This window comes from Dietzia sp. JS16-p6b (genome assembly GCF_003052165.1).
GTDB lineage: Bacteria > Actinomycetota > Actinomycetes > Mycobacteriales > Mycobacteriaceae > Dietzia.
Genome location: NZ_CP024869.1, coordinates 402,729 through 459,467, shown reverse-complemented (window position 1 = coordinate 459,467; position 56,739 = coordinate 402,729). Strand labels below are relative to the sequence as shown.

Here is a 56,739-nt window from a genome sequence, read left to right as displayed (position 1 = left end):
CGCTCGAACTCGGCGAAAGCCCCGAGCAGAGAGAGCATGAGGTCCGCCCGGGGATCCTGGGCGCCGGCGGCGTAGGTGGCCCGCTCGTGAACGAACTCCACGCTCGCACCCTTCGCGGTGATCTCGCCAACGATCTGCTTCAGATCCACCAGGGAACGAGCGAGACGGTCCATCGACGCAACAACCAATTCGTCACCGTCTCGCAAATACCTGATGCACTCGGCGAGCTTCACGCGATCAGCGCGAGAGCGTGCAGACTGTTTCTCGACGTAGACCCGGTCGCACTCCCCCACCGCCTCGAGCTGACGCGCCTCGTTCGGATTGGCGGCCGACACCCGGACGTACGCCACCCGCTGCCCACGCGGCCGCGAAGCCCCTCGAGCCGGCTTTGGCTTTGGCTTTGGCTTTGGCTTTGGCTTTGGCTTTGGCTTTGGCTCGATGATGTTCTCCGAGTCCGTCGACTCCACCCGAAAGTTCCAACCCAACTCGTCCCAGCGACGGAACCGAGTCCGCACCTTCCCGCGGCTGACGATGAGCACCTCTACACCACCGTCACCAGAACGGTTGAGCAACGTCCCGACCCGTTCAATCATCGGAAGACCCTTTCGCCCAGAATCTGTATCGATAGATACTAGACCATACGGGACGCCGTTTCATAGATATCGAAATCGACCCTGTGACACAGCAGCGATGGCGGCTGCTTCGCCGTCCTGCACGGGTGTACCCGAGTGGATCAACCGGATGGGCGATAAGAAGGGGTCCTACGAGCGGTCGACGTCAACCATCAGCGGGGTGACGGCGTCATTGGTTACGGCTTGCAGTCCGCTGTGGGTGAGGCGGACCTTACTGTTGACCACGACGGTTCTGCGGTCGCGAGCCCAACCCCAGGCATCGTCGAGGGTGCCTGGGGACACGCTGACGGTGACGCTTGCGGGCCTGTGGTTGCGGATGACTTCGACTGTCACCGATCCGGTGTCGGCATCGTGGTCGCGCTGCACGCCGAGAATCGGTCCGACGAACTGCTGCTCTACTCGCGGGACCGCGTGCGTCTTGAGCCGCTGGGCGACGTTGCCAACCCGCTCGCTGGCCGCAGCCGGGATGAGGATGCTCTTGGCCACCTTGGGCGCAGGCCCACCGCCCGGCGCCCAATCGAACGCGGCGCTGAACTCTGCAACAGATTCCTGAACCAGGATTCGGTGAAGCGCGCTGGCGAACTGACTGCTCACCCCAGAGCGAACCAGCTCGGCGTCGATGCTCCCGCGCGGCTCCCGTTCCGGTTGGATCACGACTGCATCAATGGTGACCAAAGCCTCTGCGAACGTACGCATCACGCGGCGCTGGGTCGGTTCAGGGGGCTCGCTGATCTCCATTCCTTGGAACACTTGTTCAGCGCTGTGCTCAGTGACGGGCTCGGTAACTGGCAGGAGTATGGGGATGATGTACGAGCCCTCACGGGTATGCCCCATCCGCGCCGACGCGATGAGCTCGTCGCCGACTTTGCTGTAGTTGCGGATCCGTGCACGCTGCCCCAATGAGGTGGTTGCGGTCGAGCGAAGCATCGTCCAGCCCGACTGCACGAGTACAGATCCGGCCAGGTACGAGATGCTCCCGCGAATGGCGATGTCGTTGGCCGCTCTCAACTCGACCACGTCGGTCAACTGGCGCTCGATGTCGCGGACGACCTCCTCGACGGAGACGACTCGGACCTGGGCAATGCGTTCGACGACCATGCGCCAGTCGACGCTCTCTCGGGAGAGGTCATTAGGGACGGGCAGCAGGAACTGGGATGAAGGGTCGAGCCACAGTCCGCCTCGGTCGCCGACCTGTTCAGGGGGCAGCCACCCCGTCGAGGCCAGGTAGGAGGCGGTGAGATCGTGGAGCGTCGTAGTCATGCGATCGCCGCCCTTCCCCATGCCACCTGGTCGTCGAACGCCTCTGCCCACAGGCCAAATGTGTCCGCAGTGAGCTGATTCTCCCGTGCGAGTCCGACACTCTTCCCTCTCACATGGTTGACCTGTGCCCACAGTGCCTTGGCGTGAACCACTGTCTGGAGGTTCTCGTGGCCGATCCAGTCCGGCGGCGGCGCTTTCTCCAGGTGGACGTACACTAGATATACGGGAAGCGCATTGGCGGCCCACTTCGCCTTCCAGTCCTCGTTGACCGGAACGGTGATGCTCCCATCTTTGTTGCGCGCCTTGGTACCAGCCTTGACCTGAACGATGCAGGCACCGGACGGGAAGTTCACGAAGACGTCCACAGCGAGGTGATCTTCGCCTCCGGAGGTCTCGCCGTGAGCCACGCCGGCCTGAGCCAGGAGCGAGCGAACGTAAAAGACGCCGAACCGACCGATCTGATCCGTGAGCGGGAGGGAGGCGGCTTTAGCCATCCTAATAGATTACGGGGCGAAAGCGCCCACAGCGCGCATTCGCCGGGAGATGAGCACTCCGGGTCGTATCGTGCGTCCGCTACACACGGTTAGGCGGGACGACCGGGGCCTTTCGGGGCGGCAACGGTGAACCGGGGCTGCGTTCCAATCCCATTGCGTCGCTAATTGCGTCGTCGGCCATGCGGACAAGGACCCGGAATCGATACGCGAGGTCGGCTAGAGCACCGCCAGACCAACCGGGGGTCACCTCGAACGACGGCTCCGTAGCGTTGCTGCGGAGCATCGCCAGCCGCATCCCGTTTCCTTCAAGGAACAGTCCGTGCACCACCCGGTTGCGACTAGGGCGCAGTTCGCGCAGCCCGTCGGAGATCGGACACAACTCGTCGTCGCCGAGCGCCTCTAGTGCCTCTAGTGCCTCTGCCAATGAGGTGCCACTGCGCCACCAGCGTTTGTCTGGGGCCTCCAAACCGGAACGCAAGACCAGTAGCTCGGCGATCGAGTCCTCGGCGTCGGCGGCCTCCAAGATGACATATCCGACAGCTTCTTTCAGCTCACGCGAGAACACGCTCTTCGAAGAATCATCGGTCATGAAGTCAGTCTCGCGCTACGGCCACAGATCACCGCTCCCCGCTTCGCCGATAGTGTCCGAGTATGCAAAGTCCGCGATTCACGCGGTCTCTGCAGTCCGCAGAATCGGTAGTTCCGTAGTTGGGCGGTCGAGGACCTAGTTCCGTCCTATTCAAGTAGGACGATGACGATTCATCGCATCTTCGACGGGTCGGTCTCGGCGATGCACTGTGCTCGTTGTGATTCGAGAATCGGGAACTTCACAGGCGGCCTATTGACTCATGGGGCACCCCGCTTGCCCGCTACCCGCCCCCGGAGATCTTCACCAACTCCCATTGTCTGACCGGCCCGGCCGACCGCGCCTGACACATCGTGAAGATCGGCTCCGAGTAGGTCTCCCGCAGACGCACCTCGACCGGGCGGAGCGGACCCGCCAGCGTCACCTCCACCTGCCCGTCCGATTCGATGACGCCCAACGGGGCGAAGGCATCGATCCGGTCGTCCCCGAACGCCGCGCGGGCGTGATGCTGCGCGACCTGCACTTCTGCCGGGTAGCTGCTGCGCCCACGCAGGAAGCGCGGCTCAACCTGGCCCTGGGTATAGCGGTCGATGATGTCGGCCGGGTTTTCGGCCAGGTCGACGCGGCCGTAGAAGAGTCCGTGCGGCAGGACGATCATTGTCGCGGCAAAGCGATCGCCGCCCAGGTGGGAGCATTCCCAGGTCGCCTCCGGGTAGCGCTCGGCGATCAGCGACGTGGCTCGTCGGCCCCGAACCGCGCAGCACTGGTCGTGTTTGCCGTGCGCGCAGATCGCCACAAGCGGCTCATCGGTCGGTGTGCCGGCGGAGCCGTCGAGAGGAATCTCGGCGTACCCCCCGGGGCCGTGGACCTCGCCCCACTGCAGCGATTCCTGCCCGGGTCGGGCGTCGGCCAGAGCCCATCGCCACCGCCGCTGGTCAGGCCGCTTACCGGGACGGCGGATCGCCGCAACTCGGATGTCGGCGGCCTGCACACGCTGGGCGATCTGCCTGCCCAGTTCGGGAGGCAGCAGACTCGGGGACTCGAGCAACGCCGAATGCCCCCAGGGGCCGCAGAGCTCGAGCATGAGCCACCGCATTCCGCGCGAGCCCGAGCCCTCCATGGGGTCGCCGCGGCGCAGGGCGGCGTCGCTGCACGGTTCCCAGTCGGCTGCCCTCGTCACGCGGTCACCACCCTCACAACGCCACCAGCACGGCCTCCCGCAGCAGCCGCCGGAGCACCACCAGTCCGTCCGCCTCGTCGAGGCCGGGCAGAACTCCGGCCGTCACGGGATCCCCGGTCATCGCCGCACGCAGGGCCGGGGCGCAGATCGCGGGGAAGGTGATCGCCTTGGTCGGGAGCCTCAGCACTACCGTGTCCGACCCACTCTCGTCGATCGAGCCGTGCAGCCCGTCGCGCCACCGCAGCGGGGTGTCGACGTGGAGCGAGTCGACCGCGTCGAGGGTGGCCAGCGGCCGGATTGCGGCAGGTCGGGTGAGGTCGAGGTACTTCTTCGCGAGCGAGTCACCGGAGAGATCGCTGAGCTCCTCCCGCCTCTCTTCGATCAGCCGGGCCAGTACATCGAGCACCTCGCGGGCCTGCGGCTCGGCTCGAGCGGCGTCGGCCGGGGCGAGCCCGAACGGCAGCGACGCGCGCAACTCCTCCTCCGATGCCAGCGCCTCGATCACGGCCCGTGCCATGTCGTACCCGGTGAGAGGGGCCACGCCCACGGTGAGGTGGATGGAGGTGTCGCCCTGCGCCTCGGCGGAGTGGACCCAGCCGCGCGGCAGGTAGAGGCAGTCCCCCGGCTCGAGCACGGCGTCGGTCACCGGCTCGTCCCTCGAACGCTCGGCGATCGCCTCGCGGTGGTCGGTCCAGGGCTGATCGGGGAGCGGATGACGGTGGACGGGCTCGTGCACGCGCCACCGCTTGGTGCCGGAGACCTGGAGCACAAAGACATCGTGGACGTCGTAGTGCGGATCGAACCCGCGATTCGCGGGCGGGGTGATGTAGGCGTTGGTCTGCACCGGGTGGCCGACATCCGAGGTGATGCCCCGGACGAAGTCGATGATCGGCGGCCAGAACCGGTGCAGTCCCTGCAACACGATCGTCGCCCCGGCGGCGAACTGCGTGAGCACGCCGTCGGGGTCGAGCTGATCGGCGATCTGCGCGCCGAAACCCGCCGACCGGGTGAAACACGCCCGGTCGACGAGCGTGCCCTCGCGAGCCATTCGCACGAAGGGTGTGCGCACCCCGCGTTCGGCGATGATCTCGTCGACCATCGCGGGCGAGAGCAGGTCAGTGAAGTCGCGTGGCAGTTCGGCCGCCCGGGTCAGCAGGGGCCGCTGACCCCAGACCCGGGCTGCGAACTCGTCCGCGCTGCACGCGACGCACCGGGAGAGTGCGCGCAATTACTGCGTGCCGTCGGCGCCGCCGTCTGCACCGTCCGGGTTGGAGCCGCCGTCGGCCGGGCCCTCGCCGGCGTCCGCGGAACCGTCGGCACCGCCGTCGTGGCCGTCCGGGTTGGAGCCGCCGTCGGCGAGGCCTTCGCCCTCGCCCTTCGTGTGCTGGGCGGAGCCGTCGGCACCGCCGTCGTGGCCGCCGGGGTTCGAACCGCCGTCGGCGACGCCCTCGCCCGAGTTGCCGGTGGTCGTCATGTCGTCGTCGTTGATAGCCATGTGCGATCCTCTCGTCGGCGCAGGCGCTGACCTGCGCGGATTCGTGCGGTGTCGCCACGTGCCCGGGCTGGCCCGGACACGATGGGGCTTGCCGTCCCCACTATGCCACCGGACCTGCACGGGGCACGACCGGTCGGAATCGTGCATCGGCTCGCCTCCGCACCCGGGCCCGCGGTGAGGACCAATCACGCCGCTGCTACGTCCCGCGGCGGGCCTTGCGGTAGCTCACGACCGACCCGATCATCCCGGCCACGGCGCCGATCATCCCGCCGATCACGGCGCCCTGTGCCGCCCCGCCGAGCGGACCCTGCCCGGGTGTCAGCGTGACGGACGGAGTCGGCAGGAGCGGCTGACCGGCGAAGACGGTGACGGTCATCGCGGCGAAGACCAGGGCGACGAGCGCGCACCCGCCGACCATGGTCACCATCGCCGACCTGGCCCCGGACCGCTCGACGAGAGCGTTGAGGTGGACTCCCCGCCGCCACGCATACCACTGGGTCGCCGCCGCGGGCAGGATCGTGAGCGCAAGGAGCACCACCGGGAGCAGGATCAGCCCGAACGCCGCCGAGACGACGGCTCCCGCCAATCCCGCGTACAGCCCGATGGTCAGGCCGAACGAACTCGCCTCCATGAAGACCGTGCGCTCCCGCTCATCGCCGTACACCGGGCTGTCGAGGTTCATCACCCGGTCCGACCACCGGTCGAACACGCTGTCACGCTGAGTCATCGGGGTTCCTCCTCCAGAATGAATAGCTCTTCGACCGACCGTTCCAGGACCCGCGCGATGCGAATCGCCAAGTACACCGACGGCGAGTAGTCGCCCCGCTCGACCGCGATGATCGTCTGCCTGCTGACTCCCACCGCCTCGGCGAGCTCCGCCTGGGTGACCCGCTTCTCTTTGCGGTACTCCCTGACCGGGTTCGGCCCGGTCACGTCGGACTCCCGAACTGCCATGGGCCGATGTTAAGCAGGCTTGACTTCTAGTGTCAAGAGTAGTTGACCCGGGCCCGGGCCTCGGTCACCCGCGCGCGGCTCGCAGTGCCGCCGAGATCCGGAGGGCGGCCCGCGTGACGTGCGCGATCTTGGCCTCGAGGATCTCGCCGGAGAAGTTCTCGGAGCGACCCCCGATGCTGATCGACCCCAGCACGGACCCGTCGTCGTCGAGGATCGGCGCGGCGACGGCGGACACCCCCTCGAGGAAGTCGGACTCGCTGAGCGAGTAACCGGCGGCGCGCACCTCGTCGAGGTGGGCGATCAGCTCGCCCGGCTCGTGCACCGTACGGGAGGTGTAGGTGTGCAGGCCCGGCCGGATCCACGCGTCCCGCAGCTGCGGGGAGTGGGCCAGCATCGCGACCGGGCCGGCGGCGGCGTGGTACGGCAGGACGGTCCCGATGTTGATCCCGGCGACGACGAGGCTTCCGCTCCCCTCCACCTTGTCGATGCACACGGCGCCCTCCTCCGCCGGGACCATGAGGTACGCGGTATCGCCGAACTCCGCGACCAGCCCCGTCAGGAACGACCGGGCGGCCGAGCGGATGTCCAGGTCCGCCAGGGCCGACGCCCCGATCTCGAACAGTCGCACGGTCACCCGGTAGCCGCCCTCGGGCGTGCGATCGACCCACCCCGCGTGGATGAGGGTCGCCATGAGCCGGTGCACGGTCGTCTTGTTCATGCCGCTGACCTCGGTCAGCTCGGTGAGCGTCCACGTGGAGCGGTCGGCGCCGAAGTGGTCGAGGAGCGCGCAGGCCTTGAGAAGGGCACCCACCAGTTCCCTGCTCTGCGATGCGTCGGATGCGGGCGACGGCGGCCTGGGCGGACTGGGCACGGCGAGGTCCTGTTCTGTCCGGGGTGTCGGGTGGTCCCGCCATCGTAGGCAGCCGGCCGCGGTTCCACCCCGACCGTCCGCGCTTGACATGTGACGCGGACCACGTTTAGTTTCGTACCGCATTACGAAATGCGTTCCGCTATACGAAATGGAGGTGAGCGCGCATGACATCGCCCACCCTGAAGGACCTCACCTCGGGCAGGCTCGTGTACGCGCCGGGCGTCTGGGACGGACTGACGGCGCGACTGGCCGAGCAGGCCGGCTTCGACGCACTGTGCGCCTCCGGCTTCGCGATCTCCGCCGCCCTCGGGCTCCCCGACGCCGAGCTCTACACGATGAGCGAGAACCTCACCGCGATCCGCACCATCACCGCCGCCTCCGCACTCCCGGTGGTCGCCGACATCGACACCGGCTACGGCAACGCCGTCAACGCCGCCCGCACGGCGACGATGTTCGTCAAGGCCGGCGTACAGGGCATGTTCATGGAGGACCAGGTCTCCCCCAAGTCGTGCCCGATCTGCGTGGGCGAACCCGTCGACCTGATCCCCGTCCCCGAGGCGGTGGGCAAGATCCGCGCCGTCCGCGACACCACCCCGGACGACGTCCTGCTGATCGCCCGCACGGACGCCACCGGCGAGGAGGCCCTCCGTCGCGGCCGGGCCTACGTCGAGGCCGGCGCCGACATGATCATGCCGGTCACCAAGACCTTCAGCACCGTGGAGGAATGGCAGCGCTGCCACTCCGAGGTCGGCGTCCCCCTCATGGCCACGCTGACCGCGTCCACCTGGACGGAGCGGGAGTTCACCCCCGAGGTCCTGGACCAGATCGGCGTGCGACTGGCGCTGCTGCCCACCCAACTGCTCATGGCCGCCACCGGTGCCGGCCGGACCGTGCTGGGTCGCCTCGCGGCGGGTGAACCTCCGGCCGAGGTGAGCGCGGACGCGATGGCCCACCACGAGTTCGTCGAGATGATCGGTTTCCCCGAGATCGAGGCCATGCAGAACGAGTACCTACCCGCGAAGGGGGCGTGACCGATGGGCTTCACGATCGCCGAGAAGATCCTCGCCAGGGCCACCGACCATCCCACCGTGCACGCCGGGGAGAACCACGCCGTCCGGCCCTCGAGGATGGTCGCCTACGACTTCCCCGGGTACACCGACGTCATGTTCCGGCAGATGCACGAGGACTTCGGCATCACCACGCTCGAGGACCCCGGCCGGTACGTCGTCTTTATCGACCACATGCTCACCAGGAAGGACCAGCGGGAGACCGAGGTCCACACCGTGACCCGGGAGTGGTGCGAGTTCTACGGCATCGAACTCCACGAGGCCGAGGGGATCGGCCACCAGTTGACCGCTGAGCTCGGCCTGGCGACCCCCGGCGACTTCCTGGTCCACTTCGACGGCCACATCAGCGGGGTGGGCGCCTTCAACGCCCTCGGCTGGGGGATCCGACGCGACCTCATCGAGGCCTGGGTCACCGGGCAGGTGCACGTCGACATCCCCCGGACCACCCGGTTCGAGCTCACGGGGACGTTCCCGGACGGGGTCGACAGTCGCGATCTGGTCCACACCATCATCGAGCTGGTGGGCGCCGACGGCTGCGCCCACCAGGTCATGGAGTTCGGCGGTCCGGGCGCCCGCGACATGGCGATCGACCACCGACAGGGCCTGTGCGGGATGGCGATGTTCACCGGGGCGGTGTCGGCGATCTTCGAGCCCGACGACGTCTCGATCGCCTACGCCACCGAGGTCGCTCGCGGAGAGTTCGACCCCGTCTATCCCGACGCCGACGCCACCTACGCCGCGCGCCACAGCATCGACCTGTCGACGCTGGTGCCCCGCGTCGTCCGACCGGGCTCGGCGCGCGTGGCCAACACCTCGACGGCGGCCGAACTCGAGGGCACGCCCATCACCCGCGCCTTTATCGGGTCGTGTGCCAGCGGACGGATCGAGGACCTCCGGGCGGCCGCCCTCGTGCTCGACGGGCGGAAGGTCGCACCGACGGTCGAGCTCAACATCGTCCCCACGTCCAAGAAGGTGTTCGCCCAGGCCGAGGCGGAGGGGATCCTCGACGTCCTGCGCACCGCCGGGGCGACGATCGCCGAGTCGAGCTGCGACTTCTGCTTCGGCTACCAACAACCCCTCCAGCCCGACGAGAACTGCATCTCCACCGGCGTCCTCAACATCACCGGCCGGATGGGCAGTCCCGAGGCGAACATCTACATGGGTTCGCCCTACACCGTCGCCGCCAGTGCGATCACCGGCACCATCGGGGAGGCGTCCCGATGAGCGCGTACCCGCCGCCGCCCGACGTCATCACCGGCCGCGTCGCCTGGGTCTTCGGGGACGACTTCGACATCGATCTCGTGGTGGGCGTGGCCAACATCAAGACCTACGACCGCGAGCTGTTGCGGGCGGCCTGCATGCAGGACTTCGACCCCGGCTTCGCCGAGCGCGTCCGCCCCGGCGACATCGTCGTGGGGGGCCGGAACTTCGGCTACGGCCACCCGCACTACCCGCCGATGATCGCCCTCCGGGACCTCGGGATCGCCGCCGTCGTCGCCGAATCGTTCTCCCCCGGCTTCTGGCGCGGCGAGACCTTCAACGGCATGCCCCTGATCACCATCCCGGGGGTCACCGCGGCGGTCTCGCGCGGCGACGAGATCACACTCGACTGGCGCACCGCGACCCTGGAAGCCGCCACCGGCACCCGGATCACGGGCACCCCGCCCAACCCTCGTACCGTCGCGATCATCGAGGCCGGCAGCTCGTACGACCTGCTACTGGCCGAGCACGCCCCCGCGCGGACCTGAACCCCCTTCCCCTGCTCCACCTCACCGCCCCCTGCCTGCCCCTCCTGACCAACAAGGACGCGACACCATGACCGAAGTTCACCAGCCGCAGCACCACGCAGCAGCGGCACCACCTGACGCCGACCACCCCACGGCGCAGTCGACACACCGCACCCCCGACCCCAGGCTCACCCGCCGGGCGGCGCTCGCCGGCGGGGTCGGCACGCTCATCGAGTACTACGACTTCGCCGTCTACGGGTTCCTGGCGGTCTTCATCGCCCCGCTCTTCTTCCCCTCGCAGGACCCCGCGGCGTCGATCCTGTCGACCCTGGCCGTCTTCGGTGTCGCCTACGTGGCCCGGCCGGTCGGCGGGATCTTCTTCGGTCGCCTCGGTGACCGCGTCGGCCGCCGGACGGCGCTCATCGCCAGCGTCGTGGCCATGGGCGTGGCCAGCGGCATCCTCGGAATGCTCCCGACCCACGCCGCCATCGGCGTCGCCGCACCGATCCTGCTCGTCCTGGTCCGCCTGGCACAGGGTTTCTCCGCCGGCGGCGAGATCGGTGGCGCGGCGACCTACATCGCCGAGACCGTGCCCGCCGGCCGACGGGGCTTCTTCGGCTCCTTCACCCCGATCGGCGCCACGCTCGGGTTCGCGGTGGCCGCCGCCGTCGTCGGCCTGGTCACCCTGCTCGTCGGCGAGGAGGCCATGTCCTCGTGGGGCTGGCGCATCCCGTTCCTCCTCGCCCTCCCCCTGGCCTTCGTGTGCCTGCGCATCAGGATGAAGCTCGAGGACACACCCGAGTTCGAGGCGATGGCCGAGAAGAAGGAGGTCGTCAAGAACCCCCTCCTCGGTGTCCTGCGCGACCACCCCTGGTCCGTGGCCAAGGTCGTCGGCGTCGCGGTGGCCATGAACGGCTCCGGCTACATCGCCCTGACCTACTTCAGCGTCTACCTCACCAACGATCTCGGATTCGGGAAGAGCGCCGTCTACTGGACCTCCGCCATCGCGATCGCCTGCGCGTGCGCCACCTTCCCGATCAGCGGCGCCCTCACCGACCGCTTCGGCCGCAAGCCCGTGCTGGTCGCCGGGTACCTGTCCTACATCGTCATCGCGGTTCCGGTGTTCATGCTGCTCGGCGCCACACAGAGCATCCTCGTGGTGGGTCTGGTGTACTTCGTCTACATGGTGCTCAACGGCGTGGTCCAGGTTCCCGCGTTCCCGTTGTTCACCGAGCTCTTCGGCCGACGCGTCCGCTACACCGGCGTCGCCCTGGGCTTCAACATCGGCACCATCATCGCCGGCGGGACCGCCCCGTACTTCGCCGCCCAGCTCGTCGCCTGGACCGGCAGCGGCATGGCGCCCGCATACTGGGTGATCGGGGTCTGCCTGATCGGGCTCCTCACCGTGTCCACCATCACCGAGACGGGAAAGAAGGCCCTGCCGACATGAGCCCCACCCCGGGCGACGCCACCGGCCTGCGTGTGGCCGTCGAGCCGACCCGCGACCCCCACCTCGTCGACGCGGTGGAGGGCGCGGGCGGCTCGGTGGCGCCCCTGGACGAGGCCAGGATCCTGGTGTGGATCGGGGGTCCGGACGGTTTCCCCGCGCTTCCCGACCACGTCGAGTGGGTGGCGCTGAGCACCGCGGGAATCGAGCACTTCGTCGCCGCCGGACTACTCGACGACCGCCGGACCTGGACCAACGCCTCCGGCTTCTACGCCCGTGGAGTCGCCGAGCACGCACTCGCCCCGCTTCTCGCGGGCACCCGCCAAGTCGTCCGGTCGGCCCACACCCGCTGGGCCAAGGCCGCCGTCGACCCCGCCGTCCGCACCCTCCGCGGCGCCTCGGTCGCGATCATCGGCGCCGGCGGTATCGGCCGCGAGCTCGTGCCCCTGCTCACCGCGTGCGGAGCGCAGACCCTCGCCGTCACCAGGTCCGGCCGCCCCGTCGAGGGAGCCGCCCTCACCGCCCCGGCCGCGCGGACCGAGGAGGTGCTCGGCCGGGCCGACCACGTGGTGCTGGCCGCGCCCGACACCCCTCAGACCCGTCACCTGATCAACGACCGCACCCTGGCCCTGCTGCGCCCACACTCCTGGATCGTCAACGTGGCCCGCGGGCCGCTGATCGACCAGGCCGCCCTCTACCGCGCGCTCACCACGGGCCTGATCGGGGGAGCCGCACTCGACGTGACCGATCCCGAACCGCCCGCTCCGGACGACCCGCTGTTCGGCCTCGAGAACGTGGTGATCACCCCCCACGTCGCCAACCCCGCCGGACGGCTCACCGAGGAGATGGCCGGGCCGCTCGCGGAGAACCTCCGCAGGTTCGGCGACGGCGAGGACCTGCTGTCCGTCGTCGAGTACGGCCGCGGGTACTGACGGCCCGCCGCCCGACGCGTGAGGCCGGGCAGCGGGCCGTCCAGTGCGGTCGCTCGGGGTCAGAGCCCGCTGGTCGAGTGCGGCTCACGGGCCCTGTCGGGCACGACGTCGTCATCCGTTCGGGTGAGCAGGGCGTACCCGATCACGCCGATACCCACGAGGAGGTGCGGCAGCCAGACGATGAGGTCCTCATCGGCGAACCCGAAGATCCACGGCGACGCCGCGAGGACCAGGCCTACCAGGACATCCATCCACACATGGACGCGCATGGGGACCAGCTTCATCGGGCTGACGGGGCTCGTCGTGGTCAGCTCGCTCAACAAGATCACCACGCCGATGATGACCGCCGACCACGTGGCCGCCTCGACGTCCGCGAACCCGAAGATCCACGGCGCGATCACCAGGACCGCGCCGACGATCAGGCCGATGATGGTGTGGACCCTGCTGGAAAGTACGTGCATGTGTACGTCACCTGTTCCGTCTGGGAGCACGCGGCTCCCGGTTGGTTTCTCGGACCGGGCAAAGGTAGTGGCGGGTGCTCCCGCGGTCCACCGCTCGCCCATGCACACGCACGAGCCGCCGCCCGGTCTGCGTGACCGGGCGGCGGCTCGTCGATGGTGAGGCCGGGGGCGTTGTCGTCGTCGTCCCCGACGGCCGGGCCCGCGGCCGCTAACCCACGCGCCGGGGCGTCACTTCACCAGCAACTCGGCGATCTGGATGGTGTTGAGCGCCGCACCCTTGCGCAGGTTGTCGCCCGAGACCATGAGGTTGAGCCCGCGGTTGCCCTCGATCGAGAAGTCCTGGCGGATGCGGCCCACCAGCGACTCGTCGATGCCCGCAGCGTCCAGCGGGGTCGGCACGTCCACGACCTTCACGCCCGCGGCCGTGGACAGCAGCTCGCGCGCCTGCTCCGGGGTGATGTCCCGCTCGAACTCGGCGTTGATGCTGAGCGTGTGGCCGGTGAACACGGGTACGCGCACACAGGTCCCGGCGACGCGCAGCTCGGGCAGGCCGAGGATCTTGCGCGACTCGTTGCGCAGCTTCTGCTCCTCGTCGGTCTCCTCGGATCCGTCGTCGACCAGCGCGCCCGCCATCGGCAACACGTTGAACGCGATGGGCGCGGTGTAGGGCCCCGTGTCGTCCACACTCAGCGCCCGCCCGTCGTGAACGAGCTCGTGGCCCGCGCCGATGTTGCCGGTCACCTGATCGTTCAGCGTGTCCACGCCGGCCAGGCCCGACCCGGACACCGCCTGGTAGGTGGAGACGACGAGCCGCTGCAGCCCGGCGGCGTCGTGGAGCACCTTGAGCACCGGCATCGCGGCCATGGTGGTGCAGTTGGGGTTGGCGATGATGCCCTTGGGCGGGCTCTGCGCGGCCTCGGGGTTGACCTCGGAGACGATCAGCGGGACGTCGGGGTCCTTGCGCCAGGCGCTGGAGTTGTCGACGACGACGGCGCCGGCCGCCGCGAACCGGGGAGCCTGCTCCTTCGACATGGTGCCGCCGGCCGAGAAGAGGGCGATGTCGATGCCCGCGAGCTCCTCGTCGGTGGTCGCGGCGGTGTCCTCGACCACGATGTCCTCGCCACGGAACGGCAACGTGGTGCCCGCCGACCGTGCGGAGGCGAAGAACCGCACCTCATCGGCCGGGAAATCCCGCTCCTCCAGCAGGGCGCGCATCACGCGTCCCACCTGGCCCGTGGCTCCGACTACGGCGACAGTGGTCATCGAAAAGGTCAACTCCTGGTGTGCTCGGTGGCCTGGGCTCTACGGTCGGCCGTCCGCGGGCGCGCGCTCCACCCTGCGCTCGGGTCGGCCGATGATCACCCAGTCTACCGGCCCCGGGAAGGCCCTCCGGCGACCCGCGTCACACCGCCCCCGTGCCCGTGCCGCCCGCGCTCCGTTCCGCCGCCCACCGAGGCGGGCCGTCACTCCGGTACGTCTTGCCAAGAGTTCACCTGGGCGGATGCTGACGGGAGTGACGGCTGAAGGCAGGGCCTGCACGGTCGACCGCGGCGGACCCCTGCGGGACGGCGCCTCACTCCCGATCGGGCGGGACGGCGCCTCGCTCCCGATCGGGCGGCGTCGCCGATCTGCATGCCCGCATTTCCACACCCCCTCGGGGCCATCCACAGGGAGGCCCCCGAAGACCGAGGAGTCTGGTCCGGCCGGCTCGTCGTGGTCAAGGCTCGTCCCCGTGCCCACCACTCCCGAGCCCCTCGGCTTCCAGGATCTCGTCCGGTTGCGCGGTCGACGCCGGGCGACGGCCGGACGACGGGCACCACACCGTGGCGTCTGGGTCCCGCACGGCTCGAGGGACACCGTCGCACTACGCCTCGAAGCGCTGACGGTCGTCCGCCCCGATGCCGTGGCGACCGGATGGACGGCAGCGTTGTTCCACGGCCACCCGTGGCCGCCGCGGGACCCTCCCCTCGAGGTGGCAACCGGCGATCGACGCATCCGACGTCCGGGAGTGCTGTCGCGGCAGTTCGCGATCCCGGATGGACAGCACGAGGAGTTCATCGGGCCGCACGGCCATCCGATCCGGGTGGCGACCTTCGACCGCGCCCTGTTCGACCTCGCGCGCTACCTGCCGCGAGACGACGCGGTCGCCGCACTGGACGGAGCCGGCCGCCTGGGAGTGGACGCGCGGGCTGCGGTGCCCACCCAGGCCGAGCTCAACCGGGGCGTATCCCGCCGGGGTACCGCACTCCGGCACGCTGCGCTGTGCGCGCCCCTCGCCGAGTCGCCGATGGAGACCCGGCTGCGAATGTTCGCGAGGGACATCGGGCTCGACCGGCTGGTGGTGCAGTACCGGGTGCCGGGGACGCCCTATCGTCTGGATCTCGCCGACCCAGAACGCCGGATCGCTCTCGAGTACGACGGCGAGCACCACGGATACTCCGACCAGCACACCCGGGACGTCGAGAGACGGAACCGGCTGACAGCGCGGGGATGGATGGTCATCGTGGTGACCAAGCGACAGCTCTGGCGAACGCCCGACGAACTCGCGGCCCAGCTTCTGCGGGCGTTCGCGGAGCGGAGCTGAGTTGCGGCTCCCCGGGGAGTGAGGGTCGCCGGTGGGATGCGCCCCTGGAGCGAGCCGAGCGGGGCCTCCCTGGCGCGAGCCGAGCGGGGCCCTCCCTCGCGCGAGCCGTCACTCCGGTCAGCGTTTGCCCAGCAATGCGGGCAGGGATGCGTACCGGAGTGACGGCTCAGAAGGAGGGGCGCGGCGCACCGGGCGGCGCACCGGGCGCCGGGCGGGAAGCGCGCCGGGCGGGAAGCGCGCCGTGCGCTCGAGGGGCTCGGGTCAGCGGCCGGTGCCGGCGTAGACCTGGGCCTCCTCCTCGCCGCCCAGCTCGAACGCGGCGTGCAGGGCGCGGACGCTCTCGGGGAGCTCGTCCTCGCGGACCAGCGCCGAGATGCGGATCTCCGAGGTGGAGATGAGCTCGATGTTGACCCCGGCCTCGGACAGCGACTCGCAGAACGTCGCGGTGACGCCCGGATGCGACTTCATGCCGGCGCCGACCAGGGAGACCTTGCCGACGTTGTCGTCGTAGAGCACCTGGTCGATCCCGAGGTCGTCCTTGGCCTGTGACAGGACCTCGGTGGCCCGGGCACCCACCTCTCGCGGGCAGGTGAAGGTGATGTCGGTCTTGCCCTCCGCCTTGGAGACGTTCTGCAGGACCATGTCGATGTTGATCTCGGCGTCGGCCACCACGCGGAAGATCTTGGCGGCGTACCCCGGCTGGTCGGGGATCCCGACGACCGTGATCTTGGCCTCCGAGGCGTCGTGAGCGACTCCGGTCAGGACTGCGTCTTCCACGGGGATGTCCTCCACTTTTCCGGCCACGAGCGTGCCCGGGTTGGTCGAATACGACGAGCGCACGCGCAGGGGCACGTGGTACCGGCGGGCGAACTCGACGCTCCGCAGGTTGAGGATCTTCGAGCCGACGGCCGCCATCTCGAGCATCTCCTCGTACGAGATGGAGTCGAGCTTGCGGGCGTCGGAGACGATCCGGGGGTCGGCGGTGTAGATGCCGTCGACGTCCGAGTAGATCTCGCAGACGTCGGCGCCGAGAGCCGAGGCCATGGCGACCGCGGTGGTGTCGGATCCGCCCCGGCCGAGGGTCGTGACGTCGCGGGTCTCGCGGGACACGCCCTGGAAGCCGGCGACCAGAGCGATCTTGCCCTGGTCGAGGGCGTCACGGACCCGCCCCGGGGTGATGTCGATGATCCGGCTGTCGCCGTGCTTGGTGGTGGTGATGATCCCGGCCTGGGAGCCGGTGAACGAGTACGCCTCCATCCCGAACGAGCTGATGGCCATGGCCAGCAGCGCGTTCGAGATCCTCTCGCCCGAGGTCAGCAGCATGTCCATCTCGCGCTGCGGTGGTGCGGGGCAGACCTGGTCGGCCAGGTCCAGCAGCTCGTCGGTCGTGTCCCCCATCGCGGAGGCGACGACGACGACGTCGTTGCCCGCCTTCTTGGTCTCGACGATCCGTTCGGCCACCCGACGGATACGTTCTGCGGACTCCACGGAGGAGCCGCCGTACTTCTGCACTACGAGTGCCACGCGGTCACACCCTTCCGGTGTTGATCGGCTTAACGCAGCCCTACTTTACGGGAGGTGTTTACTCATCATCGATGACAGAAACCTGGTTGGCCGTCCTCCTGGCCCTCGCCGCCGCCCTCAGTCAGGCCTTCGGCACCGTGATGCGGCACCGCACCAAGGGTCGCGCCGGCGGTCGGCTCGAGGGGCGGTTCGGCGTCCTGGCCAGCAGGTACTGGTGGTCCGGGATGGCGATCAGCCTGGCCGGGTTCGCCTTCCAGGGCGCGGCGCTGGCGTTCGGTTCGCTCATCCTCGTGCAGACGATCACAGTCCTCTCATTGACCTTCGCGCTGCCTCTCGGGGCCTGGGTCACCGGCCGCCGAGTCACCAAGACCGAACTGTTCTGGGGACATGTCCTGGCGGGATGCGTGGTCGTCCTGGTGATCTACGGGCGTCCCATGGGCGGCGACGACCACCCGCCCTGGTACGTGTGGGCACTGGCGTGCGCGGGGGGACTGGTGGCGATCGCCGTGTTGCTTCGACTGTCGCGCAATCGCCGACGCAACGGCAACCGGGCGCTCCTGCTGGGAGTGGCCGGCGGTCTGGCGTTCGCTTATGTCGCGCTGCTCACCAAGGGCGTCGCCGACCGGTGGTACTCGGGCGGGCTGGTCGAGGTCTTCACCGCGGGCGAGGTGTACGGGCTGGTGGTGGCGGCGGTGATCGCGCTGACGCTTCAGCAGATGTCGTTCTCGGCGGGGGCGGTGCACCAGGCGGTACCCGCCTCGACCGTCACCACACCCGTCGTCGCGCTGGGGCTGGGGGTGGTGGTGCTGGGCGAGTGGTTCACCGTCGACGGCGCCGAACTCGCGATCCTCGCCGCGACCCTGGTGTTGATGGTGGTGGCCACCGTGCGGCTGGCCAACAAGGAGGTCGATCTCGAGCCGCAGGCCGACCCGGGCGGCGCGGGCGCGGTCAGTCCAGCGGTAACACGGCCGCAGCCGCCCGCGATTCCAGAGCCATGAGGACCCACCCCGAGCGCCAGCGCACGTCGATCTCATCGCTTAGGCTGAGCCTCATGCGTCCCACCCGCCCCAGTGGCACCTTGAGTAACAGCTGTGCCGAGAGGGCCGGCGGCAGCCCCGGGCAGGCCGCCACGTCCCGGCGCCCCTCTCCCAGAACACCCCGACTCGTGGCGACGGCGCTCGCCTCCGCCGCCGCGATCCTCACCCCTCTCGTCGTCACCGCCCCCACCGCCGGGGCGGTGGTCAACGGCGCACCCTCCGGACCCGCCCCGTGGGCCGTGCAGATCACGACGTTCAGCGGCATCCCCGGAACTCCCTGCTCCGGAGTGGTCGTGGCCCCGTACTGGGTGGCCACGGCGAGGCACTGCGGCCCCGCCGACCCGACCGCGTACACCCTGGGGTTCGGCAACCAGGCGACCGTGCCGGGCGGGTTCGCCGAGACCGCCTCGCTCGCCAGCCCGCCGATCGTCGGGGCGTTCGGCTCCCTCGACTCCGGCAGCCTCGGGCGACACACCCCCGTCGCCGCCTACCACGCCCCCGCCGGTGACGTCATGCTGCTCAAGCTCGCACATCCGGCGCCGTCGCCGTCGGTCAAGCGCGCGGGAAGGGATCCCGTACCCGGCGACGTGCTGCGGTTCCACGGCTTCGGCGAGACCACTCCCCGCGGCCAGCGGTCGGCTGAGCTCCGGACCGGCCTCACCCGCCTCGAGCGGATGGAGCCGCGAGCGGGATCCTGGATCGGACGGTCCCACACCACCCAGGGCGGCTACGGGTTGGGGGACTCCGGGGGGCCCGTGTTCCACGGTGACCTCCTGGTGGGCATCCACTCCGGCTCCGACCACGCACGCCGCCAGCCCAACGGGACCAATCCGGCCTGGTACGAGTCGATCCCGTTCCAGAACGGGTGGATCAACTGGATGATCGCCAACCGATGACCACGACGGTCCGGTCACACCCGGCCCCCACGCTCCCGCGCCGGACCTCCCGCGTTTTTGTCACACTGAGCTAATGACCTCGCCGGAGCAGCCGGAGCTCGTGATCCGCCGCGCCTCACGCGGCGATCTCGACCTGGTCCTGTCCGTCGACGACCTGTTCCGCTACCCACCCACCGCGGAGTGGACCCGGGACTTCCTCGACAACGGGTCCAACCTCCTGCTGCTGGCGTTCCACGACGACGTCCCCGTGGGGACGCTGGTGGCGGTGGAGACCGGCTACATGGGCGCCAGCCCCGACCTGTTCGTCTACGGCATCCGGGTCAGCGAGTCACTGCGGGGCCGCGGGATCGCCCACCGCCTGGTCGACAAGGCCCGCGACATCGCCGAGGAGGCCGGTTGCCGCAGGCTCTGGGGTTCGATGCAGAACGACCGGGACCTGAGCGCGGACTCCCCCCTTACCCCGCCCGAGGCGACGACGGGAACCACGACCTTCGTCATCCCGATACCGTGATGAACTCCGATTCCGTGCCCCTCACCGGATCGGTGTATGGTGACCCCCATGCAGCGCGTGCTCCTTCTTGGGTGCCGCGGCGGGGCCCGCTGAGGCGGACCGGCTCCCCGTCGCGGGATCTCGTCGCGCCGGTCCGATCCCCACAGATCGATTCCACGGAAGTAGAGCCCCGCAATGAATCCCGCTGACGCATTCGTCTCGTCGTCGTCGACCATCACTCCCCCCTCGAAGCCCGGACGCCCCGACCAACCGTCGTGGAACCGACAGAAGGGCTCCTCGATGCCGGTCCACCGGTACCGGCCCTTCGCCGAGGAGGTCGAGGACGTCTCGCTCCCCGACCGCACGTGGCCGGACAAGGTCATCACCCACGCGCCCCAGTGGTGCGCCGTGGACCTGCGGGACGGCAACCAGGCTCTGATCGACCCCATGAGCCCGGCCCGCAAGCGTCGGATGTTCGAGCTGCTCGTCCGCATGGGCTACAAGGAGATCGAGGTCGGGTTCCCGTCGGCCTCGCAGACGGACTACGACTTCGTCCGCGAGATCATCGAGGACGACGCGATCCCGGAGGACGTCACCATCCAGGTGCTGGTGCAGTGCCGCGAGGACCTGATCCGCCGCACGTTCGAGGCGTGCGAGGGCGCGTCCAACGTGATCGTGCACTTCTACAACTCGACCTCGATCCTCCAGCGCAAGGTGGTGTTCCGTAAGGACCGCGAGGCGATCAAGAAGATCGCCACCGACGCCGCGGAGCTGGTCACCACCATCGCGAAGGACTACCCGGACACCACCTGGCGCTGGGAGTACTCCCCCGAGTCGTTCACCGGGACCGAGCTCGCGTTCTCCAAGGAGATCTGCGACGCCGTCACCGAGGTCGTGGGGGCCACGCCGGAGAACCCGATCATCCTCAACCTGCCGGCGACCGTCGAGATGGCCACGCCCAACGTGTACGCAGACCAGATCGAGTGGATGCACCGCAACCTCGCGCACCGCGACGCCACCATCCTCTCGCTGCACCCGCACAACGACCGCGGCACCGGCGTCGCGGCCGCCGAGCTGGGCTTCCAGGCCGGCGCCGACCGCATCGAGGGCTGCCTGTTCGGCAACGGCGAGCGCACCGGCAACGTCTGCCTGGTGACGCTGGGCATGAACCTGCTCACCCGCGGCGTCGACCCGCAGATCAACTTCTCCGACATGGACGAGATCCGCCGGACCGTCGAGTACGCCAACCAGCTGCGCGTGCCCGAGCGTCACCCCTACGGCGGCGACCTGGTGTTCACCGCCTTCTCGGGCTCGCACCAGGACGCGATCAACAAGGGCTTCGACGCCCTGCAGGCCGAGGCCGAGGCCCGCGGCGAGGACATCACCGACATCACGTGGGAGGTCCCGTACCTGCCCGTGGACCCCAAGGACGAGGGCCGCACGTACGAGGCCGTGATCCGCGTGAACTCGCAGTCCGGCAAGGGCGGCGTGGCCTACATCATGAAGAGCGACTACGGCCTGCAGCTGCCACGACGCCTCCAGATGGAGTTCTCCGCGCTGGTGCAGAGCGTCACCGATTCCGAGGGCGGCGAGGTCACGCCCAAGCAGATGTGGGACATCTTCACGCTGGAGTACCTGGACCGCATCTCGCCCATGGAGCGGATGTCCCAACATCTGGAGCCGGCCGAGACCGACGACGGCGAGGACTCCATCGACGCCGTGGTCAAGTGGCGGGGCGAGGTCAGGGAGCTGACCGGGTCCGGCAACGGCCCACTGGCGGCGTTCGTCGCCGCGCTCAACGAGATGTTCGACGACGAGGTGCGCATCCTCGATTACTCCGAGCACGCGATGACCGCCGGGGACGACGCCACCGCGGCCGCCTACGTCGAGGTGCAGTTCGGCAATCGGGTGTTCTGGGGTGTCGGCCGGGCCGGGTCGATCACCACGGCGTCGCTGCGCGCGGTGGTCTCGGCGGTCAACCGGGCGTACGCCGACGAGGCCGTCGACCCCGAGGACACCGTGGGCAGCATCGAGGGCGCCCGCACCTGGGCTCCCTGACCGCCCCGGCGCCCGCACGCCGGGCGGTGACCGCCCCGGCGCCCGCACGCCGGGCCCCGACCCGAAGAGCGTTCCGCATACATCGCCCGCGAGGCACCTGTGCGGAACGCTCTTCTCGTCGGGCCGAACAGCCGGGGGCGACGGCCAGCGCGGGCTGGGCGGGCGTCGTGGTACCGCGAGCCGAGAGGCGCGCGGGCGGGGGCAAGTCGTTCGCGGGGGCGAGTCATGCGGAGGCGGGGGCGAGTCGTGCGGAGGCGGGGGCGGGCCGTGCGGAGGCGGGGGCGGGTTGTGCGCGAGGGCCCGCCGTGTGTCACCCGGAGCGCCCAGAATTCGCCTCTTGAATCACAGTGGCCACATGTATCACTGCGGTAACGTTTATCTCGATTTGGTTACGCCGAGCGCGTAATGTGTCCGGCGATAGCGCCGATATGCCAGGCGTCACTTTTCTGCAGTTCGAGTCTGGAGTGCCCCCTTATGCCCGTTTCACGCCGTGGGTTCCTCGCCGCAGCGTCAGTCGGCGTCGGCGTCGCTGTCGCCTCCTCCGTTCGTGGCCCCCTCGCCGGGGCCAATCCGTTCGACACCGGTTCCCTCGGCATGGCGCAGGATCTGCTCCAGTCGGTCCCGACCGGCAGTGGAATGATCCAGCCGAACGGCCCGCTCGGTTACGTCGGGGTGACGTTCCCGAGCGCCGAGGAGATCGCGGGCCGCATCCGCTTCGCCTTCCCCGACGGCTCCGTGGGTGACTGGCTCCCGCTCGAGGCGATGGATTCCGCCCCGGACAGCGGCAGCACGCCCGCCTCCGATCTCATCGCGGCGCCGGAGGGGTCCGTGGGCTACGAGGTGGACGCACCCGCGGGCGCCCGTGCGACGGCGTTCGACGACGGACGTGGCGCACCGCGCAACTACAGCCTCGGCAGCGTCGGCACGCTGGGACTGCCGATCATCCCGCGGGCCGCCTGGGGCGCCGGTGACGTCTCGGGGAACCGGTGGGCACCGCAGTTCTTCCCGGCGCAGGCGATCACGATTCACCACACGGCCTCGCCCGTCGGACCGGACCGCGCGGCCAGCGTCCGCGCGATCTACAACTACCACGCCAACACCCTGGGCTGGGGCGACGTGGGATACCACCTGCTCATCGACCCGGAGGGCCGGATCTACCAGGGCCGCGGCGGAACCGTGGGCGGGACCCCGGTCTTCCAGGTGCCCCCTGTCGCCGGCATCGCTCCCCCGGTGGTCACCGCCGGCCACACCGGTGGCGTCAACAACGGCAACATCGGCGTCTGCCTCCTGGGTGACTTCACCGGTGCGCCGCCGACCGCCGCTGCCGTCGGCGCGACCATCGACTGCGTTCGTGCGCTGTGTTCGGCCACCGGCATCAATCCGCGCGGCGGGATCACCTACCGCAACCCGCAGGGCGGGGCCACGCGCAACATGCCGGCCGTCTCGGGCCACCGCGACTGGGGCGGGACCGCCTGCCCGGGCAATTCGTTCTACCCGCAGATGCAGTTCATCCGAGACGTCGCCGCACGCAACTGGGTCCCGAGCGCCGTCTCCTCGGCGGCCTTCGGCTCCTGAGTTCGGTCTGACCGGCCCGCTTCACCCATCGAGAAGAGCGTTCCGACCCCCCACTCGCGGGATGGGTTCGGAACGCTCTTCTCGTTGCACGAGGCCGTCGGGGCATCCCGGGGCGACGACGGTGGCCTCCTCGGCAGCCACACGCGGACGCCCCACGACAGGCGCGGGCGCGCGTGGGTCAGGCGCGGGCGCGCGTGGGCACCACCATGCCGAGCACCCAGTTGACCAGGCCGATCACGATCGCCCCGAAGAACGCCGCCCAGAATCCGCTCACCTGGTATTCGGCGCCGAACAGCTGGAACGTCGTGGTGACCCAGCTGGTGAGCATGAGCATCAGCGCGTTGATCACCAGCAGGAACAGCCCCAGGGTGAGGATGGTCAGCGGCAGCGACAGCAACTGCACGACGGGCTTGACCACCGCGTTGATCAGCGTGAACACCACGGCCACGATGAGCAGCGCCGCGATGGTCGGCACGCTCACCTCGTTGTCGACGGCGCCGGCGTCGATCCCGGCGTCCCCCGCGGTCTCGTACAGGGAGATCCCCGGCACGATCAGAGTCGCCACCCACAGGGCGACGGCGTTGACTATCAGTCCCAGTACCAGTGCCATGCGCGGTCAGCTCCCCACGTAGGAATCGGCCACATCGAGTGCGCGGTCGAACACGTCGAGCCCCGCGTTCGCCTCGTCGGCCGTGATGATGCAGGGCGGCACGATGTGGAATCGGTTGTAGTTCATGAACAACAGCACGCCGTCAGACTTCGCGGCGGCGAAGGTCCTTGCCATGGCCTCCGATGTCCCACCGTAGGGGGCCAGGGGCTCACGTGTCTCGCGGTCGGCCACCATCTCCACGGCCCAGAACACGCCCAGGCCGCGGACCTCGCCGATCGAGGGGTGCTTCCGTGCGAGCTCGCGCAGGCGCGGGCCGATCACGTCCTCGCCGATCATGCGGGCGTTCTCGACGATCTTCTCGTCCCGCATCAGGTTGATCGTGGCCACCACGGAGGCGCAGGCCAGCGGGTGCCCGGCGTAGGTGAGGCCCCCGGTGTACGGGGTGGTCTCGAAGGAGGCGGCGATCCGGTCGTGCAGGATCACCCCGCCCAGGGGGACGTAGCCGGAGTTGGAGCCCTTGGCGAAGGTGATGAGATCGGGCGCCCAGTCGTCGTCGCCGGACCGGAAGTTGTCCAGGGCCAGCCAGGCGCCGGTGCGGCCGAAGCCGGACATGACCTCGTCGCAGATCATCACGATCCCGTACTTGTCGCAGATCTCGCGGACGCCGCGCAGGTAGTCGGCCGGCGGCACCATGATGCCGACCGTGCCGGGCACCGACTCGATGATCAGGGCGGCGAAGTGGTCCGGGCCCTCGAGTCCGATGAGCGAGTCGAGGTGCTCGAGCGCGCGATCGCATTCCTGCTTGGAGTTCTCCGCGTAGAACTGCGACCGGTACAGGTAGGGGGCGTGGAAGTGCACGGCGCCGGTGTTGCCGTGGTCGTTGGCCCAGCGGCGGGTGTCGCCGGTGAGGTTCATCGAGGTGGTGGTGGCACCGTGGTAGCTGCGGAACGCCGAGAGGGTCTTGTGCCTCCCGGTGTGGCGGCGGGCCATGCGGATGGCGTGCTCGACGGCCTCGGTGCCGGCGTTGGTGAAGAACACGCGGTTCATCCCGGCGGGCGCGACCTCGGAGACCAGACGGGCGGCCTCGGCGCGGGCGGCGTTGGCGTGCGCGGGGTTGATGGTGCACAGTTCGGCGGCCTGGTCCTGGATCGCTTTGATCACCACGGGGTGCTGGTGGCCGATATTGGTGTTGACCAGCTGGGAGGTGAAGTCGAGCAGGCGGTTGCCGTCGCCGTCGATCAGGTGGCAGCCCTCGGCGGCGGTGACGACCATCGGGTCGCTGGCGCCCCAGGCGGACCACGGGGTCAGGACGTGGGCCCGCTCCTTCTCGTAGACCTCGCGGGCGGCGGCGTTCTGGGGTGCGGGCACGGGACGGTACTCCTGTTGTCGACGACGTGGGCCGCAGACCATCATGTCAGTTCGGTGGCGCCGGTCCGGACCGCCGCCCCACGATGCGGAACGCGGGGTCTGGACACGGGTACCGCGTGCGTCGGCGGGCGCGTGAGGAGGCGCCCGTCAGAAGAGCGCCTCCTGCGCGCTGTCCACCGCCTGGGCACCCGCGACGGGCCGCCCGGGCGCCACGTCGGCGAGCATCTCGGAGAACCGGGCGAACGGGACCAGTTCGAGCCCCTTCTTGCGGGCGAAGGCGGCGCGGCCCCGGACCGCGCCGGGCGCGTCGCACACGGCCAGCGAGGTGCGGGAGGAGATGCGGTCGGCCAGGTAGAGACCTGCGTCGACGACGAGGCCGGCGATCTCCTCCGGGTCGCGGTCGACGTCCTGGGTGAAGACCACCTCCATCCCCTGCACCAGCCCGCCGCCTCGCTTCAGCCGTCCGGCCGGCCGCCAGAGCCTGGGCGCGGCCAGGGCCTCGGCCCACACGCGGGAGACGAGGAAGCCCGTCTCCGGATCCGCCACCATCCCGTCGAGGCGCCGCACCGTCGGCTGCACGGCCTTGGCCGCGGCGACCTGCAGCATCCCCGCGAACACCCCGGCCAGCACCAGCGCGTCGTCATGGGCGTCGTGCGCGGCCCGCTGCTCCACGCCGAAGTGCGCGGCGAGCGTGACCAGCTTGAGGTCGGCGGTGGACAGATGGAGCCGGCCCGCGAAGTCCAGCGTGCACAGGAACTGCTCCAACGGCGGCTCGAGTCCGGCCCGCCGCGCCTCCGAGGCCAGGAAGGACGCGTCGAACGTGGCGTTGTGGGCCACCACCGTCCGGCCGTCGAGCACCCGCGCCAGGTCCGCGGCCACGTCGGCGTAGCGCGGTTTGCCCGCGAGCAGGGCCGGGGTGAGGCCGTGCACGTGGACCGGCCCCGGGTCGACACCCGGGTTCAGCAGAGTCACGAACTCCTCGAGCACCTCGCCGTCGTCGTCGATCACCACCGCCGCCACCGACAGCACCCGGTCGACGGACGGTCTCATCCCGGACGTCTCGACGTCCACCACCACCCACCCGCTCATGTCCCCCCGTCCCCGGTCTCGTCGGGCCGCCCGTGTCGGCCGGTGTCCGCCTATCGTGGCAGACCACCCCGACATCTCCGACGGCTACTGTCGACTCCGTCAATTCGGCGCACCGGCCACCACCGGTCCGGTCAGAATCAGGAGAGCCCGTGGCGCGGTACCGGTCGGACACTCCCGCGGCCCGTCTGCGGGACGCCCCGGTGCGGGCGCGACGGCGCTCACGGCGCCTGCTCCGGCTGGCCGCGGGCGGCTACGGGGCTTTGTGTCTGGCGGCGGTGCTGGGTGTGGCGGTGACCGCGCCCGGGGCCGATCTGGCGAACCCGGACACGGCGTCGGCCAGCACCCGTCCCGCCTCGGCCCAGCCCTCGGCCTCCGTGCCCGACGGCCGGGTCGAGGACCCCGCCCACCGCGTGCGTCCGCTCCCGTCCGGCTGGCGCGAGGTGGGCCCGCTGCTGTCCGGGGCCGTCGCCGAGGCGGAGCAGGCGGGCCACGAGTTGGCGGCGTGCGTCCTGGCGATCGACGCCCCGGACGAGCGCGTGGTGTGCTCGGGCGAGGACGACCCCCGCTACGCCGCCTCGGTGATGAAGGTGGCCTTCGCGGTGGCGGCGCTCGAGGCCTGGGACGCCGACCCCACCGCCCAGACCCCCTACGGCACCCTCGGGGACCTGCTGGAGGCGGCCATCCCGGTCTCGGACAACGACGCCGCCAACCTGCTCTACGACCTCTCCGTCGACGGCCCCTCGGCGCCCGACACCGACGACCCGAACGAAGCGATCAACGAGGTGGCCGACCGGGTGGGCCTGGCGGACGAGTTCCACACCGGTGGGGCCTTCCGAGGGGAGTGGACCGGCGACTGGAGCCGGGTCAGCGCGCGCGGCAGCGTGGGGTACCTGACCGAGTTGGTGCGGGCCGCCGACGGGCGCGCGTCCGCAGGTGAGGCCCTGACCTCGCCCGCGGTCGCGCGGACCGTGCTCGGACTGCTGAGCGACCAGGAAAGACTGTGGAAGCTGCCCGCCCACCTGCCCGAGGGGTCCACTGCCAACAAGACCGGCGAGACCGACACCGAGTCCCACGACATCGCCGTGGTCAACACCACCTCCGGCCGGTACGCGATCGCCGTGATCGCCACCGCGACCGGCCCCGACGACACGCCGGACGAGGTGATCGCCGATCTGGGGCGGGACGTGGCCCGGGCACTCGGCGGTGCGGTGCGATTCTGAGCGGGCACCGCTGCCTAGACTCGTCGCATGACCTCCCGCGCGCACTCCGCACTGACACCCCGTGGCCGCGCAGCCGTGGCCGTCGCACGCCTGGCCACCTGGGCCTCCCGGGTGTCCGGCCGAGGGTCGGGCGGGATGATCGGCGGTCTGGTGGCGCTCAAGCTGGATCCCGGACTGATGTCCCAGCTCGCCGCGGGGCGGCGGTCCGTGCTGGTCACCGGGACCAACGGCAAGTCGACGACGACGAGGATGGTCGCCTCCGCGCTGTCGACGGTCGCCCCGGTGGCCTCCAACGCCAACGGCGACAACATGGACGCCGGGATCGTCTCCGCGCTCGGCGCCGACCGCGAGGCCCCGCTGGCCGCGATCGAGGTCGACGAACTGCACACGCCGGCCGTCGCGGAGAACACCCGGCCCGAGGCGATCGTCCTGCTCAATCTGAGCCGTGACCAGCTTGACCGGGTGGGCGAGATCAACTCGATCGAGCGGCGGTTGCGGGCCGGGGTGGCGGCGCAGCCACAGGCCACGGTGGTGGCGAACTGCGACGACGTGATGATCACCTCCGTCGCCTTCGACAACCCGTCGGTGGTGTGGGTGGCGGCCGGCAACGCGTGGGCGGGTGACTCGGTGAGCTGCCCGCGCACCGGCGAGCCGATCACGCGCACCGTGGACGAGACGGGCGCCGTCCGCTGGCAGGCCAGGGGCACACTGCCCGACGGGCGACAGTTCGCGCGGCCAGAACCCGACTGGTGGGTCACCGAGGACGCGATCCACGGGCCCGATGGCTTCACCGCGCCGATGCGGCTGGCCATCCCCGGCCGCGCCAACCGCGGCAACGCCGCCCAGGCGGTGGCCGCGGCCGTGGCGATGGGCGCCGACCCCACCGCGGCGGTGCGGGCGGTGGAGCGGGTCGACGACGTGGCGGGCCGCTACTCGACCGTGGACGTGGATGGCCGCTCGGCGCACCTGCTGCTGGCCAAGAACCCGGCCGGCTGGCAGGAGGCGCTCGGGATGATCGACACCTCCGCCGACGGCCTGGTGATCGCGGTCAACGGCCAGGTGGCGGACGGCGTGGATCTGTCGTGGCTGTGGGACGTGCGCTTCGAGAGCTTCGAGGGCGTGTCCGTGTACGCCGCCGGCGAGCGCGCCGCGGACCTGTCCGTGCGCCTGAGCTACGCCGGCGTCGACCACCGCCTGGAGTCCGACCCGCTGGCCGCGATCAGGCGGTGCCCACCCGGCCGGGTCGAGGTGCTGGCCAACTACACCGCGTTCCGCGACCTGGGGCGCGCGATCGCCGCCCGGAAGGAGCAGCAGCGATGACCGGACACCACGAGGATGCGCGCACGGCTGCCGGGGCCTCCGCCTCACCCCTCGACACCGTCTCCCCCGCGTCCCCGCGGCCCACCGAGTCGACCGTGCGCATCGGCCTGGTGCTCCCGGACGTCATGGGCACCTACGGTGACGACGGCAACTCCCTCATCCTGCGCCAACGGCTGAGGTGGCGCGGGTACGACGCCGAGATCGTCCGCATCACCCTGGACGACGCCGTCCCCGACTCGTGTGACATCTACACGGTCGGCGGAGGGGAGGACACCGCGCAGAAGCTCGCCTCCCGGCACCTGTCCGGTTCGCCCGGCGTGCAGCGGGCGGTCGCGCGGGGGGTGCCGGTGCTGGCGATCTGCGCCGGGATGCAGGTCTTCGGCGAGTGGTTCGTGGTCGCCGACGGCTCTCGCGCCCCCGGCCTGGGCCTGCTCGACGTGACCACCTCGCCGCAGGCCAGGCGGTCGATCGGCGAGCTGGTGGTGGAGCCGCAGCTCACTGGGCTCACCAGCACCCTGACGGGCTTCGAGAACCACATGGGCGCCACGGTGCTGGGGCCGAATGCCGCACCGCTCGGACGGGCGACGTCCGGTGTGGGCAACGGCGTCCCCGCTGACGATCCCGCGCGGACCGGCGGGCGGATCGAGGGCGTCGTCCAGGGCTCGATGATCGCGACCTACATGCACGGCCCGGTGCTCGCCCGGAATCCCGAGCTGGCAGACCTGCTGCTGTGCCGGGCGCTCGGAGTGGACTCGCTGCCGCCGGTCGAGGTGCCTGCCGTGGAGCAGTTGCGCCGCGAGCGCCTGGCCGCCGCCCGCCGCTGAGGCCTGTCAGCGGAGTCGCGGGGCGCCCCCGGGCCGCGGCCCGCAGTGGCCGGTCGCAGGCGCCGCGGCCCGCGGTTGCCAACCGCCGGCGCCGCGGCCCCCGGCCGCCACGCCGTTGCATCGCCCCCGCCGACGCCTCGCCCCGCCGACGCCTCGGATTTGGTCGTTCTCACTGCGACGTTTCGCCCTCTGAGCCGCACTGACGACGACCAAACTGGGGAATTCCGCGGGCCGGCGGGCGCCGCGGGCCGGCGGGCGCCGCGGGCCGGCGGGTGCCGCGGGCCGGCAGGAGCGGCAGAATCGGCGGGAGCGGCGGGTTCCTAGTCCGCGGGCGGTCCGGGCTCCTGCGGCGAACCGCCCTCGCCCGGCTCCGTCGGGTCGGCAGACGGCGGGAACAGCGAGTCGGTCCAGCGCTGCCACCCGGCGGTGAGCGCGTCGCGGTCGAGCCCCTCGCCGTAGTAGTAGTGGGTGACGGTCACCATGCCCCACGCGCCGTCGCCGCTGAAGAAGTGGACCCCCCGGTCGCTGCGGATCCCGAGATTCCCCGGTTCGGCCACCACCACTACGCCGTCGATCGGCTCGAGCCCCTCGGGTGTCAGGTGCACGGTGTCGCCGACCGCCAGCTGCCGATCGATGCCCAGCGCGTCGTTGAACAGCGACCAGATGCCGTCCTTGTCGAGGTCGCTGAACGCGATGATCGACACGGTGGCCGGCGGCAGACCGCGGAAATGGTCGAAGTAGCGTCGGAGGTTCGACAGGAAGCCGTCCCAGCCCCGGCTGTGGTACTCGGCCTCCCAGTCCTCGCCGGTGATCCCGCTGTGGATGAGCCTCAGCACTGCTCCACCACCGTCGCGGCCCTCGACGAGGAATTCCACGACCTGCGGGTCCCCGTCCGCGGAGGACGCGTATCGCCGCCCGGGCTCCCATTCCCTGACCGTGGCCTCGGAGACGTTCCCGGAGCCGAAGTCGGACACCACGCGGGCTCCCACTCCCCCTTCCGGCGGGTCGAACCGGTGCGGTACGAACCAGCACGCCATGCCCTCACCCGTGGCCACGGCCTCCCACACCTCCTCCGGGGTGGCGTCGAGCTCGATGGACTTCTCGATCCGTTTGTGCTGGTCAGACATCGTTCTTCTCCTCTTGGTTCATTGCGGGACTGTCGGGCGAAGCGCTGTCGGGCGTGGAGCTGCGGGATGTGTGGCTGCTGGACGGGGTGGGGCGGCCGGGTGCGGAGTCGCCGGGTGCGGAGTCGCCCGCCGCGTCGCCGGTCCCGGGCGGGACGGCGTGCATCCCCAGGACGAGGCGGTGGCGGCGGCCCCCCTCGGCGGAGTCGTCGTGGTACTTGGACACGAGCCTGGTGACGGCGTCCGTGAGTTCGGCCGCGAACGCCGCACGGTCGGACGGGGAGGCGAAGCGAACCTCGCCGTCGAGCCCGAACGTGCCGACCTGTTTGCCGGCCCTGCGCGCGCCCACCACCAGCGCTCCCACCTCACGCACCATGCGTGAGGCCAGCGCGAGCAGCCATCGGGGCGACGCCTGGTCGGGTTCGGCGCCCACGGCGGGCTGGACCCGCCCCATCACCCCGGGGGAGACGACGAACGACGACGACGAGGCCCTGAGAATCCGTTCGGTGACGTTGCCCCGCCGCCGCTCCTCGACCAGTTCGACCAGCCCGTGCTTCTCGAGTTGCCGCAGGTGATAGTTGAGCTTCTGCCTCGGGACGCCGAGGCGAGCCGCGAGCGTGGTGGCGGACCCCGGTTCGGCGAGTTCGGCCAGCAGACGAGTACGCATGGGGGCCAGCGCGGCGGTGGCCGCCTCCGCGCTGTCGATCACTCCGATGTCCTGCACGCCCGGCCTCCTGTCACGAATCGCGCCGTGAATTGCGTCCAGACTCCTACCGACAAACAATTTTGTCAATAGGCACTCTCTCACGAGATCGAGGTCGATCGGCCGCCGCGGAAGGCGCTCGGACTGCAGCCGGTCCGCGACTTGAAGCTCCGACTGAACTGCGCGGTGTCGCGATAGCCGACCATGCGGGCCACCTCGCCGATCGGGAGGGAGGTCTCCCCCAGGAGCCTGCGAGCCTCGCCGATACGACAGTCCACCAGCCACGCCATCGGCGTCGTCCCGGCCTGAGCGAACACCTTCTGCACGTAGCGGACAGACATGAACAACGCGGCTGACGACGCCGCCACCGAGAGCGACGAGTCGGAGAGGTTCTCCCGCAGGTGCTGCTGCATCCGCTGACGATCTCGACGATGACGGTCCGGCGTCGTGGGCCTCGCGCTCGTCACGGCCGCGCCTCCTGGGAGCTCTCCTGTGATGACAGAACGTCCGGCCCGCCCTCGACAGGCGGGCCGGACGGGTCTCACTCTTCTCGGACGGCCCGCGGTGCCGGGCACGGCGGACCGGAAACCGGGGAGCCGGGGTCGTGTCCCTACGCGCCGGGGCCGGTCGCGGCGAACTTCTGCCGGTGCTCGGCCAGCGGCAGCGGACTGGGCGTGCCGTAGGTGAAGTAGGTCTCCCAGGGCAGCTTGGTGCCGCCGATGGCGAGACCCGTGTCGATGTCCGACATCTGCCATATCTTGGTCTCGAGATCCGGTTGCAGGTGCAGGTAACCGGGTTCGCCGAACAGCTCGACACGGTTGCCACCGGGTTCGAAGACGTAGAGGAACTGCCCCTGCGTGATGCCGTGGGTGTCGGGGCCGGCCTCGATCTCGACGTCGTACTCGCGGAACATCTCCGCGGCATCGATGTTGTGCTGGGCATTGCCGTAGAAGAACGCGATGTGGTGGAGACGGCCGCGGCCACCGGTCATGTCCCGCATGCAGGCGACCTCGTGCCCGAGGATGTTGGAGCTCATCCACGCCCCGATCTGGGTGTCGCCGTCGACGACGGACTCGGTGGTCCGGAAACCGAGATGGCGCTCGAAGGTATCGCGCACTCCGCCGACGTCCGAGGCCATCAGGTTGAGATGATCGAGTCGCTTGACGGGCATGCCCTGCAGTGGTTTGCGGGATTTGCGGGTGACGATCTTGCTGGACAGCTCCGGTGGGGCCTCATAGTTCTGGGCCTCCCACATGATGTGGATGTCGTGGCCGTCGGCCGATTTGAACGCGAAGGTCTTGCCGTACCCGAACTCGTGGCCGTCCGGAATCCAGTCGCACTGGTTGCCGTCGCGCCGCAGCGACTCCAGCCGACGCTCGAGGGCCTCGGGCGAGGTGGTCCGCAAGCCCAGGTGCCCCAGCCCCGGCTCCGGGGACTCGGTGATCTTGAGGCTCCACTGGTACGGATCCTCGTAGCCCCGAAGGTAAGTGGACTGACCCTCCCGACGGGTGACATACATCCCCAGGAGCGTGGTGAAGAAGTCCTCGGTCTCCTGCGGCTTCGGGCTGAGCAGCTCCACCCGCGCCAGGTGCGCGATCTCGTGTCGCAACGTGACCTCGTTGACTTCACTCATGTGTTCTTCCTCTCGAGTGGAGGGCGACCCGGTGGACGCCCTGAGTGACGGATGCCACAAGTGTCAGACCGCGCCTCGGGCTGGGCTCTCCCCTTTCGACAACGCGGGATTCGAGGCCCGCTCGGCCCGCCTCTTTTCGGCTCACCCGAATAGCGAGCGGTTGTCGAGCCCGCCGTCCCTAACGTCGTGGTTGACACCACACCCACCGACACGAGGAGGCAGACATGAGCCGTCTGACAGCAGCGATCGTGGGGTCCGGCAACATCGGTACCGACCTCATGTACAAACTGCTGAGGTCCGACTCGATCGATCCGGTCGCCATGATCGGCATCGACCCGACCAGCGAGGGCCTTGAGAGGGCTCGCGCAGAGGGCCTCGCGGCGTCGGCCGGTGGCGCCGACTGGTTGTTCGATCAGGACATGCGGCCGGACATCGTCTTCGAGGCCACCTCCGCGAGGGTGCACGCGTCCACCGCACCCCGATACGCCCGGGCCGGGATGGTGGCCGTCGACCTCACTCCCGCCTCCGTGGGTCCCTACGTGGTGCCGTCGGTGAACCTGGACGACCACCTCGACGCGCCCAACCTCAACATGGTCAGCTGCGCGGGCCAGGCCACCATCCCGATCCTTCACGCGATCAACTCGGTGGCAGACGTCTTCTACGGTGAGATCGTGGCCGCCATCTCCGCGAAGAGCGCAGGTCCCGGGACACGCCAGAACCTCAGCGAGTTCACCGAGAAGACCGGCACCGCCCTGGCGCAGGTCGCGGGCGCGGACAGCGCCAAGTGCATCTCGGTCATCAACCCTGCCGAGCCCCCGATGAACATGCGCGACACCATCTACGCCCGGGTGCGCGACGTCGACGCCGAGGCGATCGAGCGGGCGGTCGTCGAGCGGGTCGCCGAGGTGCAGAGGTACGTCCCGGGGTACGGACTGCACCTGGTCGACGTCGACGGCGACCTGGTCACCGTGATGGTGGAGGTCGAGGGAGCCGGCGACTATCTGCCCACCTACGCGGGCAATCTCGACATCATCACCGCGGCCGCGGCCCACGTCGCCGAGGTCATCGCGGACCGGAACCTCGTGAAGGGAGACGCCAAGTGACTGCACACAAGAGCATCACGCTCGTGGATACGACCCTCCGGGACGGCATGTCCAGCGTCTCCCACCAGTTCACGGCTCAGAACGTCGCGGACATCGCCCGAGGGCTGGACCGTGCAGGGGTGCGCACCATCGAGGTGGCACACGGCATCGGGATCGGCGCCTCGTCGATCCAGTACGGGCAGGCCGCGGAGACCGATCCGGACTACGTGCGGGCCGCGGTCGAGGCCGTAAAGAACGCGGACATCGCGGTTCTCTACGTACCGGGGATCGCCACGCTCGGTGACCTCGGGGCGGCCGTCTCCGCTGGAGCCACCACGGTCCGCGTCGCCGTGCACTGCACCGAGGCAGACTGCGCCCAGCAACCGGTCGAATGGGCCAAGGCGCAGGGCCTCACGGTGATGTGCTTCCTCATGATGAGCCACACACTCCAGCCCGCAGAACTCGCCGCCCAGGCCGCACTGCTCGACTCGTACGGTGCCGACGTGGTCTATGTGGTCGACTCGGCCGGGGCGATGGTCCCCCGGCAGGCCGGTGACAGGGTGGCGGCGCTGCGTGACCGGATCTCGACCGATGTCGGCTTCCACGCCCACAACAACCTCGGCGTGGGCGTGGCCAACGCCCTCACCGCCGCCGAACGCGGAGCGACGTTCATCGACGGCTCCCTCCGGGGACTGGGCGCGAGCGCCGGAAATGCGCAGACCGAGGTCCTGGCGGCGGCGTTCGAGCGGGCGGGCTGGCAGACGAACGTCGAGCTGTTCCCGCTCATCGACACCGCCGAGCACATCCTGGCCCCCCTGATGACACACCCACAGATCATCGACGAGACCGCCCTGGTGCTCGGTTACGCGGGGGTGTACTCGACCTTCTTTCATCCGACCAAGCGCGCCGCCAGGAAGTTCGGGGTGAGTACGCGCGACATCCTCATGGAGCTCGGACGCAGGGGCGTGATCGGCGGCCAAGAGGACATGATCATCGACGTGGCGTCCCAACTCGCGGGCCGCTCCTACACCGACCCGACGCGCGTCGCCGCGGCCGGTGGACACTGACCCATGCCGCCCCGCCTCGAGCCACACCGCGTGGCCCGAGCCCGAGCTGCTGATACCCGAGAGGCCTGAGATGACCACCATCAAGCACTTCATCGGCGGCCGGTGGACCGAGTCCGCCGACGGCCGGACGTTCGAGACCCGTGACCCGCACGACGGTAGCCTCCTTGCCGAGGTCGCCCGCGGCGCCGCCGCCGACGGGGAGGCCGCGGTCGCCGCAGCACGCCACGCGTTCGACGAGGGCCCGTGGCCCCGGATGACGCCCAAGGAGCGGGCCGTGATCCTCCACCGGCTGGCAGACATGGTCGACACGCACCGCGACGAGCTCGCCATGCTGGAGACCCGGGACGGCGGCAAAGCCATATCGCAGACCAGCCACGCAGACATCCCCCGGGTCGCCCTGAACCTCCGGTTCTTCGCCGACTACGTGGCGATGACAGGCACCGAGGCCTACCCGGACGGCGATCTGTTCTCCTACGTCCTCTATCCACCGGCGGGCGTGGTGTCGGCGATCAGCCCGTGGAACGCGCCGCTCATGCTCGCCACGTGGAAGATCGCTCCCGCGCTGGCCTTCGGCAACACCGTCGTGCTAAAGCCGGCCCCCCAGACGCCCCTCACCGCCCACCGGTTCGCCGAGCTCGCGGTGGAGGCTGGTCTGCCGGAGGGAGTGCTCAACGTGGTTCACGGCTTCGGCGGCGACGAGGTCGCCGGGCCGCTCACCTCGGATCCGCGCGTCGACCGCATCACGTTCACCGGTTCCAGTGCGACGGGTGTGAGAATTCTCCAGACCGCTGCAGTCAACCACACCCCTGTCTCCGCCGAGATGGGCGGCAAATCCGCGAACATCATCTTCGCCGACGCCGATCTAGACATCGCGGTACCCAAGGCGATACGGGCGATCTTCGTGGGTAACGGCCAGGTCTGCCTCTCTGGTACCCGACTGCTGGTCCAGAACTCGATCCGCGAGGAGTTCCTCGAGCGGTTCGTCACCGAGGCCGCCGCTCTCAAAGTGGGCGATCCCAAGGACCCCGAGACCTTTGTCGGGCCTCTCATCACAAGGGAGCACCTGGCCAAGGTCTCGGGCTACGTCGACCTGGCCCGCGAAGAAGGCGGTGAGGTGGTCCTGGGGGGCGCCCGGCTCACCACGGACGCGCACGCCTCGGGGCACTACTACCCGCCGACCATCATCACGGGCCTGACCAATCAGGACCGCGTAGCCCGCGAGGAGATCTTCGGCCCGGTCGAGACCGTCCTCGGCTTCGACACCGAGGCGGAGGCGCTGCGAATCGCCAATGACAGCCCCTACGGGCTGGCCGGGATGCTGTTCACCACCAACCTCGACCGCGCGCACCGCATGGCCGCCGGGTGGAAGGCGGGCACTGTGTGGATCAATACGTTCTTCGAACGAGACCTCCGCCTGCCGTTCGGCGGCGAGGGCAGCAGTGGCCTGGGTCGCGAGGGTGGTCAGTACTCGCGCGACTTCTTCACCGAACCCCGCGCGGTGACGATCCGCCTGAACCCGCAGCCCCGGTGACCGGCATCTGCGTGGTCGTGGGGGCCACCGGGGCGATGGGCGGCTCGGTCGTCCGCAGCCTCTCCGCCCGGGGGCGACGTGTGCTGGCGATCGCCCGCAGCGCCGACGCCCTCGACGCCCTGGTCGACGACCCGGCCCTCCCCGAGGGGAATGTGATCCCCTGTGTGGCCGACATCGGGGACGAGTCCTCCGTCTCCGCCATACGCGGGGCGCTGAGCACGGCCGGGGCGACCAGGGTGGACCTCGCGCTCATGGCGGCGGGGTTGCCCGTGGGTGGGTCCCTCGATGTGATCCCCACCGCGGATCTGGCACTCGCGGCCGGGTTCAAGACCGTCGCGACCCTCCACCTCCTGAAAGCGGTCGAGGACCTCCTCGCAGCCGGGTCGCGGTTCGTCGCGATCGCCGGGTCGCTCGGCCTCGAACCCGGCCCCGGAGACGCCGCGCCCGGCACGTCCAATGCGGCGTTGATCAACCTCATGCGACAGCTCTCCCTCCGCACGGGCGCCGACGGGGCCACGGTCCACACCCTGGCTCCCGGGCCCGTGGACACGCCCCGATTGCGGGCGTTCGCCGCCCGGGAGTCCGCGGAGACCGGGGTCCCCCGGTCCGAGATCTGGCAGCGCTACATCGACAAGACCTCGACGGGCCGGCTCCCCTCGCTCGACGAGATCGCATGGTTCGTCACCACCCTCCTCGCCCCGGAGGCGGGTGTGCTCCACGGCGCCGTGATCAGCCTCGACGGCGGAGTCCGGAGAAACCTGTTCTGATGCCCGTCGCACATGTCCACCTGGTCGCCGGGACCTACCCGGTCGAACGACTCGAGGACCTCCAGGCAGGGATCACTTCTCTGTACTGCGAGGTCCTGTCGTGTCCCGTCGATCGCGTGCGTGTGTTCGTGGTCGAGTACCCGGCCGGGAACGTGATGTCGGCCGGCCGGCCGGTCACCTCGCACGAGGACGGGGCTCCGTACTTCACCATGCGGCTCCTCTCGGGACGTCCCCCCGAACAGGCACGACGTCTCTTGGAGGGCGTCTCGAACCTGCTCGCCGAGGTTCTCGGATACGAACTCGCGACCGTGAGGGGCGAGCTGGTGGAGGTGGATCCCGCTCACTGGGCGATCGGCGGTCGGGTGGCGGCTGATGTCCGAGGTGCCGAGATCCGGGCGAGAAAGGACGGCGGGGCCCGACGATAGGGCGGAGAGCACGGGCCGGCGGGGGCACCGGCTCCCCGGCCCGACTATCTGCTCGTGAGACGGCCGGCCACAGTGGCCGACCGTCTCACGAGGTCTGTCCCCTCCGGCCCAGACGGCCCGCCCCGGCCGACTGGGATATCAGGGGCCCGAGCGATCCGGGGCGCCGCCCGAGACCGCGGTGCGCTCGGCGATCGTCACGTCGGCGGCCGCGAAGTGCGTCGGTGGCACCTCGCGCACGATCACCCGCACGCTCGTGGGAGGCGCGTCGATCGCGCGAACGGCGGCGGCGGTGAGTTCGTGGATGAGAGAGCGGATCGCCTCGGGAGCTCGTCCCTCGGTGATGGTGACGTCGATGATCGGCACGCGTGGACTCCTCTGCGGTGTCGGGGGGGATCAGGACCTCCGGTGTCACCCGGTTCTCGCCCCGCGGACGGTCACCAGCCCGAGATGGGTGAAGTGGGCCGAGATCGATCGCCCCGGGGTCAGCGGTACGGCGTCGGTCATCCCGCCGGTGAGGATCACCCACCCCGGCTCGATCGAGACGCCGCGCTCGGCGAGTGTGTTGGCGGCGAAGGCGAGCGCCTCGGCCGGGTGTCCATGGACCGCGGCCCCGGTCGCCGAGTCCACAACCTCTCCGTCCACCTCCAGGATGCACGCCTCGCGCCCGAGGTCGACCCCGTACGGGTCCAGCGACGTCGGGCCGGTGACGTACCTACCCGACGAGTTGTTGTCCGCGATCGCGTCCATCATGGTGAAGGAGTACCCGGAGAAGCGGGAGTCGATGATCTCCAGCGCCCCCACGACGCCGCGGACGGCCGCGAGCGCGGTGGCCGCGGTCTGACCGGGCCCGGTCAGGCGTTCCCCCATGACAAAGGCGATCTCGGGCTCGACACGCGGGTGGATCATCTGGTCGCACTCGATCGGCTCCCCCGGCGGGAGGTACATCGCGTCGGTGAGCCAGGCGGTCGACGGGGAGTCCACGTTGACCTGTCGTTGCTTGGCCTTGGAGGTCACTCCCAGTTTGACCCCGGTGAGCGTTTCCCCGCGCCCTGTGCGAATGCGGAGCGCGGTATCCTGCGCCGCGTAGGCGGCCGGCAGATCGAGCCCGTCCCATTGGGCCCTGATCGAGGTCAGCGGAGTGACGGAGGACTCGGCGTCGAGGCAGCGTCGAGCCACCACCGCAGGGGTCCAGTCGGTCCGGGTGGCCATCAGTCGTCTCCTCTGTTCTCGCGACCCATGATCGCTGTGGTGGTTCCGATTCCGCCGATGTCGGCGACTATCACGTCGCCGGGCGCGACATCGAACGCCGGGGTCATCGACCCCGGGAGCACGATGTGCCCCGGTTCCAGGGTGGTACCGAGCGGGCCGACGGTGTTGGCGAGCCAGACCAACGAATTGACCGGTGAGCCGAGGACGGCGCCGCCGGCGCCGGTCGCCACGAGTTCACCGTTGAGGTAGAGGTTGCACCCGGTCAGTCGCAGGTCCACCTCGTGGACCCCCACCGGGGTACTGCCGAGGATCACGCCGCCGGAGGAGGCGTTGTCCGAGACGGTGTCGAAGATCCCGATCCTCCAGTCCGAGACGCGGGAGTCGACGATCTCGAGAGCCGGCAGGATGAAGTCGATGGCTCGGACGGCGTCCGCTGTGGTGACTCCCGGTCCCCGGAGAGGCTCGCCCAGCACAAACGCGATCTCGGGTTCGATGCGGGGCTGGAGGAACGTCCCGTGCGGGATAGGGGCCTGCTCCTGGTGGATCATGCTCTGGGTCAGGTGACCGAAGTCCGGTTGGGCCACGCCCACCATGCGCTGCATCGCCCGCGACGACAAGCCCACTTTGTGACCCACCACGCGGTCACCGTCGGCGACCCATCGGTCGACCTGACGTCGCTGCACGCGGTACGCGACGTCCAGGCCGAGACCGGGATACCTCTCGGTCAGGGGCGGGACGGGTACCCCGCTTGCGTATGCGCCGAGTAGTTCGCCGGCGATCGTGTCGATCTGGTCCATGTTCTCCTCTGATCTGTCGGTGGAGCCGGGGGGCGGCCGTCCGCCGTCCGGGCGGGCGACCCTCCCCCGCGAGGTGGCCGGCCCGGTCACATAGCGGGGCGGATCTCCCGGACGTCGGGGGTGGACTGGTGAGACGTCGTCGGTCGCCCGGCCCTGGCCGAATCGCTCACGGTTCGGGTGATCTCCGCGGCCGCGGCGACCACCGCCTGGGTGATCTCCACGCGCCGGGCCGCATAGCGCTCTCTCGGCGCACTGGAGCTGATCGCCGCGATCACGACGCCCATGTCGTCCCGGATGGGCGCGGCGGTGCAGTGGATCGCGGCGACCGCCTCGCCGCGATCCGTCGCGAACCCCCGGCGGCGGATCTCGCCCAGTTCGGCGAGCAGCACCCCGGGGTCCGTGATGGTGGACGGGGTGCGGCGGGGCAGCGCCTGGCGTCGGAGGAACATCTCCACGTCGGCCTGGCCGCTGTGGGCCAGCAGGAGTTTGCCGACCCCGGTGCAGTGCAGGTCGAGCCTCGCTCCGATCCGGGCACCCTGCACGGTGACGTTGTGCGTCCCGAGGACCTTGTCCACATAGAGCACCTGCATGCGCTCCATCACCGCGAGATGGGAGGTCTCGCCGTGTCGCGCCACGAGCGTGTCGAGCACCGGGGCGGCGATGCTCCGCACGTCGAGCCGGCCCCGCAGGGCCTCCGAGAGCTCCACGACCCTCCAACCGATCCGGTACCGCCCTCGGACCCGGCACTGGAGCAGCCCGATGTCCACCAGACTCGAGAGCAGCGCGTGTGTGCTCGACCGGGGGATGTCCAGGGCCTCGGACACCTCGCTCACACCCCACTCGGGCGAGTCGACGGTGAAAAGGTCGAGAATGGGCCCGAGTTTGCGCACGGTCGACAGAGAGCTCATCAGCAGTCCACCTCCTTCTGAATCGATGCCTTCCACGAGTGGCGTGCTGGACCCGACCTGCCGAGCCACAGCGCCCACCGTGGGGTCGTGTGCCTGGGACCGGCCCCAGGGGTCACGTGCGCGGGCGGTCGACTTCGACGATCACGTCGCCGGCGTCGACCTGGCAGACCGGGGTCGGTGCGACCCGCGTGACGGTGCCGCCTCGGGGTGAGGTGATCACCGCCTCCATCTTCATGGCCTCGATGGTCGCGACCGGTCCTCCGGGATCGACGTGATCACCCAGACTCACCGTGACCGTGACGACCCCTGCGAAGGGGGCCGCCACCTGGCGGTCGTCACCCGGGTCGGCCTTCTCGACCACCGGCACGTCCACCGCGACCGCGCGATCCCGGACCTGGACCGGTCGGAGCTGGCCGTTGAGGATGCACATGACGGTCCGGTACCCGCGATCGTCCGGTTCACCTATGGCCTCGAGTCCGATGAGTAACTCCACGCCCGGCTCGAGTCGGACGCGGTGCTCGTCCCGGTCGCGCAGACCGTAGAAGAACTGATTGGAGGAGATGCGCGAGGTGTCGCCGTACCGGGCGCGGTGCGCCTCGTACTCCGCCGTCGGTTCGGGGAACAGCAGGGTGTTGAGGCGGCGGCGCCGCTGCGGCCCGGGAGCGCGCAGGACCGCGAGGTCGTCGTCGGTCAGCGGCACGGCCACCCTGGCCGGCGCCCTGCCCGCCAACGCGGTACCACGCAGTGGTTCGGGCCACCCGCCTGCCGGGTCGCCCAGTTCACCGCCGAGGAACCCGATCACCGAGTCGGGGATGTCGTGGACGGCCGGGTTCGACGCGAAGTCGTCAGCCGAGATACCCCGGCCCACGAGAGTCAGCGCCAGGTCCCCCACGACCTTGGACGACGGAGTCACCTTGATCAGACGCCCCAGGACGCGGTCGGCTCCGGCGTAGGCGTTCTCCACCTCCTCGAACCTGTCGGCCAACCCCAGCGAGTGGGCCTGTTGCCGCAGATTGGACAACTGCCCACCCGGTATCTCGTGGGTGTACACACGCCCGGTCGGCGACGGGATCCCCGATTCGAAGGGCGCGTAGACCCTGCGGACGGCCTCCCAGTACGGTTCGAGCGCGCACACCGACGACAGCTGCAGACCGGTGTCACGGTCGGTGTGCGCGGTGGCCGCGACGATCGCGGAGAGCGGGGGTTGACTCGTCGTCCCGGCCAGTGCGGCGCTGGCACCGTCGACGGCGTCGGCGCCTGCCTCCCAGGCTGCCAGGTAGGTGGCCAACTGACCGCCCGGGGTGTCGTGGGTGTGCACGTGGATCGGGAGGTCGAACTCCGACCGCAGTGCACCGATCAGACGCGAGGCGGCCGGGGCGCGGAGCAGGCCTGCCATGTCCTTGATGGCCAGTACGTGCGCGCCGGCGTCGACGATCCGTCCTGCCAGCCGCAGGTAGTAATCGAGGGTGTACAGGTCTTCTGCCGGGTCCATCAGGTCGCCGGTGTAGCTCATCGCCACCTCGGCCACCGCGGTGCCCGTCCCGCGGACGGCGTCGATCGCAGGGCGCATGGCCTCGACGTTGTTGAGGGCGTCGAATATCCGGAAGATGTCCACCCCGACCTCGGTGGCCTCGTCGACGAACGCGCTGGCCACTGTCGGAGGGAAGGGGGTGTAACCGACAGTGTTGGCTCCCCGCAGCAACATCTGTAGACAGATGTTGGGGATCGCCTCGCGGAGTCGGGCCAGTCGCTCCCACGGGTCCTCCTTGAGGAACCGCAGCGCGACGTCGTAAGTGGCGCCTCCCCAGCACTCCACCGAGAGCAGCTCCGGCGTGAGCGCGGCGACGTAGGGCGCCACCTCCATCATGTCGTTGGTGCGCAGGCGCGTCGCCAGCAGCGACTGGTGCGCATCGCGGAAGGTCGTGTCGGTCACCCCGAGTCGGGCGCCCGCGCGCAGGTCGGCGGCGAATCCCTCCGGCCCCAACGCGAGAAGCCGTTGACGCGACCCGTCGGGGGGCGCGGCCAGAACCTCCGGGTCGACCACCGGAAGCTTCTCGCTGGGGTAGACGGTCGTGGGCCGCTCCCCGTGCGGCTTGTTCACCGTGATATCCGCGAGGTAGCTCAGGATGCGGGTCCCCCTGTCCGACGGTGCCCGCGAGGTGAGCAACTCCGGACGCTGGTCGATGAACGACGTGCTCACCCGCCCGGCGAGGAAATCCGGATCGTCGAGCAACGCCTGGAGGAACGGCACGTTGGTGGCGACCCCGCGGATCCGGAACTCGGCCACAGCACGTCTGGCCCGGGCCGCCGCTGTCGCGAAGTCCGGCCCGCGACAGGTGAGTTTGACCAGCATGGAGTCGAAGTGCGGACTCACCTCAGCGCCCACGGTCGCGCCGCCGTCCAGACGGACCCCGGCCCCGCCGGGTGTGCGGTATCCGGTGATACGACCAGTGTCCGGTCGGAACCCGTTGGCCGGATCCTCCGTGGTGAGTCGACACTGCAGCGCCGCACCACGGGGCACGATCCGGTCCTGCGTCAACCCCATCGCGGACAGCGACTCCCCGGCGGCCACCCGTAGCTGAGCCGTCACCAGGTCCACATCGGTGATCTCCTCGGTGACCGTGTGTTCGACTTGGATTCGCGGGTTCATCTCGATGAACACGTGCTGACCGCGTTCGTCCACCAGGAACTCCACCGTCCCCGCGCACGAGTACCCGATGTGCCGGGCGAAGGCCACGGCGTCCGCGCAGATCTGTTCCCGGATCCGCGGCGACAGGTGGGGGGCCGGCGCCATCTCCACGACTTTCTGGTGCCTGCGCTGAACACTGCAGTCCCGTTCGTGGAGATGGATCACCTCCCCGTGCGTATCCGCCAGGATCTGCACCTCGATATGCCGGGGGTCGACCACGGCCTGCTCCACGAACACGGCCGGATCGCCGAAGGCCGACTCCGCCTCGCGAGACGCGGCGCGGATCGCCTCGACGAGTCCCTCGCGCCGCTCGACCCGCCGCACGCCCCGTCCACCGCCACCGGCCACGGCCTTGACGAACACCGGCAGATCCAGGTCCGCGGCCGCGGCCGCAAGCTCGTCGGGGTCCGAGGACGGTGCGGTCGAGGCCAGTACCGGCAGACCCGCCGCCTGTGCTGCCGCGACCGCGCGGGATTTGTTACCTGTGAGCTCGAGTACGGCCGCGGGTGGACCGACGAACACCAGGCCCGCCGCCTCGCACCCGGCGGCGAGTTCCGGGTTCTCCGCAAGGAACCCGTAGCCGGGGTAGACCGCGTCCGCACCGCTGGCCGTCGCCGTCCGCACGATCTCCTCGACGGACAGATACGCCCGCACCGGGTGGCCGATCTCCCCGATCTGGTAGGACTCATCGGCCTTGAGCCGGTGCACCGAGTTCCTGTCCTCGTACGGGAACACCGCAACCGTTTTGACACCCAGCTCGTATGCCGCACGGAACGCACGGATCGCGATCTCACCCCGGTTGGCCACCAGTACCTTGTCGAACATCGGTCCCTCAGTTCTCGGGCTGCTGCACCCGGATGTCTCCGTCGTTGATCCTGAACGTCATCAGGTCCACACCCACGGCCAGCGGGCCGTCGTAGGTCTCCCGCGTCCTCTCGACCAGCGTCTCGATGGGCAGGTCGGGGATACGCGGGGGCGCGCCGTTGACGATGTGCGTGTAGGCCGCCATCGCCGGGGCCACCGCGGTGAAGATCTCACCGGCCTGGCGCGGGTTCGTGTGGTGCTCGTAGACGGTCTCGAGCAGGGGAAGGGTGGGGTCGACGAAGTCGGCCACCTCGTGGATGAGCAGGTCGACCCCCTCGCCGTAGCTCAGGACGTTCGGGGTCGGCCGGGTGTCACCGCTGATCAGCACCGAGCTCTCGCCGTGGTCGACGCGGTACCCCACGGCGGGCGTGATGACGCCGGCCGCGTCGTGCTCGACGGTGAACATGGTCACCCGCACGCCGTCCTGGTCGAAGATCACACCGTCCTCGTCGAACTCGTGTGGGGTGATTGCGGTGGTGGCCCGGTCCAGACCTTCGTCGGCCACGCGCACATCGATGTCGTTCTGGTGCGTGAACTGCAGGCCCTCGGCGATCCGCCCGACGCCCACGGGACCGTACAGTTGGAAGTTGTCCTCACGTCCCCCGAGCGCCTTGATGTACGAGGTCATCCAGAGGTCGGCGAGCCCGTTGACGTGGTCGGAGTGGAAGTGGGTGAGGAACACCCCGTCCACCTGCCCGAGGGGCAGCCCCATCTGGTCGAGACGGATCGACGTGCCGCGCCCGGCGTCGAAGACCAGGTTGAGTCCGCCCGCCTGCACCAGGGTCGAGTTGCCGAACCGTTCGGCGCTGGGGACGGGGCTCCCGGTACCGAGGAGGGTGACGACCATCTCCGCCTCACTGTCGGCGGGGGGCGTCCCTGTGTGGGAACCGAGCGAGCCGGACGACGAGAGCGACTGCGCTCCGGAGGTGTTGGCGGCGGCGAGCGTGAGCGCCAGGGCGCCGACGGCCATCGGGAGGATGTAACGGTGCCGTGCGAGTGTCATGGAAGACGTCCCTTCTTGAGTGTGGTCCACGACCTCACACACCGACCGCGGGTGTGGGTGCGGAGGGAGTGAATTCCTCCCGGTGCATGAGCCGGCTCGGCATCCGTCGGCGCCGTAGCGCCCTGACCCCGGCCTCGATCATCGGCGGCGGACCGCAGAGGAAGGCGACGTGCCCGCGGCAACTCGGAAAGTCCCCGAGGACCGCGTCGGTGACCAACCCGCTGGCGCCCTCCCAGGTCTCCTCGCTCAGCACCGGGTGGTAGCTGAACTGCCGGTGCGTCGACTCGAGATCACGGAAGAACTCGACGTCGTACAGGTCCGATCGAGTGCGGCAGCCGTGGTACAGGCTGATCCGGGGCAGAAGGGCGTTCTCCAGCGCGTGGACGGCGATCGACTTGAGAGGCGCCACACCGGTACCGCCACCGATGAGTATCGCCTCCTCGTCGAGGGCACCGTCGAGGAAGAACGAGCCCATCGGACCGCGTAGGTGCACCGGATCACCGACGGCGAGGTCCCGGAAGATCCACCTCTCCGTGGCGAGGCCACCACTCACCCGGCGGATGTGGAACTCCAGACGGGACCCGTCCCGCGGGGTGCTCGCGATGGAGTACTGACGCCGGACGTCAGTACCGGGAACGTCGAACTCACAGTACTGGCCGGGACTGAACTCCATCGGTTCGCTCAGCTCGACGACCAGACGGACGGTGTCCGTCGCCACGGGGGTGAGTTCGACAACCCTCCCGCTGTGGCCGCGGAGCGCATGGACCACCCGCGGAGCGGGTTCTCCCCCGACTCCTGATGCGGTCAGGTCGGAGAGCGGCCGGGACTGACAGGCCAGCGCTCTGCCCGACGCGCGGTCGCACGGGGTCAGTACCTCGGTGCAGGACGCACCGTGATCGACCGTTCCCGAGACAACGGTGAACTTGCAGGTTCCGCAGGTCCCCTGCGCGCAGGCGTGGGGCATCCAGCGCCCCGCCCTGAGCGCGGACTCGAGCACCGAGCGGTCGGCGGGCGCCTCGAACCGGGTCCCGTCGCCCAACGTGACGGTGAAGGCCATCTCCTCAGACCTCCCACTGCACGTGCAGTCCCTGCGGGCCGCGGAAGGTCCACCCCCAGAACGTCACGTCCTGGTCGGGATCCGCCTCGATATTGGGAATGGCGTCGAAGAGCTCCTCGAGTGCGATGCGCACGATCGACATGCCGACGTGGGTCCCTGCACAGGCATGCTGGCCGGCGCCGAAGGCCAGGTTCGGCATGGCAGGACGATCGAGGTCGAAGACCTCCGCCCGCTCCCACGTCGCGGAGTCCCGATTGGCCGAGCCGTAGGAGAGCAGGACCGTCGTCCCGGCGGCGATCTCCACGCCCGAGACGGTCACGTCGTTCTTGGCCACCTTCGTAGCGGCCGTCCAGATCGGAGCGACCCACCGAGCGGCCTCGTTGGCCGCACGCGGGATGAGCGTCGGGTCGTCGACCACCCTCTCCAACTGCTCCGGGTCCCGCAACAGGGCCGCCAGCGTCGTCGTCATCACATGCCCCGGTTCCTGCAGCGCGCCGAGGAGGAACACATAGATGTTGGGGTAGATCTTGTCCCTGGACTGGAGCTCGCCCTCGGGCCCGCCGTCGTGTAGCCAGTGGGAGAGAAGCGAGTGGTCGGGATTCTCGGCCCAGTGGTCGAGTAGCGGATCGACCACCGTGTGGATCTCGGCGCGCACGGCGTCAGCGGCCTCGAACAGTTGCTTGTTGAGGAAGTCGCCGCTCTCGTCGACCGCCGCGTTGCCGAACGCCAACGCCAACGTCTGAAACCACCGCACCAGGGTCTCGGCCGGGACGTTGGTTAACCCCATCAGGTCGCCGACGGCCCGCACGCTCACGGGAGCGAAGTACTCCTCCTGGATGTCCGCCTTCCCCCGCGAGTCGAGTTCGCCCAGGAGATGGCGGGCATACGGCCGGACCAGATCGTCGATGTGGCCATCCACCGCGGACGGCCTCAGGCCGGGATCGATCATCTTCCGCAACTCCGCGTGCTCGGAGTCATTGGCAGCCAGGACCGTTCCCTTACCGAAGCTGCGTTCGCCGGCGGGGGCGATGACGGTTGCCCAGTTCTCGGAATCCTGCGCGATCGTCAAGCACGCCTCCCGCGTGGACGCGACGTGCAACCCCACCGCGGGGACGAACGCCACCGGCGCCTGTTCGCGTAGTCGATCGTGCACCGGGTGCGGGTCCTCGTTGAGCTGGTCCATCGTCACCGAATCGATCCAGTTGGTTGCTGTGGACATCGGTTCCACTCCTTCGGGTGTCGTTCCGCGCGGGGCCGGGGTTGGCAGTTCGCGCACCGCTTCCGCGACGCTGCGATCCCGGGGATGTGATGTGGAACACTAACGACGACTCCGAGGGGGTGACCATGACGCCGAATGCACGAAAACTTGACTCGACGCGCACCGTCGGCCAGACCGTGTGCGTCCGGGGGCTATCCGCTGCCGAGGGCCGTGCGCAGTGGCGGGAGGCGATCGATTCGACCTTCTGCGAGATGGACGTGGCGTGGCCGCGGCACGACACCGGCTTCACCGCTGACCTGGTCAGCAGCGACGTGGACGCCCTACACCTCAGCCGGGTGCGTGCGGATCCACACCAGGTGACCCGGTCACCGGCGATGGTCGGCACCGACCACCGCGACGACCTGCTGCTAATCCTCGCTGTCGGCGGGAGGTTGACCGTCTCGCAGCACGGTCGTGCGGTCACCCTCTCCGCTGGTGCATTCAGCGTGGTCGATGCGGCCGCGCCATTCGTCGTGGAGGGCCTGACCGAGTTCGAACAGCTCGTCCTCCATACCCCGCGCGCACTGCTGGGTTCCCGCCTCCCCGAAGATCTCCTTACCGCCTCCCTGGGCATTGCGCACGGCGCCGACGCCGGCCTCGGTGGAATGCTCTCGCGGTTCCTCATCGATCTCTCCCGGACCAGCCCCGGGCTCTCCCCGGAGGCACGTGCCGCCACCGCGGGAACGGTTCTCGACCTGCTCGCGACCACGGTCGGCGAGAACGCCGTCACCCACAACCCCACGGCTCTGGTTCACCAACGTGACCTGCGGAGGGTCCAGCAGGAGCTGATCCGTACCCTGCATCTACCAGGCAGGGGACTGGCCGAGGTCAGCGCCGAACTGGGAATGTCCGTGCGTTACGTCCACAAACTGTTCGAACCCACGGGTTTCACCCCGCGTGGCTTCCTCACCGAGGAACGGATGAAGCGGGCACGGTGGCTACTGCTCGACTCCGGACGGACTGTGGCCGAGATCGGGGCCATGGTCGGATACCGCGACGTCGCTCATTTCAGTCGCGCTTTCAGCAGCCACTTCGGGGCCAGTCCCTCGAAGTTCCGGGCCAGCGGCAGGCCTGCGCCGGTCTGACCGTCGAGCCGGTCGGCGGAGAAGATGCGAGCCCGGAGGCCTGCGGACGGATTGTCCATGCAGCACTGGCCTACGCTCGGGTCCATGTGCATCCACCACGGCACCGCCACCCTCACCGGGCCCGTGACCCCTCCCGATCCCGCGCACGAGGCGGCGCAGGTGCGCGCCCTGTGGGAGCCGCTGGGTCTACCCGGGATCATCGACGTCCACACACACTTCATGCCCGAGCGGGTGATGGCCAAGGTGTGGGACTACTTCGACGGCGCCGGCCCGAAGGTCGGGCGGACGTGGCCGATCACCTACCGGGAGGCCGAGGACGAGCGGGTCGAGCGCCTGAGGTCCTACGGGGTCCTGGCGTTCTCATCCATGCTGTACCCGCACAAGGCGGACATGGCGGCGTGGCTCAACTCGTGGTCCGCGGACTTCGCGGCACGGCACCCCGACTGCCTGCACACCGCCACCTTCTTCCCCGAGCCGGCCGCCGGCGAGTACGTTCGGGACGCCATCGAGTCCGGGGCCCGGGTGTTCAAATCGCACATCCAGGTGGGCGAGTACGACCCGCGCGACCCACTGCTGGACCCCGTGTGGGGTCAGTTGTCCGAGGCGCGGGTGCCGACGGTGATCCACTGCGGCAGCGGCCCCGTGGCGGGGCCTTTCACGGGCCCGGAACCGATCGCCGGCGTGCTGGAGCGTTACCCGGACCTGCCACTGATCATCGCCCACATGGGCATGGGCGAGTACTCGGAGTTCCTGGACCTGGCGGAGAGGTACAGCGCCGTCTACCTGGACACGACCATGGCGTTCACCGACTTCGTCGAGGAGATCACCCCGTTCCCCGACTCCGAGCGCGGGCGGCTCGTCGATCTGGAGCACAAGATCCTGCTGGGGACCGACTTCCCCAACATCCCCTACCCGTTCGCGCACCAACTCGACGCGCTCGCGGGCCTCGGGTTGGGGGATGACTGGCTACGGTCGGTGTGGCACGGTAACGCCGCGAGGCTCTTCGACCTCTGACAGGTCGGGCGACGACTGGGGGGCCAGCTGGGGTTCCGGCTGGCGTTCCGGGGCCTCCGTCTGTTCCGGACGGAGCACGCCCCCTGACCGCGTGGGCTGGGAGGGGCCACCCGAGAGGATCCGGCGGCCGGACAACGCGCTACCCAGGGTCAGTTCGTCCGCGAATTCGAGATCCGCACCCATGGGCAGGCCCGAGGCCAGGCGGCTCACCACGAGTTCGGGGAACGGCCGCAGCAGCCGTGCGAGGTATGTCGACGTGGCCTCGCCGGTGGTGTTGGGGTCGGTCGCGATGATGATCTCCGCGATCTCCTCGCCCTCGAACTCCTGACCGACCCGCCTCATCAGGCCCGCGATCCGCAGTTCGTTGGGGCCGATGCCGTTGAGGGGGTCGAGCGCGCCACCGAGCACGTGGTAGAGCCCGCGGAACTCGCGGGTGCGCTCGATGGCCTCGATGTCCTTGGGCTCTTCGACCACGCAGATGAGAGTGGGATCGCGTCGCGGGTCCGAGCAGATGCGGCAGCGTTCGCCCGCCGCCACGGTGCCGCAGACCTCGCAGTAGGAGACGCCGTCGACCACCGCCTGCAGCGCCGAACGCAGCCGCTCCACCGACTCCGGCTCCGCCTGCAGGAGGTGGAAGGCCAGCCGCTGCGCGGACTTCGGACCGACGCCCGGCAGTTTGCCGAGCTCATCGATCAGGTTCTGGACTGGTCCCTCGTACATCGCCGTTCCTGTGCTGTGTTGGTGCCGGCGTCGGTTGCGACACCGGGAGGCGGGTTCCGGACCTCCCCGGATCCCGCCGGGCTCACATGCCCAGGCCACCCATCATGTCGCCGAGGCCACCACCGGAGGCCAGCGGGCCGAGCCGCGACTCCGCGAGCTGCTGGACCTTGGTGTGGGCGTCACCGAAGGCACCCACGAGCAGGTCCTGCAGCGTCTCGATGTCCTCGGGGTCCACGACCTTGGGGTCCACGGTGACCCCGGTGACCTCTCCGGTGCCGCGCATGGTGACGGTGACGAGACCGCCACCGGCCTGACCGTCGACCGTGGTCGCGGCGATCTCCTGCTGCGCCTGGGCGAGCTGGGCCTGCATCTGCTGGGCCTGCTCGAGGAGGGCGTTCATGTCGGGTCCGGGCTGCATGTCGGGTCCTTTCGGCTGGTGCCTCATCTGAGCCGGGGCGGCCCCGGTCGGTCGGGATCCAGGGTAACCGCACCCTCGGACAACGTGCCCCGCCGCGCGGCGGGCCGAGCCGCTCAGCGCTCGAGTGGCCGGGCCCCGAGATGCTCCCTGAGCAACTGGAGCGCGATGTCCTCGCCGGTCCGGTGATCAAGGTTCTGGGGTCCGCTGCGGGCCTCGTCCACCATCTCCTCCTCGCTCACCGGGGGTGGCGGCGGGCCGTCGGGCTCCCCGGCCTCCGGCTCGGGCTCCTCCGGCGGCGGCGGGATGTCGTCGTACCCGCCCCCGGGCGCTCCACCGTCGGCGGCGCCTCCGGATCCCGCACCCCGGCCGGGGTCTCCTCCACGCAGCCGACGCTGCCACCCCTGGGGCTCGGCCTGCTGCGGCTTTCCGGGCGCCTCCGTCGGAGCCGGGGCGGCCCCGCGGACCGGGGCGCCCTCCGAGGACACGGCACCCCCTCCGCCCGAGGTGCAGCGGATCGTCCAGTCCCCACCCACCACCTCGGTGACCGAGTCGGTGATCGCGGTGGCGTTGTGCGGCTGGGCCAGTCGCTTGGCCAGCGGGGCGTAGTCGTGGACGAGATGAATGACCCGGCCCTCGACCCCTGCGACGGTTGCGCCGGCGAGCATCACCTCGACCGTGCGGGTCCTCCGCCGGACCGCGTCGCGGATAGCCGGCCACGCGCGGCGGATGTCCTCGGCCTCCATTCCCGGGGCGGCAGGGGGCCCGGGTTCAGGCGCCGGTGCGCGGCCTGTGCCGGCGTCGGTCTGCGCTCGTGGCTGCTCCCGAGGCTCGTCCCGGGCGTGCTCCGGACCTCGGCCGCTCGCTTGGTCCGCGGCATCTCCGGGCTCGGCGGGCGGCTCTCGCCACGGATCCGCCACCGGCTCGGGGGTGGGGGCGGGTTCGGACCCGGGAGTGGGTGCGGCGGCGGAGGCGGGTTCGGGCCCGGGCGTGGGCGCGGAGACGGGTGCGGACCCGGGTGCGTGGTGGGCCGAAGGCGAGTCGGGACCGGCGTGGACCGGCTGTGCGGACTCCGGGCCGGTATCCGCGGCCTCACCGGCCGGCCGCTGACTCTCCGCCAGTTGCTGGGCGATGGACTCGGCGGGCACGGCCGATCCGTCGGGAGTGGCCTGCACCGGACGGGTTCCGGGCTCCTGCGGATGCGGCTCGGGTTCCTGCGCGGGTGGCTTCGACCCACGTTCGTGCGACGCCGGCGCGGGCGGCTGCGGCGCCGACGCGGATGCCCGGGGCCCCGACGTGGAGCCCTGAGCCTCCTGACGGGCGGCAGGCTCGGCGGGCTGCGCCTGGGAACGGCGCACGAACTTCGGCCGCCCCTCCGGCTGGGTGGAGGGCTGCGGCCCGGGGCCGCCCGATCCCACGCGCCCCTCGTCGTCGTCAGCCAGCCCTCCGCCGGCTCCGGCCGGGTTCCCCTCCCGGACGGGGACCCCGCCACCCGGGGCGGCGACCGATCGCGCCGTACCGGTCTCCAGCGCCTCGACGCGCTGCAGCAGCGCGAGCACCGAGTCGTCGGCCGACGGCAGCAGCAGTTTGGCGCAGAGGATCTCCAGCAGCAGCCGCGGAGAGGTGGCGCCGCGCATCGACCCCATCCCCTCGTGCACCATGTCCGCGCACCGCGCGAGGGTGGCGGGGCCGATGTTCTCGGCCTGCCGCCGCATGGTGTCGGCCTGCTCGACCGGCGCGTCGACGAGGCCGCGCTCGATGGCCTGGGGGACAGACTGCACCATGATGAGATCTCGCAGACGCTGCAGCAGGTCCGCCGCGAACCGGCGGGGATCGAGCCCTGCCTCGATGACCTTGTCGACGGTCCGGAACAGCGTCGCACCGTCGGAGGCGGCGAGGGCGTCCACGGTGTCGTCGATCAGCGCCGCCTCGGTGGCCCCCAGAAGACTCACCGCGCGCGAATAGGTGATGCCCTCCTCGCCCGCGCCGGCCATCAGCTGGTCCAGCACGCTCAACGTATCGCGCGGCGACCCCCCACCGGCGCGGATGACCAGCGGGAAGACGGTCGGCTCGACCCGCACGCCCTCCTGGTCGCAGACCCGCTCGAGAAGTCCACGCATCGCCGAGGGCGTGAGCAGGCGGAACGGGTAGTGGTGCGTCCGTGAACGGATCGTCGGCAGCACCTTCTCCGGCTCGGTGGTGGCGAAGATGAAGATGAGGTGCTCCGGCGGCTCCTCCACGATCTTGAGCAGCGCGTTGAAGCCCGCGTTGGTGACCATGTGCGCCTCATCGATGATGAGCACCCGGTACCGCGACGACGCCGGTGCGAAGAACGCCCGCTCACGCAGGTCACGGGTGTCGTCCACACCACCGTGGCTGGCCGCGTCGAGCTCGGTGACGTCCAGCGTGCCCGTGCCCCCGGGCGCGAGCGCCACGCAGGAGTCGCACTCCCCGCAGGGTGTCGCGGTGGGTCCCTCCACGCAGTTCAGCGACCGGGCGAGGATGCGGGCGGACGAGGTCTTGCCGCACCCGCGCGGCCCGGAGAAGAGATACGCGTGGTTGATCCGGCCGGAGGACAATGCCACGGAGAGCGGCTCGGTGACGTGCTCCTGGCCCACGACCTCGGCGAAGGAGGCGGGGCGGTACTTCCGGTAGAGGGCCACGGCTAGAGGGTACCCAGGGGGTACGACGACGAGGCGAGACCTCTGCGTCCGGGAGGACGACATCCCGAAATGACCGGAGGGGCCGCGTCTCCGCGACCCCTCCCGACGTCCCTCGCGCGGCGGTGCGGGCCCCCTCAGACCCTCGCGGCGCGGTTCCGGACCGGGATCACAGCACCGGCCCCTCGCAGCCCCTCAGCCGCACTCCGGTGCCCGATCCCTTATGGGGTCCGGACGCGTCAAATACAACCACGCGGACCTGCGGTGATCAAGGACCTTCCTCAATTGACTACTGCTCAACAGCGCTTTCGGGGCCATTCGTGCACGTCAGAGCACTGTCCCCCGAAATTCTCGGCGGGTCCACGTAATGGGAACGTGTTACAGATCACAGCATCCACGCTTTCGCTGGTGACAGCGGCCCCGGCGACACCCCCACGGGGGCATCACCGGGTCCGCATCTCAGTGATTGGTGATTAACGAAGCGGCAGGCTGTGTTACATCACTTCTGCGCGTCGCGACACGCCGCGAGCAACGCGCACAGTCCCACCACGTCCATCGCCGTCTCCACCTCGGCCAGCGGCGGGAGCGTGGGCGCCAGCCGGATGTGCCTGTCGTCAGGATCCCGCCCGTACGGATAGGCCGAGCCCGCCGGGGTCAACGCCACACCGACCGCTTTGGCCAGGCGGACGGTCTCCGTGGCGGTACCGTCCGGGACCTCGAGGTCGATGAAATACCCGCCCTCAGGCCTGGTCCAGCGGGCCACCTCGTAGTCGCCGAGGCGGCGGCCCAATGCGGCGGCGGCCGCCTCGAACTTGGGGGCGACGATCTCCCGGTGCTTCTGCATGTGGGCGCGGACCCCGTCGGCGTCACCGAAGAACCGCGCGTGCGCCAGCTGGTTCACCTTGTTCGGTCCGATCGACCGGACCCTGGTGTGCCGCAGATACCAGTCGAGGTTCGGCGTCGAGGCCGAGAGGAACGACACGCCCGCGCCGGCGAAGGTGATCTTGGAGGTCGAACACACCTGCAGGAAGCGATGGGGGTGACCGGCCTCCGCGGCGATCGAGTCGACGTCGGGCACCTTGGGGAAATCCGGGGTCAGCGTGTGCACCACGTAGGCGTTGTCCCAGATCACCCGGAAGTCCGGGGCGGCCGTGACCATGCGCGCCAACCGCGACACGGTGTGGTCGCTGTATACGGCGCCGGTCGGGTTGGAGTAGATTGGCACACACCACATGCCCTTGATCGACGGGTCCGTCGCGACGAGATGCTCCACCTCGTCCATGTCCGGGCCGTCCTCCCCCATCGCCACCGGGATCATCTCGATACCGAGGGATTCGGTGATGGTGAAGTGCCGGTCGTATCCGGGCACCGGGCAGAGCCACCGGAGCGTCGGCTCGTCCTTCCACGGTCGCTCGGAATCGGGCGTCCCGAACAGCATCGAGAACGCCAGCAGGTCGTACATGATCGACAGGCTCGCGTTGTCCTGCGCGATCACCCGGTCGGCGCCCACCCCCAGGAGTTCGGCGATGATCCCGCGGAGCTCCGGCAATCCGGCACCGCCGCCGTAGTTGCGGACGTCGGTGGACCCCGCGGTGTGGTCCCCCTCGCCCGGCAGGGCCAGCAGCCGCTCGGAGAGGTCCAACTGCTCGGGCGAGGGCTTACCTCGGGTCAGGTCCAGGGAGAGACCGCGCTCGGCGAGGGAGTCGTACTCGGAGGACAACTCCGATTCGAGTCGGGCCAGGTCGTCGGCGGAGAGATCGGACAGCGCCACAGTGGCCTCCGGGGGATCGACATCGTCGGTGGTCTCGGCACCCCGACGCAGGGGTCCTGGTGCCGGACGTGAAGGGACCCCGCGCACCCGCCAGAGCCCGCTGACCCTTGCTGCCTTCCGGCCCTGGGGGAGTTCACAGGATGGACGCCGCGCGGGGTCCGGAAACGAGTCTAACCGTGCCTCCTCCGCCACCGCACGCCGCCCGGGCGACAGCCCACGATTCACGGATGGTTTGCCAGTGGTTGGCCGCGCTGGGTACTGTGATCGACGGAGGATTCGCCTAGTGGCCTATGGCGCTCGCCTGGAACGCGGGTTGGGGTTTATAGCCCCTCAGGGGTTCAAATCCCCTATCCTCCGCCGCAGACGCGGCCCGGTGCTCTCGAGCCCGGGCCGCGTCTTCCATTTCACGGTGCCCACAGACGTGACCGGTCGACGCGCGCCCCCCACTCTGGCCGGTCGACGCGCACCACCTCCGCCCTGCGCGCCACCTCCGCTCTGCGCGTGCCCTTTGCCCGGGTCGGCACGGGCTACGCGGCGACTGTGGTCCATTCCGCCCGCGCACCCCATCGGGCGCGCCCGATTCCGCCCTTCGACGCTCGCGCCCCGCCGCGAAGCCCCCCTCGGTACCATCGCGAACGTGACCGAGATCACCGCTCCGGACGTCGCCCTGCGCGTGCTCGTCTACAGCCACGACGCCGGCACCCGCAGCCGCGTCATGACCGCGCTGGGCACCCGCCCACACCCCGACCTCCCTCGGCTCGACTACCTCGAGGTGGCCACGGCGGCGGTCGTCGTCGACACCATGGACGCGGGCGGCATCGACCTGGTGATCCTCGACGGCGAGGCCGCCCCCACCGGCGGGCTGGGACTGGCCAAGCAACTGCGGGACGAACTCGACCACGTCCCGCCGATCCTCGTCCTGATCGGACGTGCGGACGACCGTTGGCTGGCCGACTGGTCCCGGGCGGACGCCTCGGTCCCCCACCCGGTCGACCCTCTCCGGCTACGGGACACGGTCACCTCGCTCCTCGCACCGAACTGAGCGCCGGCGGGGACACCGCCCCCCGCGGACGACCGCCGCACACCGCCGAAAACCGGTCTGTCGAAACCCCAGACACGCGTCAACGCAATGTGAGTAGAGTCACAGTCGAGGTCGGGGACACCCGATCCGACAGGGAGACGGCGGGCCGTGACCCCACCACAGCCGGTCGCCGGCGATCCCATGCGGTTGCAGGAGAAGTGAACCCACAGGTGGC

53 protein-coding genes, 1 tRNA gene, 1 other RNA gene and 1 pseudogene (1 of these 56 cut by a window edge) are annotated in these 56,739 nt (G+C 70.0%); 23 read left to right on the top strand and 33 right to left on the bottom strand.

The window, feature by feature from the left end:
• The 10 genes from CT688_RS02080 to CT688_RS02040 all read right to left on the bottom strand — a co-directional run.
• Positions 1-593: the 5' portion of a recombinase family protein gene (locus CT688_RS02080; RefSeq protein WP_107755564.1), read on the bottom strand. The gene continues 217 nt to the left of window position 1, outside the view; only the first 593 of its 810 coding nucleotides appear in the window; its start codon is at positions 591-593; its stop codon lies off the left edge, out of view.
• Between the two features lie 168 nt (positions 594-761).
• Positions 762-1,892 (bottom strand): hypothetical protein, encoded by a 1,131-nt coding sequence (locus CT688_RS02075; protein ID WP_156607055.1) that lies wholly within the window; start codon positions 1,890-1,892, stop codon positions 762-764.
• The gene (locus CT688_RS02070; RefSeq protein ID WP_107755562.1) at positions 1,889-2,386 is read right to left on the bottom strand and encodes a DUF4365 domain-containing protein; all 498 of its coding nucleotides are present in this window, start codon (positions 2,384-2,386) and stop codon (positions 1,889-1,891) included. The genes CT688_RS02075 and CT688_RS02070 overlap by 4 nt, the downstream gene beginning before the upstream one ends.
• Before the next feature lie 79 nt (positions 2,387-2,465).
• Positions 2,466-2,975, bottom strand: a complete 510-nt coding sequence (locus CT688_RS17210) for a hypothetical protein (protein ID WP_156607053.1) — start codon at positions 2,973-2,975, stop codon at positions 2,466-2,468.
• 280 nt (positions 2,976-3,255) lie between these two features.
• A complete protein-coding gene (locus CT688_RS02065; RefSeq protein WP_107757945.1) occupies positions 3,256-4,068 on the bottom strand; it encodes a sucrase ferredoxin in 813 nt (270 codons plus the stop codon).
• A gap of 97 nt (positions 4,069-4,165) precedes the next feature.
• Positions 4,166-5,380, bottom strand: a complete 1,215-nt coding sequence (locus CT688_RS02060) for a cupin domain-containing protein (RefSeq protein WP_107755561.1) — start codon at positions 5,378-5,380, stop codon at positions 4,166-4,168.
• The gene (locus tag CT688_RS02055) at positions 5,381-5,647 is read right to left on the bottom strand and encodes a BatC protein (protein ID WP_107755560.1); all 267 of its coding nucleotides are present in this window, start codon (positions 5,645-5,647) and stop codon (positions 5,381-5,383) included.
• A gap of 196 nt (positions 5,648-5,843) precedes the next feature.
• A complete protein-coding gene (locus tag CT688_RS02050) occupies positions 5,844-6,374 on the bottom strand; it encodes a hypothetical protein (protein ID WP_107755559.1) in 531 nt (176 codons plus the stop codon).
• Complete coding sequence (locus CT688_RS02045) at positions 6,371-6,601, bottom strand: helix-turn-helix transcriptional regulator (RefSeq protein ID WP_182613575.1); 231 nt, start codon at positions 6,599-6,601, stop codon at positions 6,371-6,373. The genes CT688_RS02050 and CT688_RS02045 overlap by 4 nt, the downstream gene beginning before the upstream one ends.
• Positions 6,602-6,665: 64 nt before the next feature.
• The gene (locus CT688_RS02040; RefSeq protein ID WP_231750463.1) at positions 6,666-7,472 is read right to left on the bottom strand and encodes an IclR family transcriptional regulator; all 807 of its coding nucleotides are present in this window, start codon (positions 7,470-7,472) and stop codon (positions 6,666-6,668) included.
• A gap of 164 nt (positions 7,473-7,636) precedes the next feature.
• Between CT688_RS02040 and CT688_RS02035 the strand changes: the two genes are divergently transcribed.
• The 5 genes from CT688_RS02035 (at position 7,637) to CT688_RS02015 (ending at position 12,645) form a co-directional block, all read left to right on the top strand.
• Entirely contained in the window at positions 7,637-8,503 is an 867-nt protein-coding gene (locus tag CT688_RS02035; RefSeq protein WP_107755557.1) for an oxaloacetate decarboxylase, read from the top strand.
• A 3-nt stretch (positions 8,504-8,506) separates the two neighbouring features.
• Positions 8,507-9,763 (top strand): aconitase family protein, encoded by a 1,257-nt coding sequence (locus CT688_RS02030; protein WP_197431458.1) that lies wholly within the window; start codon positions 8,507-8,509, stop codon positions 9,761-9,763.
• Complete coding sequence (locus CT688_RS02025) at positions 9,760-10,287, top strand: 3-isopropylmalate dehydratase (RefSeq protein WP_107755556.1); 528 nt, start codon at positions 9,760-9,762, stop codon at positions 10,285-10,287. Before CT688_RS02030 ends, CT688_RS02025 begins: the two co-directional genes overlap by 4 nt.
• Positions 10,288-10,354: 67 nt before the next feature.
• A complete protein-coding gene (locus tag CT688_RS02020) occupies positions 10,355-11,716 on the top strand; it encodes an MFS transporter (protein ID WP_107755555.1) in 1,362 nt (453 codons plus the stop codon).
• Positions 11,713-12,645 (top strand): D-isomer specific 2-hydroxyacid dehydrogenase family protein, encoded by a 933-nt coding sequence (locus CT688_RS02015; RefSeq protein ID WP_107755554.1) that lies wholly within the window; start codon positions 11,713-11,715, stop codon positions 12,643-12,645. Before CT688_RS02020 ends, CT688_RS02015 begins: the two co-directional genes overlap by 4 nt.
• A 59-nt stretch (positions 12,646-12,704) precedes the next feature.
• On the opposite strand, the gene CT688_RS02010 is transcribed toward CT688_RS02015, so the two are convergent.
• Positions 12,705-13,106, bottom strand: a complete 402-nt coding sequence (locus CT688_RS02010; RefSeq protein WP_159077972.1) for an SPW repeat protein — start codon at positions 13,104-13,106, stop codon at positions 12,705-12,707.
• A gap of 228 nt (positions 13,107-13,334) precedes the next feature.
• Positions 13,335-14,369, bottom strand: coding sequence for an aspartate-semialdehyde dehydrogenase (locus CT688_RS02005; RefSeq protein ID WP_107755552.1), 1,035 nt, complete (start codon positions 14,367-14,369; stop codon positions 13,335-13,337).
• A gap of 469 nt (positions 14,370-14,838) precedes the next feature.
• Here CT688_RS02005 and CT688_RS02000 point away from each other — a divergent pair, with 469 nt between their 5' ends.
• Entirely contained in the window at positions 14,839-15,690 is an 852-nt protein-coding gene (locus CT688_RS02000) for a DUF559 domain-containing protein (protein ID WP_159077971.1), read from the top strand.
• Between the two features lie 261 nt (positions 15,691-15,951).
• On the opposite strand, the gene CT688_RS01995 is transcribed toward CT688_RS02000, so the two are convergent.
• Complete coding sequence (locus tag CT688_RS01995; protein WP_107755550.1) at positions 15,952-17,214, bottom strand: aspartate kinase; 1,263 nt, start codon at positions 17,212-17,214, stop codon at positions 15,952-15,954.
• A 71-nt stretch (positions 17,215-17,285) separates the two neighbouring features.
• On the opposite strand from CT688_RS01995, the gene CT688_RS01990 reads away from it, so the two are divergent.
• The 5 genes from CT688_RS01990 to CT688_RS01970 all read left to right on the top strand — a co-directional run bounded on the left by CT688_RS01990 (position 17,286) and on the right by CT688_RS01970 (position 23,270).
• On the top strand, positions 17,286-18,212 hold the full coding sequence (locus CT688_RS01990) for a DMT family transporter (RefSeq protein WP_107755549.1): 927 nt from the start codon (positions 17,286-17,288) through the stop codon (positions 18,210-18,212).
• A 167-nt stretch (positions 18,213-18,379) separates the two neighbouring features.
• The gene (locus tag CT688_RS01985) at positions 18,380-19,147 is read left to right on the top strand and encodes a trypsin-like serine protease (RefSeq protein ID WP_107755548.1); all 768 of its coding nucleotides are present in this window, start codon (positions 18,380-18,382) and stop codon (positions 19,145-19,147) included.
• A gap of 73 nt (positions 19,148-19,220) precedes the next feature.
• Positions 19,221-19,658, top strand: a complete 438-nt coding sequence (locus CT688_RS01980) for a GNAT family N-acetyltransferase (protein WP_107755547.1) — start codon at positions 19,221-19,223, stop codon at positions 19,656-19,658.
• Between the two features lie 174 nt (positions 19,659-19,832).
• Positions 19,833-21,695 (top strand): 2-isopropylmalate synthase, encoded by a 1,863-nt coding sequence (leuA, locus tag CT688_RS01975; RefSeq protein WP_107755546.1) that lies wholly within the window; start codon positions 19,833-19,835, stop codon positions 21,693-21,695.
• 474 nt (positions 21,696-22,169) lie between these two features.
• Positions 22,170-23,270, top strand: a complete 1,101-nt coding sequence (locus CT688_RS01970; protein WP_107755545.1) for a peptidoglycan recognition family protein — start codon at positions 22,170-22,172, stop codon at positions 23,268-23,270.
• A gap of 178 nt (positions 23,271-23,448) precedes the next feature.
• On the opposite strand, the gene CT688_RS01965 is transcribed toward CT688_RS01970, so the two are convergent.
• From CT688_RS01965 to CT688_RS01955, 3 genes are all read right to left on the bottom strand, one after another.
• The gene (locus tag CT688_RS01965; protein ID WP_107755544.1) at positions 23,449-23,880 is read right to left on the bottom strand and encodes a phage holin family protein; all 432 of its coding nucleotides are present in this window, start codon (positions 23,878-23,880) and stop codon (positions 23,449-23,451) included.
• 6 nt (positions 23,881-23,886) lie between these two features.
• Positions 23,887-25,248, bottom strand: a complete 1,362-nt coding sequence (locus tag CT688_RS01960) for an aspartate aminotransferase family protein (RefSeq protein WP_107755543.1) — start codon at positions 25,246-25,248, stop codon at positions 23,887-23,889.
• Positions 25,249-25,395: 147 nt separating this feature from the next.
• On the bottom strand, positions 25,396-26,337 hold the full coding sequence (locus CT688_RS01955) for an exonuclease domain-containing protein (protein ID WP_107755542.1): 942 nt from the start codon (positions 26,335-26,337) through the stop codon (positions 25,396-25,398).
• A gap of 149 nt (positions 26,338-26,486) precedes the next feature.
• On the opposite strand from CT688_RS01955, the gene CT688_RS01950 reads away from it, so the two are divergent.
• From CT688_RS01950 to CT688_RS01940, 3 genes are read left to right on the top strand one after another with little or no spacing between them, the layout of a single operon-like run.
• Positions 26,487-27,557: a serine hydrolase gene (locus CT688_RS01950; protein WP_107755541.1), complete on the top strand. Its 1,071-nt coding sequence runs from the start codon at positions 26,487-26,489 to the stop codon at positions 27,555-27,557.
• 27 nt (positions 27,558-27,584) lie between these two features.
• Complete coding sequence (locus CT688_RS01945) at positions 27,585-28,877, top strand: MurT ligase domain-containing protein (RefSeq protein ID WP_107755540.1); 1,293 nt, start codon at positions 27,585-27,587, stop codon at positions 28,875-28,877.
• Positions 28,874-29,701, top strand: coding sequence for a type 1 glutamine amidotransferase (locus tag CT688_RS01940; protein ID WP_107755539.1), 828 nt, complete (start codon positions 28,874-28,876; stop codon positions 29,699-29,701). Before CT688_RS01945 ends, CT688_RS01940 begins: the two co-directional genes overlap by 4 nt.
• 320 nt (positions 29,702-30,021) lie before the next feature.
• Here the strand turns inward: CT688_RS01940 and CT688_RS01935 are convergent, their stop codons facing one another.
• The 4 genes from CT688_RS01935 to CT688_RS01920 all read right to left on the bottom strand — a co-directional run bounded on the left by CT688_RS01935 (position 30,022) and on the right by CT688_RS01920 (position 33,161).
• Positions 30,022-30,828, bottom strand: a complete 807-nt coding sequence (locus tag CT688_RS01935; protein ID WP_107755538.1) for an SRPBCC domain-containing protein — start codon at positions 30,826-30,828, stop codon at positions 30,022-30,024.
• Positions 30,821-31,549: a helix-turn-helix domain-containing protein gene (locus CT688_RS01930; RefSeq protein WP_107755537.1), complete on the bottom strand. Its 729-nt coding sequence runs from the start codon at positions 31,547-31,549 to the stop codon at positions 30,821-30,823. Before CT688_RS01930 ends, CT688_RS01935 begins: the two co-directional genes overlap by 8 nt.
• A gap of 80 nt (positions 31,550-31,629) precedes the next feature.
• Entirely contained in the window at positions 31,630-31,941 is a 312-nt protein-coding gene (locus tag CT688_RS01925) for a helix-turn-helix transcriptional regulator (protein WP_107755536.1), read from the bottom strand.
• A 197-nt stretch (positions 31,942-32,138) separates the two neighbouring features.
• The gene (locus tag CT688_RS01920; RefSeq protein ID WP_107755535.1) at positions 32,139-33,161 is read right to left on the bottom strand and encodes a VOC family protein; all 1,023 of its coding nucleotides are present in this window, start codon (positions 33,159-33,161) and stop codon (positions 32,139-32,141) included.
• Between the two features lie 224 nt (positions 33,162-33,385).
• Between CT688_RS01920 and CT688_RS01915 the strand changes: the two genes are divergently transcribed.
• The 5 genes from CT688_RS01915 to CT688_RS01895 all read left to right on the top strand — a co-directional run bounded on the left by CT688_RS01915 (position 33,386) and on the right by CT688_RS01895 (position 38,033).
• On the top strand, positions 33,386-34,264 hold the full coding sequence (locus CT688_RS01915; RefSeq protein ID WP_107755534.1) for an acetaldehyde dehydrogenase (acetylating): 879 nt from the start codon (positions 33,386-33,388) through the stop codon (positions 34,262-34,264).
• Positions 34,261-35,310 (top strand): 4-hydroxy-2-oxovalerate aldolase, encoded by a 1,050-nt coding sequence (gene dmpG / locus CT688_RS01910; protein WP_255412662.1) that lies wholly within the window; start codon positions 34,261-34,263, stop codon positions 35,308-35,310. Before CT688_RS01915 ends, dmpG begins: the two co-directional genes overlap by 4 nt.
• A gap of 70 nt (positions 35,311-35,380) precedes the next feature.
• Positions 35,381-36,841, top strand: coding sequence for an aldehyde dehydrogenase (locus CT688_RS01905; RefSeq protein WP_107755533.1), 1,461 nt, complete (start codon positions 35,381-35,383; stop codon positions 36,839-36,841).
• Positions 36,838-37,608 carry an SDR family NAD(P)-dependent oxidoreductase gene (locus CT688_RS01900; protein ID WP_255412661.1) on the top strand — a complete coding sequence of 257 codons (771 nt, stop codon included), beginning with the start codon at positions 36,838-36,840 and terminating at the stop codon, positions 37,606-37,608. The genes CT688_RS01905 and CT688_RS01900 overlap by 4 nt, the downstream gene beginning before the upstream one ends.
• A complete protein-coding gene (locus CT688_RS01895; RefSeq protein ID WP_159077970.1) occupies positions 37,608-38,033 on the top strand; it encodes a tautomerase family protein in 426 nt (141 codons plus the stop codon). The genes CT688_RS01900 and CT688_RS01895 overlap by 1 nt, the downstream gene beginning before the upstream one ends.
• A 138-nt stretch (positions 38,034-38,171) precedes the next feature.
• On the opposite strand, the gene CT688_RS01890 is transcribed toward CT688_RS01895, so the two are convergent.
• The 8 genes from CT688_RS01890 to CT688_RS01855 all read right to left on the bottom strand — a co-directional run bounded on the left by CT688_RS01890 (position 38,172) and on the right by CT688_RS01855 (position 47,779).
• Positions 38,172-38,396 (bottom strand): tautomerase family protein, encoded by a 225-nt coding sequence (locus CT688_RS01890; protein WP_107755531.1) that lies wholly within the window; start codon positions 38,394-38,396, stop codon positions 38,172-38,174.
• 45 nt (positions 38,397-38,441) lie between these two features.
• Positions 38,442-39,242: a 2-keto-4-pentenoate hydratase gene (locus tag CT688_RS01885; protein WP_107755530.1), complete on the bottom strand. Its 801-nt coding sequence runs from the start codon at positions 39,240-39,242 to the stop codon at positions 38,442-38,444.
• The gene (locus CT688_RS01880) at positions 39,242-40,039 is read right to left on the bottom strand and encodes a 2-keto-4-pentenoate hydratase (protein WP_107755529.1); all 798 of its coding nucleotides are present in this window, start codon (positions 40,037-40,039) and stop codon (positions 39,242-39,244) included. The genes CT688_RS01885 and CT688_RS01880 overlap by 1 nt, the downstream gene beginning before the upstream one ends.
• Positions 40,040-40,125: 86 nt before the next feature.
• Positions 40,126-40,947, bottom strand: coding sequence for an IclR family transcriptional regulator (locus CT688_RS01875; protein ID WP_107755528.1), 822 nt, complete (start codon positions 40,945-40,947; stop codon positions 40,126-40,128).
• A gap of 112 nt (positions 40,948-41,059) precedes the next feature.
• Positions 41,060-44,461: a pyruvate carboxylase gene (locus CT688_RS01870; protein WP_107755527.1), complete on the bottom strand. Its 3,402-nt coding sequence runs from the start codon at positions 44,459-44,461 to the stop codon at positions 41,060-41,062.
• A gap of 7 nt (positions 44,462-44,468) precedes the next feature.
• Positions 44,469-45,503, bottom strand: a complete 1,035-nt coding sequence (locus CT688_RS01865) for an MBL fold metallo-hydrolase (protein ID WP_231750462.1) — start codon at positions 45,501-45,503, stop codon at positions 44,469-44,471.
• Between the two features lie 34 nt (positions 45,504-45,537).
• Entirely contained in the window at positions 45,538-46,560 is a 1,023-nt protein-coding gene (locus CT688_RS01860; protein WP_107755526.1) for a 2Fe-2S iron-sulfur cluster-binding protein, read from the bottom strand.
• A 4-nt stretch (positions 46,561-46,564) separates the two neighbouring features.
• Positions 46,565-47,779 carry a cytochrome P450 gene (locus CT688_RS01855; RefSeq protein WP_107755525.1) on the bottom strand — a complete coding sequence of 405 codons (1,215 nt, stop codon included), beginning with the start codon at positions 47,777-47,779 and terminating at the stop codon, positions 46,565-46,567.
• Positions 47,780-47,868: 89 nt separating this feature from the next.
• Here CT688_RS01855 and CT688_RS01850 point away from each other — a divergent pair, with 89 nt between their 5' ends.
• Positions 47,869-48,903, top strand: coding sequence for an AraC family transcriptional regulator (locus CT688_RS01850; RefSeq protein ID WP_231750461.1), 1,035 nt, complete (start codon positions 47,869-47,871; stop codon positions 48,901-48,903).
• An 84-nt stretch (positions 48,904-48,987) separates the two neighbouring features.
• Entirely contained in the window at positions 48,988-49,917 is a 930-nt protein-coding gene (locus tag CT688_RS01845; RefSeq protein ID WP_107755524.1) for an amidohydrolase family protein, read from the top strand.
• A 114-nt stretch (positions 49,918-50,031) separates the two neighbouring features.
• Here CT688_RS01845 and recR read toward each other — a convergent pair.
• The 5 genes and pseudogenes from recR to ffs form a co-directional block, all read right to left on the bottom strand.
• Positions 50,032-50,637, bottom strand: a pseudogene (gene recR, locus CT688_RS01840) (recombination mediator RecR); the annotation flags it as partial.
• 82 nt (positions 50,638-50,719) lie between these two features.
• A complete protein-coding gene (locus tag CT688_RS01835) occupies positions 50,720-51,055 on the bottom strand; it encodes a YbaB/EbfC family nucleoid-associated protein (RefSeq protein ID WP_017836347.1) in 336 nt (111 codons plus the stop codon).
• Positions 51,056-51,168: 113 nt separating this feature from the next.
• Positions 51,169-53,715, bottom strand: coding sequence for a DNA polymerase III subunit gamma and tau (locus CT688_RS01830; protein ID WP_107755522.1), 2,547 nt, complete (start codon positions 53,713-53,715; stop codon positions 51,169-51,171).
• Positions 53,716-54,211: 496 nt separating this feature from the next.
• The gene (locus CT688_RS01825) at positions 54,212-55,483 is read right to left on the bottom strand and encodes an aminotransferase class I/II-fold pyridoxal phosphate-dependent enzyme (protein ID WP_107755521.1); all 1,272 of its coding nucleotides are present in this window, start codon (positions 55,481-55,483) and stop codon (positions 54,212-54,214) included.
• A gap of 67 nt (positions 55,484-55,550) precedes the next feature.
• An RNA gene (gene ffs / locus CT688_RS01820) (signal recognition particle sRNA small type) lies at positions 55,551-55,647 on the bottom strand.
• 105 nt (positions 55,648-55,752) lie between these two features.
• On the opposite strand from ffs, the gene CT688_RS01815 reads away from it, so the two are divergent.
• A tRNA-Ser gene (locus CT688_RS01815) sits at positions 55,753-55,840 on the top strand.
• Positions 55,841-56,111: 271 nt separating this feature from the next.
• Positions 56,112-56,525, top strand: coding sequence for a hypothetical protein (locus tag CT688_RS01810; RefSeq protein ID WP_370446346.1), 414 nt, complete (start codon positions 56,112-56,114; stop codon positions 56,523-56,525).
• Positions 56,526-56,739 lie beyond the last annotated feature (214 nt).

Bases quoted from the DNA above. Each gene is read 5' to 3' on its own strand.
- CT688_RS02075 (WP_156607055.1), bottom strand. From the start codon at position 1,892: ATGACTACGACGCTCCACGATCTCACCGCCTCCTACCTGGCCTCGACG.
- CT688_RS02070 (WP_107755562.1), bottom strand. From the start codon at position 2,386: ATGGCTAAAGCCGCCTCCCTCCCGCTCACGGATCAGATCGGTCGGTTC.
- CT688_RS17210 (WP_156607053.1), bottom strand. From the start codon at position 2,975: ATGACCGATGATTCTTCGAAGAGCGTGTTCTCGCGTGAGCTGAAAGAA.
- CT688_RS02065 (WP_107757945.1), bottom strand. From the start codon at position 4,068: ATGCGGTGGCTCATGCTCGAGCTCTGCGGCCCCTGGGGGCATTCGGCG.
- CT688_RS02055 (WP_107755560.1), bottom strand. From the start codon at position 5,647: ATGGCTATCAACGACGACGACATGACGACCACCGGCAACTCGGGCGAG.
- CT688_RS02050 (WP_107755559.1), bottom strand. From the start codon at position 6,374: ATGACTCAGCGTGACAGCGTGTTCGACCGGTGGTCGGACCGGGTGATG.
- CT688_RS02045 (WP_182613575.1), bottom strand. From the start codon at position 6,601: ATGGCAGTTCGGGAGTCCGACGTGACCGGGCCGAACCCGGTCAGGGAG.
- CT688_RS02035 (WP_107755557.1), top strand. From the start codon at position 7,637: ATGACATCGCCCACCCTGAAGGACCTCACCTCGGGCAGGCTCGTGTAC.
- CT688_RS02030 (WP_197431458.1), top strand. From the start codon at position 8,507: ATGGGCTTCACGATCGCCGAGAAGATCCTCGCCAGGGCCACCGACCAT.
- CT688_RS02025 (WP_107755556.1), top strand. From the start codon at position 9,760: ATGAGCGCGTACCCGCCGCCGCCCGACGTCATCACCGGCCGCGTCGCC.
- CT688_RS02020 (WP_107755555.1), top strand. From the start codon at position 10,355: ATGACCGAAGTTCACCAGCCGCAGCACCACGCAGCAGCGGCACCACCT.
- CT688_RS02015 (WP_107755554.1), top strand. From the start codon at position 11,713: ATGAGCCCCACCCCGGGCGACGCCACCGGCCTGCGTGTGGCCGTCGAG.
- CT688_RS02010 (WP_159077972.1), bottom strand. From the start codon at position 13,106: ATGCACGTACTTTCCAGCAGGGTCCACACCATCATCGGCCTGATCGTC.
- CT688_RS02005 (WP_107755552.1), bottom strand. From the start codon at position 14,369: ATGACCACTGTCGCCGTAGTCGGAGCCACGGGCCAGGTGGGACGCGTG.
- CT688_RS01990 (WP_107755549.1), top strand. From the start codon at position 17,286: ATGACAGAAACCTGGTTGGCCGTCCTCCTGGCCCTCGCCGCCGCCCTC.
- CT688_RS01980 (WP_107755547.1), top strand. From the start codon at position 19,221: ATGACCTCGCCGGAGCAGCCGGAGCTCGTGATCCGCCGCGCCTCACGC.
- leuA (WP_107755546.1), top strand. From the start codon at position 19,833: ATGAATCCCGCTGACGCATTCGTCTCGTCGTCGTCGACCATCACTCCC.
- CT688_RS01970 (WP_107755545.1), top strand. From the start codon at position 22,170: ATGCCCGTTTCACGCCGTGGGTTCCTCGCCGCAGCGTCAGTCGGCGTC.
- CT688_RS01965 (WP_107755544.1), bottom strand. From the start codon at position 23,880: ATGGCACTGGTACTGGGACTGATAGTCAACGCCGTCGCCCTGTGGGTG.
- CT688_RS01955 (WP_107755542.1), bottom strand. From the start codon at position 26,337: ATGAGCGGGTGGGTGGTGGTGGACGTCGAGACGTCCGGGATGAGACCG.
- CT688_RS01945 (WP_107755540.1), top strand. From the start codon at position 27,585: ATGACCTCCCGCGCGCACTCCGCACTGACACCCCGTGGCCGCGCAGCC.
- CT688_RS01940 (WP_107755539.1), top strand. From the start codon at position 28,874: ATGACCGGACACCACGAGGATGCGCGCACGGCTGCCGGGGCCTCCGCC.
- CT688_RS01935 (WP_107755538.1), bottom strand. From the start codon at position 30,828: ATGTCTGACCAGCACAAACGGATCGAGAAGTCCATCGAGCTCGACGCC.
- CT688_RS01925 (WP_107755536.1), bottom strand. From the start codon at position 31,941: ATGCAGCAGCACCTGCGGGAGAACCTCTCCGACTCGTCGCTCTCGGTG.
- CT688_RS01920 (WP_107755535.1), bottom strand. From the start codon at position 33,161: ATGAGTGAAGTCAACGAGGTCACGTTGCGACACGAGATCGCGCACCTG.
- CT688_RS01915 (WP_107755534.1), top strand. From the start codon at position 33,386: ATGAGCCGTCTGACAGCAGCGATCGTGGGGTCCGGCAACATCGGTACC.
- CT688_RS01905 (WP_107755533.1), top strand. From the start codon at position 35,381: ATGACCACCATCAAGCACTTCATCGGCGGCCGGTGGACCGAGTCCGCC.
- CT688_RS01895 (WP_159077970.1), top strand. From the start codon at position 37,608: ATGCCCGTCGCACATGTCCACCTGGTCGCCGGGACCTACCCGGTCGAA.
- CT688_RS01885 (WP_107755530.1), bottom strand. From the start codon at position 39,242: ATGGCCACCCGGACCGACTGGACCCCTGCGGTGGTGGCTCGACGCTGC.
- CT688_RS01880 (WP_107755529.1), bottom strand. From the start codon at position 40,039: ATGGACCAGATCGACACGATCGCCGGCGAACTACTCGGCGCATACGCA.
- CT688_RS01875 (WP_107755528.1), bottom strand. From the start codon at position 40,947: ATGAGCTCTCTGTCGACCGTGCGCAAACTCGGGCCCATTCTCGACCTT.
- CT688_RS01870 (WP_107755527.1), bottom strand. From the start codon at position 44,461: ATGTTCGACAAGGTACTGGTGGCCAACCGGGGTGAGATCGCGATCCGT.
- CT688_RS01865 (WP_231750462.1), bottom strand. From the start codon at position 45,503: ATGACACTCGCACGGCACCGTTACATCCTCCCGATGGCCGTCGGCGCC.
- CT688_RS01860 (WP_107755526.1), bottom strand. From the start codon at position 46,560: ATGGCCTTCACCGTCACGTTGGGCGACGGGACCCGGTTCGAGGCGCCC.
- CT688_RS01855 (WP_107755525.1), bottom strand. From the start codon at position 47,779: ATGTCCACAGCAACCAACTGGATCGATTCGGTGACGATGGACCAGCTC.
- CT688_RS01850 (WP_231750461.1), top strand. From the start codon at position 47,869: ATGTGGAACACTAACGACGACTCCGAGGGGGTGACCATGACGCCGAAT.
- CT688_RS01845 (WP_107755524.1), top strand. From the start codon at position 48,988: ATGTGCATCCACCACGGCACCGCCACCCTCACCGGGCCCGTGACCCCT.
- CT688_RS01835 (WP_017836347.1), bottom strand. From the start codon at position 51,055: ATGCAGCCCGGACCCGACATGAACGCCCTCCTCGAGCAGGCCCAGCAG.